Origin of the sequence: Chryseobacterium sp. KBW03 (assembly GCF_003852415.1) — a bacterium.
GTDB lineage: Bacteria > Bacteroidota > Bacteroidia > Flavobacteriales > Weeksellaceae > Chryseobacterium > Chryseobacterium viscerum.
Genome location: NZ_QAJO01000011.1, coordinates 173,015 through 230,685 on the forward strand (window position 1 = coordinate 173,015; position 57,671 = coordinate 230,685).

The window sequence follows — 57,671 nt, forward strand, 5'->3', positions numbered from 1 at the left end:
CAAAATTAAAATTCCGAATCAGCATAAATTTTTGAGCATTAGGGATAAAGGGAGTAAAATGGCAAAACACCCAATTACAAATTTGTTTATCAGACTTTATAAGAGATTAAAACCGCCTCTAAGATCCTTTGGAGAGCCTTCTGTCCACCAGATATAAAATAATTCCAACTGCGATAATTCCCAGTCCTATCAGGCTTTCTTTAGGATTATGAATAAATGTAAAGTAGAGAATATAAATACTGAACAGGAGAAAAACAGCAGGAAAAATATGAAAAGCGTTAGACTTAAAAATTTTTCTGTCTTTTTTCTTCAGAAAGAATACGGTAGAAATAGCCAGGCTTGCAAAAAGCTGTAAAATAAAAGCCGTGTACACGAAGATCTCTTTAAAACTTCCCGTCAGAATAATAATGGCTGCAATCACTGCATGCGCAAAAATAGCTCTTACCGGAATTCCTTTTTCATTGCCTCCTGATAATGGTTTCCAAATATAGGTATGTTTTGCAAAAGCCTGCGTTAATCTCGATCCTACCCATAAGTATCCGCTAATTGTGGCAACCAGTTGTAAAGCGATAAAAATATTGACAATTTTTCCAAAGGTAGGTCCCAGCATATTGACAGCTGCTTCTCCCATTACATCTTCTTTTCCTGCCAATTGACTTACAGGAGCATGCTTCAGCATAATATAGTTCACCAGAATATAGCTTACTGTTACGAAAACAGTTCCTATAATGAGTGATTTGGGAAGGTTTCTCTGCACATCTTTTATTTCCCCAGCGATATAAGAAGCCGAATTCCAACCGGTGTAGGAATAGGTGACAAAAACAAGAGAAGTGGCAAAAGCCGGAAGCATGATCTCATTTTTCCAGTTGTCACTGAAGTTCAGACTATTTCCAATCTGTGGTGAATCTGAAAGCCCAACTCCCAGAATAACCAGCACAATAATGAAGGTTATTTTGATGAAAGTAAAAAAGTTATGAAATCTACTGGATGTTTTCAGGCTAAATGACAACGCAATCGCAACCAGGAAAATGGCTACAATCGCAAAACCATTTCCAAAAGAATAATCAAATACAGAAAGGTATTTTGACATTGCAAGGGCTGCAAGGGCCACAGGAGAAGAAAATCCAATAATCAGAGAAACCCAGCTTATCAGGTATCCGAACAGCGGATGATAGGTTTCTTTAAGATAGATAAAATCGCCTCCGTTTCCTTTAAAATGTGAACCTAGCTCGGCATAGCAAAAAGCTCCGAACAAAGCGAGAATCCCTCCGATACCCCATAGCAGGAAAATACTGTAGGTATTGGTAATATCGGATAGCTGAAATCCCAGGGTGGTAAAAATCCCTGTTCCTATCATATTGGAAACGACGATGGCGGCAGCTGTTTTCCAGCCAATCTGATGTGAGGTAGTACTCATTTAATGATTAAAAATTAAAATTAAGCCTTCCGAAGAAATAATTCCCCAGCGTTCCCATCTGAACCGGTGCATATTTGAATACTCCATAGTATGAATTTTCATAAATCTGGCGATCCGGGAAAACATCAAAAACATTATTGGCTCCAACGGTAAAGTTGATACTTTTTGTGATATCATACCCAACGCTGATGTCGGTCACTACTTTTGGAGAGAATTCCTGAACCCCGCCAAAAGGATAACCATCTCTTATCACTTTGCCAAAATAGGTATTTCTTACGAGAAAATTGAACTTCCCAACTCCATAATTTAATCCTAATGATGCTTTTGTTTTGGGTGATAACGTTTCAATGATATTGATCTGATCCGGCCCAAAGAATTCATTCTGAGGGGTACCTAAGTTTTCCGGAAAATGGAAGTCTGTGATTTTAGTTTCTGTGTAGTTTCCTGCAAGATTAACATTTAATTTTCCATTACCGAGAATCCAGTCATAAGAAACAACCACATCTACTCCTTTGGTTTCTGTATCAACAGCATTGGCAAAGAATCTTCCGCTTTCTACCTTAAACTGGGCAAGCCTTGGATCAGTAATATTGCTGGTGATTACAATTCTGTCCTTCACTTTAATCCAATATCCATCTACGGAAATAGATAATTTATTCAGAGGGTGAAGGGTAAATCCTGCACTTGCGTTAATAGAAGTTTCCTGTTTGAGTTTATCAAATCCCAGAATTCTGGCAGCATCGCTATCATTCCTGAAGATCCCTTTGGTGACAATTCCCGATCCGGAAGTCGAAATATCGGCATAAGAATTATTAAAATACTGCTGCTGAAGTGAAGGCGCTCTGAATCCTGTCCCGACCGCTGCTCTTACTGCATAGTTTTTCACAAATTCATATCGTACAGCGAGTTTTCCATTCAATGTATTTCCAAAATCTGAGTAATTTTCAAATCTTGCAGCGGCATCAATATTCAGTTTTTTATCTAAATCATAGGAAACATCTGCGTATACTGCGGTTGAATGTCTGTCTTTCGTCAATGCATTATTGGGAGAAAACCCGATGAAAGACTGTGATCCGCCTGCACCAAGCACTGTAGAACCTTCAGCAGCCACATTTCCATTGATGTCATATTGGGTGTAAGAAGCCTCATCGCCAGCCTTGATCTGGTATTGTTCAAATCTGAATTCTCCTCCGAATGCGATATTGAAACGGTTTATATTTTTAGAAACATCAAGATTAACGGTATTTTGAAGGAAGCTATGGGCTCCTGCATAAAAAAGGGTTGGCGATTTTGCCCCAAGAGAAGCATTATTGGTATTGCTTACATTATAATTGAAAGTATTGCTTCCGAACGTATTACTCAGGTCGAATAGCCAGTCATTGACATTATATTTTGCACCTACAGCATAAGACACATCATACACCTGAGATCCAAGACTTGCCTGAAAACCGTTTGGGTAAATGGATGAAACGACATTAGATGTTTCGCTCGGTAGTCTTCTGAAGCCAAAACCTTTTCCTTCTTTGATACTGAAACCTCCGAAAGAATAGAGTTTAAAATTATCATTAAAAGGATATTCTGCATTAAAAAACAGCTGTCCCTGTCTAATCTGGGCATCTCCGATCTGGAAATTGAAGTCGTCACGCGTCAATCCTCGTTCTTTAATTTTTGCATCATCTGCAGCTCTTGCCGCTTCGGGATCATTTGCAAATGCATACGCAAAATTATCTCCGAAAATATCTAAATCATGATTTTGAGTTCTTGTCGTTTTACCCCTATGGCTTAATTGTAGTGAAAGATTAATATAGCCGTCTTTCTTTCCTAATGAAGTTCCGTAATTGGCTCCGGCCTGATAAGTGTCGCCATCATTTCTTCCGGTTACTCCATAAGTAAGACTTGCTGATGCTCCGGGATTTTTTTTAAGAATAACATTGATCACTCCGGCGATGGCATCAGAGCCATATTGTGCAGCAGCTCCGTCTCTTAAGACTTCAATTCTATCAATTGCAATGATGGGAATTGTCCCAAGATCTGTTCCTACAGAACCATTTCCTACCGTATTCTGATAATTAACTAAAGAGGTAGAATGCCTTCTTTTTCCGTTTAACAATACCAAAATCTGATCTGGTCCCATTCCTCTTAAGGATACGGGATCAATATGTTCTGTACCGTCAGAAGCAGACTGCCTCACTGCGTTGAATGATGGGATCACATAGTTTAGGAGATCCTGAGCAGTCATTTGTGGAGAGCTTCTCTGGATCTTGTCAATATTGATAACGTCTACAGGAACCGGTGTCTCAAGTTTTGTTCTTTTGACATTTCGGTTTCCGACAATGATAATGTCTTCGATTTGTTTTCCTTTCTCCTCATTCTCCTGAGCAGCTACCAAAATTACACTCAGCAAAAATACCGCTGTACTTAATTTTTTCATTTTTGTTCTTGCCAATTAATAATAACATTCCTGCGAACCTTTTCGCAGATAAACAAGACTTCAAGAAATGGAATTCATATAAGAATATTGACTTCACTTATCTCCCCTTTCGGGTTGGAATTAGCACCTTTGCACTTTTTTGAATTGTGCAGGTTGCTAAGGTTTCTTTGGGCCAAATCCCTCCACCTTTCTTGATAAATCTACCGCAAAAGTAGACTATTTTTTTCAATATACAAAAAAGGCAAATCAGCTATTCTGCCAATCTGCCTTTTTGTTCTACTTAACAATCATCTTTTGAATTGCGATTCCTGTTTCTGATTTCAATTGAACCAGATAAGTTCCTGGCGGATAATTGATTTTGGTTTCAAAAGTCCCGTTTTCTTTATCAATTTTGAATGAGTCCAGCTTTTTACCGGTCATGTCAAAAAATAAAATCTCACCGTTTTTTGCTTTGTTAAAAATTAATTTTGCGATCCCATTTTGTATTGGATTATTAACAATCTGAAGGGATAATTTATTAGCTGCATGAGTATCCGTTGTGGATAAAGCGCCTGCGTAATTTCCGAAAATCCTGAATTCTCCAGGCTGTAAAGTTATCGGAGCAGTTGTTGAAGCTATATTGGAAACACTGTCATCCATCAGATTCTGCCATTGACCTGTGTAAGGAAAGTAAGGAACAACATTTTGTGCAGAAGTAGTATAATTAGCCAATACCACCACATTCTTTATTCCGGTAGTAATGGTGGTATCATAGAGATAAATCCTGGTGATCAGGCCATCAGGATCATTCGTAAGATTATTGGATTCTATACTGTACGTTTTAGATTTGAAAATCTGATGGGTGTTTCTGATATTGATTATTTTAGCCCATGTGTCGTACACTGCTTTTCTGTTTGCATTGGTATCATATCCCAGCGTAAATGCAACGGGTTTCTCATCTGTTCTGCATCCGCTGTTGATTGTACCATCCGCACATCTGTTGATACTGAATTCGTATCCTAATTCTCCAAACTGCCAGATCATTTTCGGGCCGGGAATAGTGAAGAATGTAGCTCCGAAGGTTTTCATTCTTTCAAGAGCCGTATTCAGATTTTTAACACTATATCCTCCATTGACGGCACCATATTCAAGGTTTTTAAACATAAGTCTTTCCTCATCATGACTTTCTCCATATCCCACAGCACTCATATTGGTAAAGCCATGAAGACTGTGATTCATACGGTCATAATTGCTGTTTTCCTTATATCCCATGGTATTTTGATTGTAAGGATCGGTTTGTTTATTCCAAAGCATAACACCTTTTCCTTCTGCTATTCTGTAGTTGGCCCACTGCTGTTCTTCTGGATCTGTTCCCAGGTGTTCGAAGATCATATAAGAATTGGGATCAATAGCCCACTGTCTGTCTGCATAATGTTTCATAATGTCAACTCTGTCTTGCTGATAAGCATTGGTACAGGCTTCATCATTTTCAGAACAGTTTTGGGTGAATCCTTTCGTCAAATCCCAACGGAATCCATCGATGTGGTATTCTGTGAGCCATTGCTGAAGGCATCTTTCAACGTAATATTGAGTTGAAGAACTTGTATGGTTAAAATCGTTAAACACATTATAAGAGTGTTTGGGAACCTGATTGAAATAAGGGTTATCCGGAGCAACATTCCCGTAGCCATCTCCATCAGGATCTATATTCCAAAGTCTTACCAAAGGTGAGCGTCCTGTTGCATGATTAAAAGCGACATCTAAAATCACTGCAATCCCGTTTTGGTGGCACAGATCTACAAATTCTTTGAATTTTTCAGGGGTTCCATACGCTTTATCCAATGCATAATGGAAGGAAGTATTGTAACCCCAGGAAAGATTTCCATCAAATTCCATGATGGGAAGCAGTTCTATAGCATTGATCTTTAAATTCTTCAAATAAGAAATCTTGTTGATCAGTGACTGCCAGTTTTTTTCCTGAGTAAAGTCTCTTAGTAATAATTCATATACGATCAGATCTTCTTTCGCAGGTCTTTGAAAATTGGTTACCTGCCAGTTATAAGCGGTTTGTCCTGTTTTAAATGTTGAAACTTCAAAGCCCTGTCCTGCAGGGAATACAGGTAGATTTGGATAGGTAGAAGCCGAAATCCATGGGTCGTCGTAAGAAGATAATATCTGTGGTGAATAAGGGTCTGCTACTTTTCTTAAATCATTGGTTCTGTATTGAAAAGAATATAATTGCTGAGGGGTAAGTCCGCTAAGTTCAATCCAGTACAAATCAGGATTTGTGGTATCTTTTTTCATTAAATAAGCATCATTCACAGCCCAGTTGTTAAAACTGCCGATCACATGCACAAAGTTTTTACCGGGAGCATACAATGCAAGCCCTACTTTGGTCTGATCTGTAGGATGATAATTAATTCCCTGTCTGATCCAGCTGGGAACCGCCTGAGACACTACATTTCTCGGAATCTGCAGAATAAATGCAGCATTTTTGGAATTGGATCCCTGTGTTGCTGTAAGCTCCATATTAGCATCTTCCGAAACCGTATAAGTAAAAGAATAAGATTGCGAAGGAGCTGAGGCTGAATTCACGACAACTCCATTGGCTTTTAACTGGAAAGTAGCATTGACATTGGTAGTTGCTGTAATATTGATTGAATTTCCTGCCGGGACTGAGGTAAGACTGTTCGCCAGCGGATTTGTAAGGGTTAAGCTTAAAGTACCCACATTTACAAATATATCCGGTGAGGTCTGATGTGACCCTGTTTTATCTTTTAATAAAAAACCAAACCTTCCGATTCCTGTTCTTCCGAAGAAAGAAGTCGGAGTAAAAGCCAGGGAATAGGTATCTGTGCCTGCATTATAATTCAGCTTATTCAGATCATTGGAATTGCTCCAGCTTCCATTGGTAGGACAGTCCTGACTGTTCTGATAATTGGTATCAAAAGACCACGACCAGATATAAACAGTATTGTTGGAAATACCCCAGGCAGCTTCATCAATCTGGTCCCCGGGAATTGTCAGCGTAACAGCATCAGTTTCGTTGAATGGGTTGGGCGTCATTGTATAGTTGATCTGCCCGAAAACGGCCATTGTAATCAACAGAAAAACAACGGAATAAAAATTTTTCATTATCTTATTTTTTATCGAATATAATATTAATTTTTATTCATCATCACTATTTTGATGTAATATTTCATTTTAATGGGAAAAACAAATAAGAAAAAGGCTCATGAAAATTTCATGAGCCTCCCAATAAAAGTAATTGTAATGAACTATTTTTTATCTAACGAAATTCTTTGATGAAATCCGGTTAGTCTTTTATAATCTTTTTTGAAATGGATTGACCGTTCTTTAATTTTAATTCTACGATGTATAATCCTGAAGGCAGCTCGGTCATGTTGATCTGGTTATCCGTGAACTGTACATTCATTTTTTGACCTACAGCGTTGATAACATTCACGTTTTCAATACCGGAATCTGACTTAATAATAAGTATTCCTTTTGTAGGGTTAGGATACATTCCTATTACTGATTTATTCAGCTTAACATCTGAAGTCCCTAGAGAAGATGATGGCTTAATACATCTTACTGATGCCCCCTGTCCTCTCATAGCACCTGCTGAAGCATTAGCAATAGTGGCTCCCACATAAAGATATTTCCCTCCTGAACTCGAAGTGTCAGAACTCCAGAAGTATCCTCTTTGGCCTACATAAGTAAAATCTCCATTGCTTGAGCTTCTGAATCCTCCTGCCGGCAGTTTAAGATGGCTTCCATAGGCTGTTGCAGGGTTTGCAATACTTTCTGCTCCCACCAGAGTAGCCCACTCTGCCTGAGAAGGCATTTTCCAGTCTGTTCCTATTGCTTTACAAGGATCTACTCCGGCAGATGCACTAACATCTGCAATGGAAGCTCCTGTCCAAGTATCTCCACTTGCAAAAGCTGCCCACCATGCTGTAGATCCGGCAATATATCCACCTCCTGTTGCACTTGTTCCTTCAGGAGTATTCGGTGATGGAGCCTGTACAACCTGAGAATTTCTAAGCTGGTGCCCGTCATCCCATCTTCCCCACTGGAAAAGATCTCCAAATGAATTCGCATCAGCCATTGATGAAGCAACCTGTGTACTTCCCAGATTCTGCTGAAGCCAAATTTTTCCGTCTGCACCTCTTACCGTGGTATAGGCAACCTGCTGACCGCGATACATAAAACTCACGCAGCCTACATCTCCCACATTTGATCCTGGATCTGTATTGCTGCATGTTTGTGGATTTAGCGTTAATGAGATTCTTTTAACTTTTGTAGTATTGTCAGAATATGCCAGAACAAGGTAATTGTGTGCTTTATCTATAGCAAGATCATTGTATTTTGCTTCACCATCAGAAACAAAATCACCTCCAAAAGGAACCCAGTTTTGTGCATCATCTAATTTATAGACTGTATTTCTCAGGAAATTATCATTTTCAAAACGGCTGGCCACCACATAAGGCTTCCCGGATTCTGTCACTGCTAGAGCAATATGCTGTACACTTCCTCCTGAAAAATTGGCATTTCCGACCTGCACCCAAGAGTTTCCGTCAAACTTTTTAACATTGACCTTTCTTCCTCCTCCTGAGTTTGAAACATACGCAACATAGATTCTGTTAGCTCCATCTAAAGCGATATCAGCATTATACTGTTCTCCTGATGAAGAAGCATCTACAGCAGCCCCGCCTACTAAGTTCCAGTCTTGTGATGAACTTGCATCCGTACTGTTTTGATATACTTTTAAACCTCCTGAAACATTGCATGTATAGACTTTATTATTGGTTCCGATAACCATTTCAGCAAATTCAGCACCTCCAGAGAAACCTGCATTACCTACCTGCTCCCATGTACCGCCAAAATATCTTTTTACAGTTCCTGAACCATATGATCCATAAGTGAATATAATATTATCAGAAGATACTGCGGAAGCCTGATAATTAACAGAGCTGTCTGTAGCGTTAGGAAGCTGAGACCATAAAGATCCTGTAAACAGACGTACTTCCATTCCGGATCCCGGATAACCAATCTGGTTGGTATAATAGATACTATTTCCGTTAGGACTTATAGACAATGAATTGTAAGTTGCCGTTCCGGTGGTAACTCCAGGACTTCCTCCTAAATAGGACCATGTACTTCCATTGAATTTCTGTACAGAGCCTTTAGTTACTGAAACATCATAATAGGAAAGATAATAATTTCCTGAGTTATCAATAACCAAGTTATTAAAACTGCTTCCCCCAGCTGATACATCCTGAACTCCTCCTACATTTTCCCATTGCTGAGCATACAAACCGCTTCCAGCAGCGGCTAGCAATGCTAATCCCGTGCTGATTTTCTTTATTGCAAAATGTAAATCTTTAAACATATGAAATATTATTTTTAATTATTCTAAATTTAATTTAATTTTGCGCAAAAGTACCTCACATAATTAACCCCGAGTTATCATTTCCCAACTTTTGGTTATCCTACGCGGTACTTTTACCTTAAGTTAGTTGTACCATGGCTGTAAAAATGTGTTGTATGAGGAATCATTCTAAAAGTGGACTTTTGTTCAGATCCGAAGACATCAAAATCATCATGCAGGAAGACCTGTGTCCTGACCAAACCTTCAAGTCTCATATGCTGGAAGGGAAGTCAAGCTTTAATCTTATTTTCTTGCTAAGTGATGGTATCAATCTGGAAGCTCACGACTGTGGAACGAAATTCTTATTCAGGAAAAATCAATATATTCTTCATTATTCGCCTAACGAAAGTGTAGCTGAACTATGGACAGAAAATCAGGAGGTTTTAAAATATCTTCAGATTCACATCAACTATCAATATATTTTTAACCTCATCAATCCGGAGCTTAATCTCGAGAACGCAGAAGTTCTGGAAAACATGACTCATAATAATTTTATCTTCCTTCATAAAGAAACACCGCCTGACATGACGGTCGAAATGCACATGATCATCAAAGAGATTCTGGGCTATACCAAGAAAGGAATCATGCAGAAATTATTTATAGAGGCTAAGATCATCAAGCTTCTTATTCTTATTTTCGAACAGTTCAATGAAAAGAATGTCCTGGAATCAAATCCAAAGACCCCTGAAATAATCAGAAAATTCATCGATGAAAATTACCACAGAAATATAAAAGCGGAAGAAATAGGGAAATATATCGGGATGAATCAGAATATCATCAGAAAAGAATTCAAGGCTCAGTACCATACAACGATTGCTCATTATATATCAGAACTCAGAATGCTGAAAGCCAAAAAGTTGATTCCCGATAAAAATATTATGATCAAAGAGATCGCCATTGAATGCGGTTATGAATATCTGCAGAACTTTACACGGGCTTTTAAAAAGAAATTTGGGGTATCACCGGAAAGCCTGCGGAATAATAAATAGAAAAACCGCTCAATTGCTTAAGCGGTTTATATATGTTGTTTTGCTTTGATATTGCTTTTTCAGAATTCAGGTGAAAAAGCAATGACAATCAATTAATGATGATGTCCGTGATCGTGAAGGAAAGGTCCGTTTCCTTTAGGCTCGTTATAGATAACTTCTACACCTTCCTGCTCAGTAATAAGCTTTCTTCTGATATCTTCAGGATCGAAAGGCTTTACTTTTCCGAAATACTCTTTCAAACCTTCAGTTAGCCACATTGGGATTACTAATCCGAAGAACATAAAAATACACCAGAATCCTACTAAGAACATAGTAATGAAGAATATAGTCCAAAGGAACTGGTAGAACGGCCAAAATGCTGATAATATCGTTATCATTCTCTTAAAGATTTTAGGCAAAAATAGAACTTTTTTCCCTTTTACACAAAAGATACATGTTCTATTTTCTTATTTATTTTAATTTTAAACTAATTAGTGCGCAAGATTTGCGAAGAAATCGTTGCCTTTATCATCGGTAATGATGAATGCAGGGAAGTCTTTTACTTCGATTTTTCTTACCGCTTCCATTCCTAATTCCGGGAAGTCCACTACGTCTACAGACACAATATTGTCTTTTGCAAGAATCGCTGCAGGACCACCGATAGATCCAAGGTAGAAACCTCCGTATTTACCACAAGCATTGGTAACATCTTTACTTCTGTTTCCTTTTGCAAGCATGATCATACTTCCTCCGTGGCTTTGGAATTCGTCTACATAAACGTCCATTCTTCCGGCAGTTGTAGGTCCGAAACTTCCTGAAGCCATTCCTTCCGGAGTTTTTGCAGGTCCTGCATAATAGATCGGGTGATTTTTGAAATATTCAGGCATTGGTTTCCCGCTATCGATAATTTCTTTGATTTTTGCATGAGCGATATCTCTTGCTACGATCAATGTCCCGTTCAGTTTCAATCTTGTTTTGATCGGATATTTTGAAAGCTCGGCAAGAATTTCCGGCATCGGCTTATTCAGGTTAATCTCAACTGCTTCTTCTAAGTGTGGAGGGGTATCTGGCAAGAATCTTTTCGGATCCTGCTCAAGCTGCTCAAGGAAAATCCCTTCTTTTGTGATTTTTCCTTTGATATTTCTGTCTGCAGAGCAAGAAACTCCCATTCCTACCGGACAGGATGCAGCATGTCTCGGAAGTCTGATTACTCTTACGTCGTGAGTAAGATATTTTCCTCCAAACTGAGCTCCGATTGCACTTTCCTGGCAGATTTTCTGAACTTTAGCTTCCCATTCAAGATCTCTGAACGCTTGTCCAGCCTCATTTCCTTCTGTTGGAAGATGGTCATAATATTTAGCGGATGCTTTTTTTACTGCAGCAAGATTGGCTTCTGCGGAAGTTCCTCCGATTACCAATGCCAAGTGGTATGGCGGACAGGCAGCTGTCCCAAGATCTGAGATTCTTTCTTTAACAAATTCTTCAAGAGACTTTTCGTTCAGTAAAGATTTTGTCTTTTGGTATAAGAATGTTTTATTAGCTGAACCTCCTCCTTTTGTTAAGAATAAAAATTCATAATAATCTCCTTTTTTGGCATAGATATCAATCTGTGCAGGAAGGTTAGATCCTGAATTCTTCTCATCAAACATCGTTAAAGGAACTACCTGAGAATATCTTAAGTTTCTTTTTTGATAGGTATTGAAGATTCCTTTGCTTAGGTATTCTCCATCATCTACTCCTGTATATACATTTTCCCCTTTTTTCCCCATTACAATGGCTGTTCCTGTATCCTGGCATGAAGGAAGAGCTCCTTCAACAGCTACTGCAGCATTTTGTAAAAGGTTATAAGCAACGAATCTGTCGTTATCTGTAGCTTCAGGATCATCAATGATTCTTTTAAGGCTTTCCAGGTGTGAAGAACGAAGCATGAAAGAAACATCTGCCATCGCTTCTTCAGCTAATAACTCTAATCCTTTCGGATCAATTGTTAAAATTTCTCTGTCACCTAGTTTTTCAACCTTTACATAGTCTGATGTAAGCTTCTTATACACCGTATCATCTTTCTGAATTGGATACGGATCCTGATATCTAAAGTCCATTCAATTTTTGTTTGTGCAAAAATACGCCTCATTAAAAAAAATATGAGTAAAATCAGTCATTTAAATTGATATTTATAATGATTATAAATTGTGGGTTTCTGAGTTTATAAGTACCTTTATAGGAGCTAAATAAATGAAAGCCTAACATTATTTTTTGCATTAAAATTCAATAATATGAAAGGTTTTTAGGATTTTATCATCAACAGATCATACAAATTTCAACCATAATGAATTACAGAATAGAAAAAGACACCATGGGAGAAGTGCAGGTTCCTGCAGACAAACTTTGGGGTGCACAGACGGAACGTTCAAGAAATAATTTCAAAATCGGACCTGAAGGTTCAATGCCGCATGAGATCATTGAAGCTTTTGCCTATCTGAAAAAGGCCGCCGCTTTTACCAATACTGAGCTGGGAGTACTTCCTGCCGAAAAAAGAGATATGATCGCCAACGTGTGTGACGAAATTCTGGAAGGAAAACTAAACGACCAGTTTCCTTTGGTGATCTGGCAGACAGGTTCCGGGACACAATCGAACATGAATGTCAATGAAGTCATTTCAAACAGAGCTCACGTCAATAATGGCGGAACATTGGGCGACAAATCTGAGGTTCACCCGAATGACGACGTCAACAAATCCCAGTCTTCCAATGATACTTACCCTACTGCTATGCACATTGCTGCTTATAAAAAAGTAGTGGAGGTAACCATTCCGGCAGTAGAGAAATTAAAAAACACACTCGCTGAGAAATCAAAAGCATTCAAAGATGTTGTAAAAATTGGAAGAACCCACCTGATGGATGCTACTCCACTTACACTTGGACAGGAATTTTCAGGGTATGTAGCTCAGCTAGAATATGGACTAAGAGCTTTAAGAAACACACTGCCTCACCTTTCTGAACTTGCATTAGGCGGAACAGCCGTAGGAACAGGATTGAATACGCCTAACGGCTATGATGTAAAGGTTGCCGAATATATTGCTCAATTTACCAAACATCCTTTCATTACCGCTGAAAATAAATTTGAAGCGCTGGCAGCTCATGATGCTATTGTGGAAAGTCACGGTGCATTGAAGCAGCTTGCCGTTTCTTTATATAAAATTGCTCAGGATGTGAGACTCTTAGCATCAGGGCCACGTTCCGGGATCGGGGAAATTCACATTCCTGAAAATGAACCGGGGTCATCAATTATGCCCGGAAAAGTAAATCCTACTCAAAATGAAGCTTTAACAATGGTTTGTGCTCAGGTTTTAGGAAATGATACAACCATTTCATTTGCAGGAACTCAGGGGAACTATGAACTGAATGTTTTCAAACCTGTAATGGCTTATAATTTCTTACAGTCTGCCCAATTGATCGCTGATGCATGTATTTCTTTCAATGATCACTGTGCTGTGGGTATTGAACCAAATCATGAGAGAATTAAAGAGCTTGTAGATAAATCGTTAATGCTTGTTACGGCTTTAAATACTCACATTGGATATGAAAATGCCGCTAAAATTGCCAAAACCGCTCACAAAAACGGAACGACTCTAAAAGAAGAAGCCATCAATCTTGGTCTGTTAACTGCTGAGCAGTTTGACGAATGGGTAAAACCAGAAGATATGGTAGGAAGTTTAAAATAATGATTCTATAACTGATACAATGTAAAAACTCCGGAAATGACTCCGGAGTTTTTAATTTACATTCAATGTTTATTTAATCTAATCCAATAGCTAAGCCGAATATCAGAGCTTTATCATCCTTAAAATGGCTGTCTTTAAAGAAGTTGCTAAAGTCTTTTTTAACAAATAAGCTAAAGCTGTTATAAGATACAGTAAACTGTGCTCCATACACAAAAGGGTTTACCTGATAATTTCCGCGGTCTCTGGTTTCGCCGTCATTTCCTTTTACAATATTGTTGGTCGACATTTTTACTCCTCCATATACATTGGCCGCTACTTTAAATCCTGTATAATAGCTTCTGTACTGGATATCCATTCCTGCATTTTTAAGCTTGGAGAAATTATACTGCATACCGAGAGGAACGATAATATAACCTGTTCTCAGTTTACTTTTATCAAGATTTTCATTAGCCTGTGTCAAAGCAACTCCCTGGTCAGCACTTTTTGTAAAGTACATATTATTGTCTGTTCTCAGGGTTCTCCACGAAAACCCTAACCCTGAAATAACGGCCCACGGACTCGTTCTGCTTAGCTGATAATTCAGTTTCAGACCAAATTCCAGGTTATTGGCATATCCGATATTTTTATCGAGGTCATTATCGGGAGAACTATTTGTTAGTGTCATGATTCCGTAAGAGAAATAGCCTGTAAAGCTTCTGCTGGGACGGAATTTTTTTAACAGCTTTTCTTTAAGATCTTCTTTCGAGGTAACATCGGTATTCAAAAGTGAATATCTTACCTGCTTCTGAATAACATCATCCAGATCAAATCCCAGTTCTTCAATTCTCTTATCCATTTTCTCTGAGTAACGGTCTGCAATCTGGGCCTTCTCTCTGTCAAAATCTGCTTTATCAAGATTTCTGGCCTGTAAAACGGCAAGTTCACCTTCCATCAGTTTCTTTTCTTCCTGAATAATGGTATTGATCTTTGTGGCATATTCTTCCACTTTCTCTTTTACAATCGGGCTTACTTCGGTGTCTTTTTTAGAAGACAGGTTAATATTCAGCGCCTTCTTCTGTGCATGGAATGATGCTGCAGAAAAGCATACCAATCCCATTACGATTAATTTCTTGATCATATTATTAATTTTTAATTTTTTACGGATAAATTATCTGGCATTCAAATCGATAGTAGTCGCTACATTACTTCCATCCTTGGTTTTTTCAATAACATCTTTATGTTCTACTGAAAAGAGAAGTGTAGAAGGGTCTACATATTTTTTCTTTTTAACCGGAGTTTTCAAAGAATCGGATTTTGCTATGAGTTTAGGATGAGAAAGCTGAGGAATTTCCAGTTTCTTTACAGCAGTTTCTCTAGGAATAAGTTTATTTTCTCCTATTGCCACTGCAGAAATCACTTCTTCTTTATCTTGGGAAAGCGTTTTCTTTACTTCCTTTTTTTCGTTGTCCTGAACAGCTAAAGGAGTATTATTTTGAGCAGGCTCAGTTACTATTTTATCGGTGTCCGTCTTTTCTGTCGTTTTTACAATTCCAGGTTGGATTTCTGAGGGTTGATTAAGAAAAAGCAGAACAGTTCCCAAACTGAATGTCAACAGTAAACATGCAGCCACCAAAAACCAGTTTACGCTTGATTTGGGAGGGTGGCTACTTGTATTCTGAAGTTCAATTTCTGACCACAAATCTCTGGAGGGAGCAATTTCTCTTTCTTCAATCTGTCTTTTGATCTGAAATTCAAAATTATCTTTAGACGTTTTCATTTTTCAATTTTTTTTGTTGTTGAAAGTAGATCTTTCTTAATTTCTCTTTTGCTCTGAACAGCTGTGTTTTGCTCACAGCCATTGAAATCTGCAAAGTATCAGCAATTTCCTGATGTGAGTATCCTTCCAGCACATAGAGGTTAAAAACCATTCTGTAGGCATCGGGAAGCTGATCCAAAAGGTCCTGCGCATTAAAATCACAATCAATCTCCGGTTCGTGGATGTCTTCGTGAAAAGACTGGTTGATCTCGTCCAGATAGAAGACTGTTTTGTGGCTTTTGATAAAATTCAGGCATTCATTCACCACAATTCTTCTTGCCCAGCTGTCCAGGTTCGACTCTTCTCTGAAGGTTTCTATGTGCTTAAAAATTTTGCAGAATGCTTTAATGAGACAATCTTCTGCCTGATACAAATCGCTCACATAGCTTTTGCTTACACTCAGGAATCTCTTTACATTCTGTTCATAGAATATCTTCTGTGCAGCCGGATCCTGTTTCTTCAGGAGGCTCAACAAATCATTCTTTTTATTTCCGAACAAAAGTTTCATGCTTATGCTGTTTCTACTTTAAAGACAATCAAAACAAAAAAAGGTTACAACTTTTAAAAAAAAATTTATTTACTTAATAACAGTACTGTTCCAAAATAACATTTATAATATTGATAATCAGATATTAATAACTGAATATAAAATCTGAGAATTCAGTATATTTCCTGTAAAAATAATTGATAAAAGGCTGCCTCAGAGTGAGACAGCCTTTTTATATTTTATCCTGAGAATTCATCAAGCATATTTCGGGTAGGAACAAAGAAAAGCGTTCCTGTAACTGCTGTACTGAAATCTAAGATTCTATCATAGTTTCCCGGAGGATCGCCTATAAACATATTCGTCAACATCTTTTTGGTGGTAGTAAATGTACTTGAATAGGCAATAAAATAAGTTCCAAACTCATTAGTAGAAGGACTTCCAAAAGGCATATTATCTCTGACAATTTTCAATTCTTCGCCGTTTTCGCCTTCAATATTGGCTAAAGCAATATGGGAGTTGGCAGGTTTCACATCATCAGACATTTCAATATCATTTTCCTTTGATCTCCCGATCACTTTTTCCTGATCTTCTGTGGAAAGCCCTTTCCAGGCAGCCATATTATGAAGATATTTCTGAACGAAAAGATAACTTCCACCTTTATATTGAGAGTCTTCATCTCCGATTTTTGCAAAATAATCGCGGTCTTCACCATGAGGATTCTCTGTTCCGTCAACAAAACCCAGAATAGAACGTGCATCCCAATATTTAAACCCATTAATTTCCAGAATGCTTTCAGCAACTGAACTCAATACATTTGATATTTCAATAGCCATATCAAAGATCAGGCTTTTATTGTCTGCTCTTAAATGAAAGTGAAGATCACCCGGAGTGGAAACAGCGGTATGTTTTATTCCTTTGATCTCTTCAAAATTGGTCAGTTCTTTTGGCGGCGGTGTCGGAAGTTCCAGTTTTTTCCATGCTTCAGCTCCGATACCCATTACACAGCTTGCTCTGCTGTCCGGGAATCTGTTGAAAACCGAATTATTAAGGTTGAGTACCAATGCACACAATTGTTGAAAGGCCTCCTTCAATTTAGGATCATCATGAAGTTTCCATACCATGAAAATCGTATTGCTGTTAGGATAATCTGTTACATTTTGTGATTCTGCCCTATTCATACATATCGTTTTTAATGTACTAAATATCCGAAATTGAAACCTGATCTGCAAAATATTGCTCCAGATCTTTTAACGTTTCCGGATTAGTCTGAATGTCTTTTACCAGAAGACCTTTGTTCACGACAACAATCCTGTTGCAGACTTCCGTGGTATGGGACAAATCATGGCTGGATATCAGGAAAGTAACGCCATCCTGCTTAGACAGTTCTTTGATCAGGTTTTTAAGCTTGATCTGTGTGGATGGATCCAGGTTGGCAAAAGGTTCATCCAGAATAATAATTTCAGGATTTCCAATGATGGCTCCTACAATTCCTACTTTTTTCTGATTTCCTTTCGAAAGATCACGGATATATTTTCCTGATTTTAGAATCTCGCCGTTGAAAAAATCGTGAAAGGGTTTCAGAAATTCATCTATTGAAGCTTTGTTTTGTCCTCTCAGCTCTCCAATGAAGTAAAAATATTCTTCAGGGGTAAGATAACCAATAAGAAAAGTGTCATCTACAAAGGCTGAAACTTTATTCTTCCAGGCCTCAGACTCACTGACTTTGATTCCGTCAATGCTTACAGATCCGGTGGTCGCCTGAATCAAATCAAGCATCAGGCTAAAAAGGGTTGTTTTTCCTGCCCCGTTGTTTCCTACAAGTCCAAAAGTTTCCCCGTTTGGAATCTCAAGATGTTCAATATTAAGAACAGTTGCTGTTCCGTATGTTTTTGATAAATTATGTATGTTGATCATGGCTTAACCTTTATTTTTAAATGCATCAATAGTGCTGTATTTTTCTTTTTTGTAAAGTTTTACGATAATATTGAAGATTCTCTCTCTCATGAAGAATCCTATAATACCGATAATGGCAATGCTTATTACTCCTCCTGTAATTCCTGAGAAATATTTTGCTAATGCAAATACCCCCATCGGAAGAAGCATTTTAGGAATCAGCAGAAGCATGGCTACCAGATTGAAACTTCCTTTCTGCCCCATCCTTTTCTCTTTTGAATTAAGATCGATCTGAGTTTTATTGAAAGCCCCGGACCATAAGGTAAATTGAGAATTGACTCCGATATTGTATAATCCTGCAGCGAAGAATGTAACGTAGACCTCCCAGCCAAAGTACGCATAGCATAGCGCTACAATTACAGAAACTCCTGTTACAATATTCATCAGCCACCATTTGGCCTTTAAATAGTCTTTGTACGGAACATTCAGGGTCATCATCAAGGGATAATAAGAACTGTCAAAAGCAGGAACTCTCTGCCCAAACAGAAACTGAAAACCTCCCGTCACAAAAAGACCCATAAACATCATCATCGCCGGAGTTTTGTATAGGGAAGACGTAAACATCAGCAATCCATAGAACAGAAACATAAAACTTCCCAGAAGAATACCTTTGGCCACTTTATTCCGTCTTAACATTTTAATATCATTATTGATAAATGTTCCGGTAGCCCCATATTTATTTAAGAAAGCAATATTTTCGGTTTTTCCTATTGTCTTTTTGGCTTCAAGTCCCTGATCCAGGTAAAATTCTTTACGCAGATAACGGAAACAAAGCCACCACAAGATCACAAACAGGGAAACAGGGATCAAAGCAAAGTAAGGTTTTTCATAGAAACTGTAGAAAACAGATTCAGAATAAGACAGAACCGGAACGATATTGTAATATCCCAAAGCTCCGATGCCCACAAAGCAAGCTCCTATGATGATTGCCAGTGTTTCTTTACCGTTGAAGAAAATATTGATAAAATTATTCAGATAGAGTAATGAAATAACTCCTATAAGCCACACCAAAATTCCTAAAATGCTATATCCGTTAAATAAAGCAATCAATGAAAATGTAATGAAGAATAGAGAACTCAGCCAGCTGAATGCTGAAAGAAAGGTTTTGGACAGCATATAATTGACCAGTGTATTCTTCCTGATGTTCATGGTAAGAAACGGCTTAATATTCTGTGTGGGAATTTCCTGCCAGAGATATTTAATGACCAGATCAATGATCCAGGCAATAATCATGAATTTTGAGACTACTTTTAAAGGATCCTGGTGCATTTCTTCCTTTACATAGAAAAAAGCAATAAAAGCCCCACCTACGAGACATCCCATGAAATAGAGAATTCCGATGAACCGGAATATCTTCATGGCCAGATTGATCCCTAAAGATGTACCACGGAAGAAGCTTTTGATTTCAAGCCTAAGGAACTTTAGAAACATATTTTAGTTTTTATACATTAGTAAATATAAAATAAAATATGTTACAGATTTTTAGCCAATTAATTCTTTGGCTTGTGCTAAAGCGGCTTCGGTAATTTTGCTTCCGGAAAGCAATTGAGCAATTTCATTGAGTTTTTCTTCGTCGCTCAAAGGTATAATGGTAGATTGTGTTCTGCCTGAAACATCCTGTTTTACGACTTTATAGTTGTCATTTCCTTTAGCAGCAACCTGTGCCAGGTGAGAAATAACGATCAGCTGCATGTCTTCGGACATTTCTCTCATAAGATTTCCGATCTCTTCAGCTACTTTTCCTGAAACTCCGGTATCAATTTCATCCAGAATAAGCGTTGGAAGCTCATCACTTTCTGCAATAATCTTCTTTACAGCCAGCATTACTCTGGATCTTTCCCCTCCGGAAATGGCAGTCTGAATCGGTTTTAAAGGAAACCCGGAATTGGCCTGGAATAAAAGCTGGATATTTTCTTTTCCAAATTGATTGAACTCGTCTGCATCCTGCAGTTCTATATCTACTTTTGCCTTTTCCAGCCCTAATTTTTTCAGAAGTCCTTCTGCTTTTTTGATGAAAACAGGAACATTTTTCGTTCTGTTCTTTGAAAGCTTTTCAGCGAGACTCTGAAGTGTTTTTTCTTTTTGAGAGATATTCCCCTCTGTTTCTTCGATCTGTGCTTCCAGTTCTGAAGCTCCTTTCTGATCTCCTGCCAGCTGGTTTCTGATCTCAATCAGTTCATTAAGATCCGAAACATTATGTTTAAGGAATAAGGCGTTGATTTTATTATTAAGATCGGTAAGATATACCAGATTTTCAGGATTGATTTCAACTCTCTCTGCGGTATGCTCAAGTTCGGAAATTATATCTTTAAGCTCAACAAAAGAAGTCTCAAGCCTTTCATCAAGTTCTGCAAAACTGGCTGAAACTTCAGAGATTTTTGAAAGTTTGTGGGTCGCTTCATGAAAGAAAGATAAAATTCCTATTTCTTCCTGATGGAATCTCGATAAGATCTGACCTACATTTTCAGAAATCATTCCTGCATTTTCCTGAATAGAAAGCTGGTTCTGAACATCTTCATAGTCTACATCATCAAGTTTCAGCTCTTCCAGTTCATTGAGTAAAAATTCTTTATAATCACTTTCTTTATTGGATTCTGAAAGCTGGGTTTTCAGTTTTTTCAACAGTAATTTAAGGGTCTGAAATTCAGAAAATGTCTGTTGATAGTCTTCGATAATCTTTTTATTGTCAGAAAGCCCGTCAATAATTTTAAACTGGTATTCTGATGTAAAAAGATTGGATGTTTCAAATTGGGAATGGATATCAATCAGCTGCGAAGAAAGCTCTTTAAGAATATCCAATGTTACAGGAACGTCATTAATAAATGCACGCGATTTTCCTGATGGAAGGATTTCCCGTCTGATAATCGTCTGAAGTTCGTAATCCAGATCGTTTTCGATAAAGAATTTCTTAAACTGATTGTTGAGTGAAAACTCTGTTTCCACCACACTTTTTTCTTCGGTCTTAGCAATGGATTTTACATCTGCTCTTTCTCCTAAAATAAGACGGAGCGCCCCTAAAATAATAGATTTCCCGGCTCCTGTTTCACCGGTAATAACCTGTAAACCATTCTTCAATGATACGTCAAGGGTATCAATCAGGGCAAAGTTTTTAATGTAAATTCTCGAAAGCATTGATAATCCGGGTTATGGTTCAATTTGAATTTGAACTGTAAAAATAGGTTTTTTTTTAATGAAGTGAGAAAATGTTTTTATGCATTCTGCTCAATTATAGTATTCTATTTTTAACCTAAAATCAAATGGTCTGTCAGTAATTTTATAGGTTTTTTATAGGTGTCAATCTTATACCTTCCATTTATTCCACTTATTGTCAATATTTTTCGGAGAAAGGATAATCATGTTCTGCTTCAGATCATTGAGAATCAAGCCTCCGTTATTTCCGGAATTGAAGATATTAAAGATCTCATCACTTTTTGTATCCATAAACAGGTTGAAGAAAAATGCCTGCTGAAAAGTATTTTCGTACATTTTCAACTGCATCAGAGCATCAAAAATCACTTTTTTTCCGGCAGTCTGGTCCTGGTTGAAAAGGTTATCCAATCCTGCTCTGTGGTAAGTATAAATGGTAGAACGCAACTGGCTCCAGTTGGGATTCATGATTTCATTAATCAGTATAGAACGGCTTCTTGGCTCATTGATGGTATTCCAGCCTTCATAGTTTCTGTTCTGAGAATTCTGTGCAATTTGCTGTGCTTTTGCATACCATTGGGATCCTCCCATCGATTGGAAGCTGTCACCGTCTAAGCCCAAAATAACATAAATATAAAAACTGACAACATCTGTCAAATTCTTACCTGAGAACTGTCTTTCATTAAAAATAAGACTTTCATTTTCAATATATTCAAAACCAAATCTCTGGTCCTGAAGATTCAGTAAAGGAGATTCATAGGTCGTATTATAAACAGGACGCATGGCCTGAACAACAATGGACCCTTTGAATCTATTGCCATCTCTTTCCCCAATAACAACAGAAAAACCACATTTTATTTTCTCAAAATTCTGAAGTTTCTTCCCAGTCCAGCTGGTATTATTGATAAAGTCTCTGAGACTTTTTTCCAATGCTTTATATGCCTGCTGGTTACTTCCTCCTACCAGTTGGGAGTTTACCTGGACAGTAGCCAACAGCTCCTGAGAAAAACTTTGGGTATATATGAAAAACAGAAAAAATAAACTTATAATTTTTTTCATTGTCTATTAAAAATTGAGAACGGAAATTTATTAAAATTATTTTAAAAGTTGAGACTCAACAAAATTGAGAATATCTTTCGCTACATCATCTTTGGATTTCAGATTGAATTCTTTCTTTTCCGTTCTGGTAAATATTTTGATTTTGTTGGTATCATTTTTAAAACCTGCTCCTTCATCACGCAGAGAGTTCAGAACAATCATATCCAGATTTTTCTTTTCCAGCTTCCCTTTTGCATTTTCTTCTTCATTCTGCGTCTCCAGGGCAAATCCTACCAAGAACTGGTGTGTTTTCTTCTCTCCCATCGTTTTAAGAATGTCCGGATTTTTAACCAATTCTATGGTCAGGTTGTCGTCATTCTTCTTAATCTTTTCCTTAGCCACTTCTTTGGGTGCATAGTCTGCTACTGCAGCACTTGCAATTCCGATGTCTATCTTATCATAAAATTCAAATACTTTTGCCAGCATTTCTTTTGCTGAAGTCACTTTATGAAGTTCAACCTTTGGATCGTTTAGGGTTTGGAAGCTTGGTCCGGAAATCAGAATAACTCTTGCTCCTCTTTTGGAAGCTTCTTCAGCCAGTGAAAATCCCATTTTTCCAGATGAATGATTTCCGATGAATCTTACGGGATCTATGGCTTCGTAGGTAGGTCCTGCCGTGATTAAAACCGTTTTCCCTTCAAGACTTTTTGAATGGATATTTGAATTAAAATAATTTTCAACAGTAGTAAAAACAGTTGCCGGCTCTGCCATTCTTCCCTGGCCGATCAATCCACTTGCCAATTCTCCGTTTTCTGCAGGAATAATGATATGACCAAAGCTTTCCGCAAGCTCTAAATTCTTCTTTGTAGAAGGATGTACATACATATCTAAGTCCATTGCGGGAGCAATAAATACCGGGCATTTCGCTGACATATAGGTCGCAATAACCAGATTGTCACACATCCCGTGAACCATTTTAGACAGTGTATTGGCTGTACAGGGAGCTACAATCATTACGTCTGCCCAAAGCGCCATTTCTACATGGCTGTTCCAGGTTCCGTTATCACCATAAAAGTCTGAATACACAGGTTTTTTGGACAACGTAGACAGGCTTAGTTTCGTCACGAACTGTTCTGCATCTGGGGTCATGATAACCTGTACTTCAGCACCTTTTTTCACAAAATCTCTGATCAGGAAATGAATTTTGTAGGCTGCAATTCCTCCAGAGACCGCGATAAGTATCTTTTTACCGGAAACACTCATTTAGTTCTAATTTTTTGAAATACTAAAGTACTTATTTTTTCCCACACAATCAGGCTTTAAAACGACAAAGGTCATAAAAGAAATGAATTCCTTTATGACCTTGATTTATTAAAACACAGATGATTATTTTCTGTCTTCTGTTTTTCTGAAATAGATATCTTCGTTTAACCACTCTTCGATAGCAATTGAAGTTGGTTTTGGAAGCTTTTCGTAATGTTTAGAGATCTCAATCTGTTCTCTGTTTTCGAAAACCTCTTCTAATGTAGAATTGTGAACGGCAAATTCATCCAACTTGTTGTGAAGTTCCGTACGGATCTCCGCATTGATCTGCTCTGCTCTCTTTCCCATGATAACAATAGCTTCGTAGATTGAACCTACTTTATCTTCAATCTTATCTTTGTCGTAAGTAATTGTATTTACTTCGGCTTTTGTATCTTTTACACTCATTTTGAGAAAATTATTTTTATTTAAGATGGCAAATTTACGAATTATCTTTGGATTTTGAAAGTCGCTGCCGGAGGAGGGGTCTTAAGTGCTGCACTGTCCCTCTGTAACTGCATTGCTTTCTTTTCATTGCTGATTTGATCCTTAACCTGCTGCTCAGTTTTATCTTTGTCGGCTATTTTTTCAGCCTCTTTTTTCTGTCTTGCTGTTAAAGCTGCAATTCTTGCTTCAGTTTGTTTTTTAACAATCACGAAGTTTTTCTTTTCCTTTTCCAGTTTTTCTCTTAGATCCGTAGCTGTCTTAGAATATTCTGTATTGGGAAGTTCCTTCTCTACCAGTTTAGTATAAGTCAATGCACTTTCAATACGCTCATCTTTAAGACCATATACTGATTTTACAGCCAGTTCATAACGGGCTTTCATGATATAATCATAAATTTTTGAACGAAGTTTTGTACTTGGGAAATCTTCCAAAACATTTTCCAAAGCAACATTCGCGGCTTTGTACTCTCCCATGTTATAGTACTGTTTTCCGTTTTCATAAGCTTTAAATTCAAGCTTATAAGACAACTCATCAATAAGCTGACTGATATTTTTAGATCTTTCGGAATTCGGATAATTGTTCAGGAAGTCCTGAAGTTCATTGATGGCTAATTCTGTACTGGACTGATCCAAGTTGTAATCCATAGATCCTTCATAGTAGCACAATGCAGACATGTATGCTGCTTCTTCCGCTCTTGGATCTTTTGGAAAACTAACGGCAAAGTTTTTAAACTGGTGACCTGCCAGCTTATAACTCTTGTCATAATAGTTGGCATAAGCAGTGTTGAAACCTACGTTAGGAAAATCATCAGTTCCTGCCACAAGATTAGCAAGTCTGTCATAGAGAGCCAATGCATTTTTCCACTTTTTCTTAGCGAAGTTTTCATTAGCCGCCTTTAAGATAAACTCTTTATCAGCACTCCTCATTGCTCTTTCCTGCTGGCTTACACAAGATGAAATCACTGCTACAGCAAAAAGACCTAAAATATATTTTTTCATATAAAAAATTCAACAGTTTTCGGGTTACACAGCCGATTTACTAATTTGCAAAAATATAACTTTTTTGTCAATAGATTTTTTTTTATGAATATTTAACGTAATTTTAGTCTGCAGCGTATCCCAAAATAGCAAAAACACTTAATAAAAGATTCATTCTCACCTTCTTCTCAGCTTCTTTGGTATAGGTTTCTTCATTTTTACTCGGAACATACAGTTCATAAAAGTTTTTATTCCTGATCACAAATAAAGTGGATCCGATAATCATGGTAAGGATATCTTCCGGCTTGGGTGTAAAGGTAAAAACTCCGGAAGCAACTCCCTTTTTAATGACTTCATCCAGTTTTTTTACGAATAATTGGTAGAAATCAAGCAGTTCATCTTTCAGATTTTCTGTATGACGGAGTTCCTGAGTCACAAACCCATGGAAATAATTGTATTTAAATAACTGGGAAACAATATATTTAATCATTTCTCTCATCTGCATCTCCGGTTTTCCTTCCTTGATGGTGTCTGCAAATTCTGAGAAATTTTCTCTGGTTTTCAGTACCCTGTACTGATAGAGATAAGACATCATTTTCTCTTTGGAACCAAAGTAATAAGAGATCATGGCAACATTGATATTGGCTTTAGAACAAATATCTCTCACGGAGGTACCCTCGTATCCTTTCTTTGCGATAAGCTCTTCTGCAATATCCAGTATGTGAATCTGTTTTTCTGTAAATTTTTTTTTCATGAAGTGCACTTTGAGTAAAGTTAAGAAATTTTTAACACATTTATAAACGATTGTTTAATAATTTTAGATTAAATCTGAAAAATGCTATTTTTGAATATGGAATTTTTTGATTTTCATCATCATAAGAAATATATCAGGAACGGAATCTACAATCTTGGGATCGAAAATATTCCGCCGGATTTTCCTTATTCTATTGGTATACATCCCAATGATATTGATATAAACAATATAGAAGTACAGTTTTCATGGATGAGAAGCATGATGTTGGAGAACTGTTTTGCCATTGGAGAATGCGGTTTGGATTCATTGGTTTCTGTGGATCAGAAAATTCAGGAAGAGGTTTTTGTAAGACAGATAAAGATAGCCAATGAGGTAAAAAAGCCTCTTATCATTCATTGTGTAAGAAAATTTTACGAGGTTATTTCTTTTAAGAAGAAGGCCGAACAGCCAATGATTATTCATGGTTTCAATAAAAAAAGACAAATTGCCGAAGACCTTCTGGCTAATAATTTTTATCTGAGTTTTGGAAAAGCTGTTTTGTATAATTTATCTTTGCAGGATATTTTAAAAAACACTCCATTAGACAAATTGTTTTTAGAAACTGACAATGAAGATTTTAACATCGAAGAATTGTACGGCAAGGTTTCAGAAATAAAAGGAATTTCTTTGGAACAACTGAATGAACAAATTTTAGAAAATTTACACTCAATAAAAAATGGATAAATACTGGCTGGAAAGAACTGAACTTTTGATAAAGGAAGATGGATTGGAAAATCTGATAAAAGCGAACGTGCTTGTTGTAGGCCTGGGCGGAGTAGGTTCTTTTGCCGCTGAATTTCTTGCAAGAGCCGGAGTAGGAAATATGACGATAGTGGATGGTGATACCGTAGATATTACCAACATCAACAGACAGCTTCCCGCTTTACATTCTACTGTTGGAAAACACAAGGTGGAAGTTGTTGCTGAAAGACTTCTTGACATCAATCCACAGCTTAATTTAACCAAAATCAATGAGTTTCTAAATCCTGAAAGAATGGATGAAGTTCTGGATTCTGCAAAATTTGATTATGTTTTGGACTGCATCGACAGCGTTACGCCAAAACTTAGTTTGATTATCGCTGCCAAAAGAAGAAGGATAAAAATCGTAAGCTCAATGGGAGCCGGTGGAAAAACTGACCCAAGCAAAGTATTGGTAAGAGACATCAGCAAAACCGAACATTGCCACCTTGCAAGACAGGTAAGAAAAAGGCTGAAAAAAGTAAAAATCGACAAAGGAGTTCGTTGTGTGTTTGCCAATGATATTCAGGATGAAGAAAGCTTGAAAATGACTGACGGAACCAATTATAAAAGATCATTTTACGGAACGATAAGTTATATGCCTGCCATTTTCGGGTTGTACACTGCTTCAGAAGTGATTAATCATTTATTAAATCAGGATTAAAATATTTCACCACCTATTTCGCAGATTTACAAAAACAACATCATGTATTAATTTGTGAAACAGGTGGGAGAAAAAATATAAAAAATTACAATTACAACTCCGTCAATGACAAATTCTCAATATCCCAGAGCGGAAAAGCTCAAAAAAAACACGGAAATCGGTTTGCTTTTTGACAAAGGCAAATGGAGAACCAATGGCAATCTGAGAATCATCATTCTGAAAGATAAGCCCACCCTTTCTGTAGAATCTGCAAGATTTGGAGTTTCTGTTTCTAAAAGATATTTTAAAAAAGCCGTACACAGAAATCGTATCAAAAGACTGCTGAGAGAATGCTACCGTCTGAATAAGGATTTATTTAAGCTCGCTTTCGGAGAGAAAACAATGGCGATGGTATTTTGGGTTTCTTCTGAGATGCCCCCGAAATTCCAGGATGTGGAGGCGCAGTTTATAAAGCTTTGTGAGGCGCAGAAAAAGTAATCTTTTGCATTAGAATAAGAGATCTGTGAGGTGTTTTATCTCGCAGATTATGCGAATCAGGCAGGTTTTTATTTTCCCACAGATTACGTGGATTTACACGGATGATTGCACGGATACTATGTTTTTTTATTCTATGATAAATCACTGATAACGAAACTCGTATCCAGTATTTGGAACTCTGAAATTAACAGCACTCCAAATATCATATACTTTTTGTAATTTTAGGGAAAACAATAAATCTGAAAATTAATATGTTAGATAATGTTCCCTATTTCTCTTATATAATCAGTGCATTTATTGGCATTGGATTGGCAGCCGCTACAGGCTTCCGGGTGTTTCTCCCCATGTTTGTTGTAAGTCTGGCTTCTTACTTCAACTGGATCCCCATGAATGAGCATTTTGAGTGGCTTGCAGGCCTACCTACGCTTATAACAACAGGAATTGCCACTGTTGCAGAGATCCTTGCTTATTATATCCCTTTTATCGATCATTTGCTGGATACGGTATCTATTCCTATGGCCACAGTTGCGGGTTCTATATTATTTGCCAGCCAGTTTACCGAACTTGGAACTTTCCCGCAATGGGCAATGGCATTAATTGCAGGTGGCGGTACAGCAGCAACCATCAGTACCGGATTTGCAGGAATACGGGCCGCTTCTACGGCTACGACTGGCGGACTGGGAAATTCTGTGGTAGGAACAACTGAGACAGCAGGAGCGGGTCTTATGTCTGTTCTTGCAATGGCAGCTCCAGTGATTGCCGCAATTTTTGCAATAATTATTTTAATTCTTGTTATTGTTTTTGGGCGGAGGGCCTGGAAAAAACTGAGAGGCAGCAAAGACAAACCTCAAAATATATAAATAAAAAAGGTACTGCTTAGAACGGTACCTTTTTATTTTAATTCTTACTTCTGAAATCCTTAATATCCTGAATTTTAGATTCAAAATATTTTTTCTTCTCAGGATTCTTTTTGATTAATATTTCAAACGCTTTTATCGCTTTTGTATAGAGTTTCTGTTCAAAATAAAGTTTGGCCAGCGTCTCTGTCATCAAATGTGATATATCATCGTTCTTTTCTTTAACAACATAGCTGCTTTCTTCTCTTAACTGACTAATCCTAGGATTGTTTTCGATAAAGGCTTCAATAGCCTTCTCTTTAACTTCTGATTTGTCTTTTTCGACTTCTTCAACTCTGTCAATCTTCAGCCAGCTTTGCCATGTATTGATAAAACCGGGGACATTGCTATCAGCTGAGGGCTGAGGGGTATTCTTCATGGTAACCTCCTGTACTTTTTCTACAGGTTCTTCTTTACTTTCCTGCTGTTTTTCTTCAACCTTAAGGGTAGAAATATCGGTTCCGAAGAAAGATACATTCATTACAGGAGCGTCTTCTTTTGAAACTTCTGCAGCTGCTTTTTCTTCTTTTGGAGATTCAATAGCTTCTGTTTCTTCTTCTACAGGCATAGCTTCTTCCGTAACTGTTTCTGTAACAGTTTCAGCCGTTTCCTTTGGTTGTGGCTCTTCGATTATTATTTCCGCCTCTGCTGCAGGAATTGTTTCTGCTGCCGGAGCTTTTATTTCAGGCACTGATATTTCTGTTGATTTGCTGATTAATGAATCCGGCATATTGGATTCCAAATTCATTGGCTTCCATGTAGACTGAACTTCGGGAACTTGTTCTTGTTCTTCTTGTTTTTCCTCAGCAATTTCAACTTTAGATTCTTCTTCTACAGGCAATTGATTTTCAACAACTTCTTCCTGTACTGGCTCTTCTTTTATTTCTTCAGGTTCTTCCTGACCTGTTGACCAAAAATGGAAATTTTGAGTTTCAGCGAAGCTTATTCCATGATCTTCAATGGTTTCCGGCTCTGATTCTTCTTCTTGAGAAACAGATTTAGTTTCCTTCATTTTTTTCTCCACCTCTTCAATCAGACGTCTCATTTCCTCCTCATGTCTATTCACATTGGATTGGGAAATTTCACCTGCTTCGACAGTCTCTCCGCTGTTTGCCTCTATTTTAACATCAGGCATAAACGAATCTGTTCCATGGAAGCTTACTTCAGCATCTAATTCTTCTATCGGCAGCTCCTGATCAGATACAGCTTCATGATTGTCTACTGTTTCTATGCGTTCAGGTTCTTCTGTGACGACTTCGTCAACATTTACTTCTGGCAATAAAGGTTCTACTTCATGGAAACTTACATTTTCTACTTCATCTATTTTCTCTTCTTCTTTTTCTGAAGAAATCTGATCTTCATGAATAATAGTTTCCGGTGTAAAATCTTCTTCTGCATTCTCCTTCGTTTCAGCCTGAATTTCTTCTTTTTGTTCCTGAACCGGCTGCTCTGGCTGCTCTGCAACAGTCTCAGCCTTTTGGGTTACCAAAGTTCCTGATTCGAGGGTAGATTCAATATCTATGATCTCAGAATTTTCTTCATCCAGGAAGTTTTCTTCTCCTTCAAATAAAATTCTGTTTCGTTCACCGTTTACATAAATAGGTTTAATGTCTTGTAAAATTGGCAGGACACATGTCTTGGCTTGCTCATCTGCCTGCTTTTCCAAAGAGACTTCTTCTTCTCTTTTAATAGGAAAAGATTTGCTTTTTGGAGCATATTGAGCAGGTTTTTCAACTGTTTTGACAGGTTTTTTATCTTCAACAATTTCAGGTTTTGACTCCTGTCTGATCTTTCCGTTGATCAGTTGATATAAAATCTTCTTATCTGTAGTATACGCCGCGGTTGTAGAAAGCTCTTTCTGATAGTTTTCTTTTTCGTACAGGTGTACTCCATACAGATGAAGCGCCCTAATATTTTGAATATAAGGAAAAGTGTGAATCTCTTCTTTCAAAAGACCAAGGTCTTCTAACTGAATATTTTTCGGATTTTTTATTAATTCTAAAACTCTGGGATTCATCTTACCAATTCGCTACAATGTCGTTAAATATCTTATTAATAATTCTATCTGTTACCAGCTTAACCTGCTGGTCTTCGATCTGACTTAGTGATACATCACTGTTGAAAGCTGCTTCATCAGAATACGTTCTGTCGAAACTTGAATCCGGATGAATTTTATTTTCATAATGTACCTTTACTGTAATCGTAAGCTTATTCTGCCCCTGCTGAATCACTCCACCAGATGGGTTTGTCACGGTACTGGAGCTTACTGTAGTGGGAGTAATTGAATAATCTGAGATTTCTCCTTCTATCAGGATATCAGGATTTTCTTTTGTTCCTTTCAAAGTGGTTCTCTGAAGGAATCTATTTTGTATTGCTGTAGAAAACTGTTGTGATAATGCCGGGTTTACAAGAGATGCATTATTCGGAAATTCGTTGATCTGAACAGTCTTCTCATCTGTAAGGGATGATCCCGTAAAGCTGTAGCATGAATTCAAGACTCCCAGCAGTGCAAAAAGCATTACCGTTAGTAGTGATTGTTTCAGGCTAATATTTTTAATTTTAAAATTCATTTTTAGATCCAATTTCAGTAATTTCATCATACTCAATTTGTTGCATAGCATCTTCATAAGCAAAATAATTTGCGGTGTATAAAAATGGCATTGTAAGAAAAATTCCTATCCCGCAAGCAACAATACCAATCTGAGCCAAAATACCCGCCACTATTGAGAAAAGAAAGATTGACAATAGATTTCCTTTGGTCATTACTTTTGAAATATTCCAGGCTTCTTTTATTTCTGTGATCCCTTTAAGGCTAATTAATGGAATGATATAAAACCCTTTCAGTAGAAAGTAATAAATAGCAACGAACATCAGAAAAACATAAGGGAACATTAAAAACATTATCATTGGGTTAGGTTGATGATCTTCCGATAATGCACCCGATAATAACATAATAACAATTAAAGGAATGTAAAGTAATAAAAAACCTCCCATAACAATTAACTGCAACATAAAATAAGGCATGAAATCTTTAAAATCAAAAATATCTCCGGGACTTGCTGCCTGATTTCTATTAAGCTTTTGAAGGTACTTGTATAAATTCCCCATAGCTAACAGTCCACAGAAAGGAATGATCGACATGATAAAGCATACTAAAAATGCTATAAAAATGTTCCCGAAATCTTTCTTTAAAAGTTCGAAACCTTTATTAATATATTCTCCGAGTTTAAAATTGATCGGCTTAGGTGCTAAAATTACTTTCATTATTTATGTTGTGCTAGTCTTCCAGATTATATTGTTTTATTTTCCTGTATAAAGTTCTTTGTGAGATTCCCAATTCATCTGCCGCTCTGTTTCTGCGTCCTCTATGCTTCTCCAATGCTTTGATTATCAAATCTTTTTCATTATTCTGAAGAGAAAGTGATTCTGGTCTGTTTTCTTCCACTTCGATATCTTCAAAATCTTCATAGCTGTCTTCAGGACTTGAAATGATTGTCGGTGTCTGAACTGCCGGCGTATCGTTATTATTTTCAAAATATAATAAAGACCCTGCGTTATTCACCTGTGGCTGGCTTTCAGGGGTATAAATCCTATTAATCAGGCTTTTTTCATGATTGCTCAGATCTGCTGTACCTCTGTTCTTGATCAATTCCGAAGTTAAGGATTTTAAATCATTAATATCATTCCTCATATCAAATAGAATTTTATACATGATTTCCCTTTCACTTCCGAAGTCGTTCTGTTTGGGAGCATTTTGGGTATTCACTACCATCGGAAGGTGTGTTTCCATAGGAATATACTCCGCAAGTTTCTCAGCAGTGATGCTTCTGTTTCTTTCCACAACGGTCATCTGCTCCACTAAATTTCTTAATTGACGGATGTTCCCCGGGAAAGCGTAGCTTTCTATATAATGAACTGCACTGGGCTCCAGCTCCAGTTCCGGCATTCTGTACTTTTCGGCAAAGTCTATCGCAAACTTTCTGAATAACAAATGAATATCCCCCTTTCTTTCTCTCAAAGGTGGCATATCAATCTGAACAGTATTCAAACGGTAATATAAATCCTCACGGAATCTTCCGTCATGAATAGCCTTCATCATATTAACGTTGGTAGCCGCTACAATTCTTACATTGGTTTTCTGCACCTGTGAAGACCCTACTTTCATAAATTCTCCACTTTCCAAAACTCTTAAAAGACGAACCTGAGTCTGTAATGGAAGCTCTCCTACCTCATCCAAAAAGATGGTTCCACCGTCTGCTACTTCAAAGTATCCTTTTCTTGTAGTGGTAGCTCCCGTAAAAGCGCCTTTTTCGTGTCCAAATAGCTCAGAATCTATGGTTCCTTCCGGAATAGCCCCGCAGTTTACTACAATATAAGGCTGGTGTTTTCTTTTGGATTCTGAATGGATGATTTTCGGAATAAATTCTTTTCCCACCCCACTTTCTCCAATTACCAGCACAGAGATATCTGTGGGTGCGACCTGGATAGATTTTTCCAGGGCTCGGTTGAGTGCGGGAAAGTTCCCGATAATTCCGAAACGGTTTTTTATGTTTTGTAGCTCGTTGCTCATAAGTAAATTTTTGATTATTGATTTAATGTTAATCTTCTACAGTTCTTCAATCTGTTTTCTGTAGACTTTGTTAAAATGATGGGTATAGACATCTTTCATGGTCTTTCCTTCATCATACGTTTGTAAGGCTAACTTCTTTAAATCCAAATAATCTTTGTTTCTGATCTTAGAAACTTTACTCTTAAAGTATATATTATCAGCAAAGTCGTATTCTTTGCTTTGTTTTTCAAAATTTTCAAGGGCTTTATCATATCTTCCCAGTTCGAAATAGGTAACTCCCAACTGGTAATGATCATACATCCCCTTCACATAACCTCTGGTGGTCAGAAGCTGCTCAATAATCCAAGCGGCTTTGTCTTTCTCCCCTAACGCACTGTAGGACATCGCTCTTACCACGTCCAGATTATAATCTCCGTTTTGGGATCTTCCTAAGTCTTCGGGATAATATTTTTTTAAATCATTTAAATCCTGTATAGCGCCACTGTAATCTCTTACAAACTGAAACCTGCACCATCCTCTGTAGCCAAGATACATTTGCGGATTTAAAGCAACCGCTTTATCAATTAAAAATTTCCAGGTTACAAAATCTCCGTTCTTTAGATAGGGAACGGCTTTCTCCATATAAGCATGAGAGAAATCGGGACACAATTCAATGGCTTTGTCAAAGCCTTCCTGAGATGCTGCGAAACCCTGTAAATCTGAAGCCCAGTTGTATAACTCACACGCTTTTTTGCAGTTCTCACCCTCTACTGCATTACAGTTGACCTGTGCAATAGTATTGGTGTAAACTATAAGTAACAAAAAGCTAAGGTAATACCTCTGAAACTTTTCCATTTTCAATTTTATAGGTTAAATACTGATAATAATCTACTTTTAAACCTTTTATCTCTTTTGGCATCCAGCCATCGAGTGATTTTGTAAACTGCAGCAGCTTATTTTCCAATTCTTCATCTAAGGCAATATCCTTCAGATCTGAGCTCATATGCTGTACCCTGAACAACCCTGCCTTTCCTTCACAATTTACTAAAAATCTTACGGTAATATAACCGTTGATTTTCTTTTCAGAATATATATTTTCTTTTTTAAGTTTTTCAGCGATCGCTATTTTCTCTCCTTTGTAGCTGAACCCCTCTTTACCTTGGTAATATTGTAAGCTAAAAGAGGCTAATTTTCCGGCTCCACATTTTTTAAAATCAGGATCATCCAGTTTTGTATCAAACTCAATATCTCCTACGGTACCGGGATATTTTTTTGCATTTTTTTCTGTCTGGCAAGATACCAAAGCAAAAGAAAATAGAGCAAAAAGATAAATCGCTTTAATCAAAACTTAATTTTTATTCCACTGTTCTCCCTAAAAGTGTGCCCTGTGTGTTGTCATAAGCAAAAACGTTCACAATGTCACCTATTTTCTGTCCTTCAAGCATATCAAAGACACATACGGCATTCTGAGAGTTTCTTCCTTTCCACTGGTTTTTATTTTTCTTAGAAATTCCTTCAATCAGAATCTCGTGTACTCTTCCGACATAAGATTTCATTCTTTGTCTTGAAAGCTCTCCCTGAAGGGCAATAACCTCAGCAAGACGTCTCTGTTTCACATCAGCAGGAATATTGTCTTCCATTTTTTTATGAGCCGGAGTTCCTGGTCTTTCTGAGTAAGCAAACATATAACCGTAGTCATATTCTACTTCTTTCATCAGACTTAAGGTATCCTGGTGATCTTGTTCCGTTTCATTACAGAATCCTACGATCATATCCTGAGAAAAGGATACTTCCGGAACAATTTCCTTCGCTTTTTTAACCAGATCCAGATATTCTTCACGGGTATGCTGTCTGTTCATCGCTTCAAGCATATTATTGCTTCCGCTTTGTACAGGAAGATGTACATATTTACAGATGTTATCATGTTTTGCCATCATCTTGAACACATCAAGATTCATATCCTGAGGATTGGAAGTTGAGAATCTGATTCTTAGTTCAGGAACAGCTTTAGCTACTAAATCAAGCAATTGAGCGAAACTAACCGCTGTTGCTTTCTGCATTTCAGAAGCTTTGGCAAAATCTTTTTTAGGACCGCCTCCATACCATAAATAAGAGTCTACGTTCTGTCCTAAAAGGGTAATTTCTTTATATCCGTTATTGGCAAGGTCTTTACATTCGTCTATAATAGAGTGTGGATCACGGCTTCTTTCTCTTCCTCTGGTAAAAGGAACGACACAGAATGTACACATGTTATCACAACCTCTTGTAATGGTAACAAAAGCTGTAACTCCATTTCCTCCTAAACGTACCGGATTGATATCTGCATAGGTTTCTTCTTTAGAAAGAATTACATTAATAGCATCCCTTCCATCATCCGTTTCTTTTAAAAGATTGGGTAAATCTCTATAGGCATCAGGACCCACAACAAGGTCAACCAATTGTTCTTCTTCTAAGAATTTGGTTTTCAACCTTTCCGCCATACATCCCAGAACGCCAACCGTCATATTCGGTCTTTCTTTTTTAAGATTTTTGAACTGGGCAAGACGCATTCTTACAGTCTGCTCTGCTTTTTCGCGAATGGAGCAAGTATTTAAAAGAATCAGGTCCGCTTCTTCTACCTTCATTGTTGTATTGTATCCTTGCTCATTAAGGATGGATGCAACAATCTCAGAGTCAGAAAAATTCATCTGACAACCATAGCTTTCCAAAAACAGTTTTTTAGAGTTCTCCGGCCTTTCTGCAATAGCAAAAGCCTCGCCCTGTTTTGTTTCATCTATATATTTTTCCTGCACGATAATCGATTTAAGGTCCGCAATTTTAAATTACGAACAAATAAGTTTGCAAAGATACAAAATATTGTGACAGATTGTCAGCGCTATTATTTTAACAAAATCTAAAGTTGTACAAATAATTTGAATCCACAATTAATCATGGTCATAAGCGTTGTTGTTAAAACGAATTTTCATGATCAGCTTTGAATCAACCGGTATTCCATTTTTTGTAGCCGGCTGCCACTTTCCTTTTACTTTTTTAAGAGCAAATTTCATATCATCAATAAACGTTTCATCATTTTTGAATCTGGGAAGTATATCGACTTTATCAATTTTCCCTTTTGAATTAATATTAAATAAGAAAGTTACTTCTCCCTGAATTGCATATAAAGCAACATCTATATAGGCATGCACCATATTCAGAAATTCCTTTCTAAAGGCATCATCACCTCCCGGGAATTCTGCTTTTCTGAAATCGTCTCCAGTCTGTACTTGAATTTGAGCTTTTGTTTCTTGTGAAAACCCTTTAAAACTTAAAAGTAAAAAGGGTAAAACCATAAGGTATTTTTTCATTTATTGGGTATTAGTCTATATCTGCTGAAATTGAAGAGAAGTTCATCTTAACTTTAATCTGTGAAGCTACAGGCTGTCCATTACACGATGCAGGAGTCCAGTTTTTCTTTATTCTTCTTACAACATACTGCATGTCGTCAAAAAAAACTTCGCTGTTAAGAACTTTAGGCATCCCTTTCACATCAACGACTTTTCCTTTAGCATCAAGCACTAAGGTAAATATAAAGTCACCTGTAAGAGCGTAGAAATCTGAATTCAGATAAGCATACATATATTTGTTCAGGATATCTTTATAAGCCGCAACTCCTCCTTCATAAGCTGCCGGTTTAAAATCATTACATTTCACCGCAACCTGCATAAAAGGTTCTTTAATATCTATTTTCAAAAGATTCTTGTTGCTGTCTCTGATAAAAGAGTCATCACGTTCTTCCTGATCCTGTGCAAATGAGAAATTCGCTGCACATAAAGCTAAAAATAAAAATAGAGTTCTCATAACTTTGTTTGCTAATAATAAACAAAGGTAAATATTTAGCTCATTTATATAAAAGAAAAACTTCACACAAAGTATGAAGTTTTACAATATCTCTATCTGAGTTCCAGATAGGCTTTTACATTAGCTTGCTTTTTTATTATAACAAACCTTTGATATGTTTATAATTGCTTTTCACTGTTTCAAAAACCTCATCCATCTTCCCTCCAAGCATGAGCTGCGCCATAGACTTGGTCATTCCCATAACCTGATCAAATTCAATTTTGGGAGGAAGAGCAAGCGCATTGGGATTGGTAAAGATATTCAGAAGATAAGGACCATTGTGATCTAAACATTCTTTGATGGCCCCTTCAACATCTTCAGGAAGATGTACATTTTTCCCAGGATAGCCCATCGCATGTGCTACCATTGCAAAGTCTGGATTGATCATATCTGTTTCATTATCCGGCATACCGCCTACTTCCATTTCCAGCTTTACCATTCCGAGTGTTCTGTTATTGAAAACAATCAGTTTTATCGGTAGTTTATATTGAAAAATAGTCGCCATATCTCCTAATAACATAGACAACCCACCGTCACCACACATCGCAATAACCTGTTTTTCCGGATGTGCCAGAGCAGCTCCAATTGCCATAGGCATGGCATTAGCCATCGATCCATGATTAAAAGATCCCAGCATTTTTCTTTCTCCGGTTCCTGTAATGAAACGGGCTCCCCATACACAACACATTCCGGTATCTACGGTAAAGATCGCATCTTTTTTAGCAAGCCTGTCTAAAGTATGTGCTACATATTCCGGCTGTATCGCATTCTCTTTTCCAAAGTCTTTCACATAATCTAACTGGTTTTCTTTCACTTTGTCGTAAAATGCCAGCTGTTGATTGAGAAAATGATCATCAGTTTTTTCTTCAAGCAGAGGAAGTAATGCTTTAATCGTTTCTTTGATATCTCCTGTAAGTCCTAATTCCAATTTTGCTCTTCTTCCCAATCTTTCAGGGCTCTCGTCTATCTGTACAATTTTATTTTTTACCGGCATGAATTTCTGATAGGGGAAATCCGTTCCCAAAAGAATCACCAGGTCTGCTTCATGCATCGCATGATAAGCGGAAGGAAACCCCAGCAATCCTGTAAGCCCCACTTCATTTGGATTATTGGGCTGAATAGCCATTTTCCCCCGGAATGAATACCCGACAGGTGCTTTCAAAAACTTAGACAATGCGATAACCTCTTCACTTGCTTCAGCAGCCCCTATTCCACAGTACAAGGTTACTTTTTTGCTTTGATTGACCAATGCTGACAAGCTTTTCAACTCATCATCCGAGGGTCTTATAACAGGATTGGTTTTAAATATCTGCGGGGAAGTAGGTCCTTCTTCCGCATCCAGTTCAGAAACGTCTCCCGGAAGACCTATAACAGCAACCCCTTTTTTGGAAATTGCATGCTGAATGGCTGTTTGAATGGTTCTCTGTACCTGTTCCGGTCGTGTAATCATCTGATTATAGTAACTGCAATCGTCAAACAACTTTATGGTATTGGTTTCCTGAAAGTAATCCATGCCCATTTCGTCACTGGGAATCGTGGAAGCAATCACCAACATCGGGACATGAGAACGATGTGCCTCATAAACGCCATTAATTAAATGAACATGCCCAGGCCCACAACTTCCGGCACATACTGCCAGACCATCAAGCTCAGCCTCCGCAGCCGCTGCATAAGCCCCTACTTCTTCGTGCCGTACATGAATCCATTGAATGCTGCTTTTCTTGACAGCAATATTCAAATGATTGAGGCTGTCTCCGGTTACTGCATAAATTCTTTTCACATTGGCTTTTTCAAGCATTTCAACAATTTGCTCTGCAATATTTTTGGCCATAATTAATCTGTTTTGGTGGTTGTTTTTTATGAAAAATAGTGATTGATATGGATGAAAAATCCCTATCTCTATCAAATTTAACTAATTAAATTGGAACTTACGCCCGGTTTCAATGTTAAAAATTTGTAATTTTTATCATAAAACCTTATTATTTTTCAGGGAAAAAACCCATTATTTTGGTGTATTTTTTCTTCTTTTTCTTCAAACCTTATAGGTTTTAAAAACCTATAAGGTTTAGCCCATCAGCAAAGTCTAACCGAATTGATTTAAAAACAAAACAGCCACCCAAAAAGGTGGCTGTTTATCTAGTATATCTTAAGTTTACATTACTATTTCGATCTGATTTCTCAATAGATCTTCAAACTCATCTCTCTTACGGATCAAGTGAGCTTTTCCATCTAAGAACAATACTTCTGCAGGTTTTAATCTTGAGTTGAAGTTTGAGCTCATTTCAAAACCATAGGCTCCTGCATTATGGAAAGCAAGGATATCTCCTTCTCTTACTTCGTTCAGTTTTCTGTCCCATGCGAATGTATCAGTTTCACAGATATTTCCTACTACTGTATAAATTCTTTCTGCTCCTTTTGGATTGGATAAGTTTTCAATCATGTGATAAGAATCGTAGAACATGGGACGGATCAGATGGTTGAAACCTGAGTTTACTCCTACGAAAACGGTAGCTGTAGTTTGCTTGATTACATTAGCTTTCACTAATAAATATCCGCTTTTTCCCACTAAGAATTTCCCCGGCTCAAACCATAATTCGAATTTTTTACCGGTAGATTTTGAAAACTCAGAAATTACTTTTTCAACTTTTTTACCTAATGTTCTCACATCGGTCTCTTCTTCACTATCCTGATAAGGAATTTTGAAACCACTTCCCATATCCAGGTATTTCAGATTCGGGAAAAGCTCAGAAAGTTCCAGCATAATTTCCAAAGCCTGCAAAAATACATCCGGATCTTTGATTTCGCTTCCTGTATGCATGTGAAGACCTTCAACATTCAGATTGGTACTTTTCATCACTCTTTCGATGTGACGAACCTGGTGAATAGAAATACCGAATTTACTGTCGATATGCCCCGTTGAAATTTTATAGTTACCTCCGGCGAAAATATGTGGATTGATTCTTACTAAAATAGGATATGTATTTCCGTATTTATTCCCGAATTGCTCAAGAATAGAAATGTTATCAATGTTAATATGAACTCCAAAAGTCATTGCCTCTTCTATTTCAGCCAAGTCAACACAATTGGGAGTAAACAATATTTTTTCTTTCGAAAATCCTGCTTTTAGTCCAAGTTTGACTTCATTAATAGATACACAATCCAAAGATGCACCCAGATTCTTGACATACTTAAGGATATTGATATTTGTCAATGCCTTCGCTGCGTAGAAGAACTTTGTATGTTTTAAAAAAGAAGATGTAAGTTTCTCGTATTGAACTTTGATGGACTCGGCATCATAAACATACACTGGTGTGCCAAACTCATTGGCAATCTTTAATAATTCTTTTGAATTCATAATTTCATTTTAACATAAAAAAAGGCAGATTCTTCCAAAAAGAGTCTGCCACATTGATTATTTTTTATGCAAGACAACTCTTTTAAATATTCCAAACCTTAGAGAACTTTACAGTTCCCTTTTTTCCAGTTTTAATTTGTTTAAAATTTTGCATTGCTTCTATTTATTTTTTACAAAAGTACTACTTATTTTTTATTTTAAGAAAATTGATTTGAAAAGCATCTTCTTAATAACGTGTAAATTCCTCTATTATTTCGGTAACGGCAGGGTCTCAAAATCACCGCGAAGCAGTGCCAGCTGCAATTCATTATTCAAGTCCGTGGAAGATAATGGAAGATCGATTTTTAACTTAGCCAGCTTGCTTAAGGTCTGAATCTGTGTAAACAATTCATAAAACCCAAAAGAAATCACTTTTCCATTTTCAATGATTAAAAATAATTTTTCGCCCAATTTTCGTCCCAGCCCCAGCCATAATTCATTTCTTTTTCTGAATTCAATTTGCTGTTTCAGCACAGAAAAATCATTAAATTCTTCCTGAGAACCAATAAACTGAACCGCTTTTGTCCCTTGGGTAAATGATCTGAATTTTAAAACCGGTTTTTCTGTTTTATTGAGGTTATTTTTTTCAACAACATATTTATTGTTCCTGAAATAAAGTCCAAAAGGCAAAACTTCTTTCTTTTTAATATTCTTAGAGTTCAGAATCAGCTTGGCAATAATATCTGTTCCGGTAAGTTCATAGTTAATCTGCTCAACCTCTTTCTGAATCTTTTCCCATTTTTTTGATTTGGAATTGAAAACTTTTTTGGAAAACTTGTTGATATCCTGAACATAATCTGAGAACATGATACGCCCCACCTCATCCTGAAAATAAACAAAGCCCTTATCGTTAGGAAGGTCCTGAGTAAGTTCTTTGATCTTGTTGATATAGGTTTTTGCATTAGACTCTTCATGCTGTTCCTGAATAATCTCGTTTTCAATATCTTTCGAAATCAGAAGTTTGAAAAGGTCTAACGTTGCTCTTGCATCACCGTCTGCCCTGTGATGATTGGTCAAAGGAATCCCAAGTGATTTTACCAGTTTTCCTAATGAATAACTTACCTCATCAGGAATCAGTTTCTTTGCTAAAGGAATGGTATCTAACGTATTGATTTTAAAATCATAGCCTAATCTTTTGAATGACTGGCGAAGCATTCTGTAATCAAAATCGATATTATGACCTACCAAAGTGGTATTTTGAGTTATTTCAATAACTCTTTTGGCTATTTCATGAAATTTCGGGGCAGTTTTGACCATTTTAGGGGTAATATTGGTCAGTTTCTGTACAAAAGGAGTAATATTTCCTTCAGGATTTACCAAAGATATAAACTGGTCAGTAATTTTCTGACCATCATACCGGTAGATGGCAATATCTATAATGCATTCGTCTCTATAACCTGCACCATTACTTTCTATATCTATAATCGAATACATTGAATGTGTGTTAACTGCTGTTTTTAGTTTATTTGTAAAACCGTGTATTATTCCCCAATAAGATCCGGTTCTATTTTTACTGTTATGTAAAGATAACCTGCTAAAATAACAAAAAATATGTCAAAATATAGCAGATTATGCTTCAAAATTATCTTCTTCTGCCTCCCAAACCAAACATACCGAGAATCGCTTTTGCTCCTTCTCTCATTAATGTGCTGGTGAAAGTACGGCCCGCTTTACTTTGCAACACCTGTTCAAACATTCCCGGCTCTTCTTTTACCGGTCTTGTTTTTTGTGTCGGAGATGGGTTTTGTGCAGCCTGTTCCATTCTGTTGGTTAGCATTTCGTAAGCAGATTCTCTATCTATTGCCTCTTCATACTTTGCAACGAGCGCCGATTTAGAGGTTAAATCTGAGATTTCCGCCCCGCTCAAAACATCCATTCTTGATTCCGGAGAGATCAGGTAAGTGTGTACTAATGGTGTGGGTATCCCTTTTTCATCCAAAGCTGTTATAAATGCTTCTCCAATTCCTAAATTCTGGATCAGACTGGAAGCATTGTAATATTCTGTTGTAGGATAGTTTTCTACCGCTTTGTTAATCTCTTTTTTATCTTTTGCCGTAAACCCTCTCAGCGCATGCTGTATCTTCAATCCTAATTGAGAAAGTACATTTTCGGGTACATCACCAGGAATCTGAGTAATAAAATAGATTCCTACTCCTTTGGAACGGATCAGTTTTACCATGGTTTCAATCTGCGAAAGAAGAGCCTTTGATGCTTCATCAAAAATAAGGTGAGCTTCATCGATGAATAATACCAGTTTTGGTCTTCCACTGTCTCCTTCTTCCGGAAATGTCATATAAATTTCAGCAAAAAGCGAAAGCATGAATGTAGAGAACAGCTGTGGCTTATTCTGAATGTCTGCTACTCTTAAAATGTTGACAACTCCCTTACCGTCTCTTGTTTCCAGTAAATCCTGAACATCAAAGCTTAATTCACCAAAGAAACCCGCAGCACCCTGCTGTTCCAATGCAACAATAGACCTTAAAATAGTCCCCAAAGAAGCAGAAGCAATCGATCCGTAGTTGGCAGCAAGCTCAGCTTTTCCCTGTGCATTATCTGTTACATACTGCAATACCTTCTTCAGGTCATTAAGGTCGATCAATGGAAGTCCTTTATCATCACAATATTTGAAGACAATAGACATGATGCTTTGCTGAGTATCGTTAAGTTCAAGGATTTTGCTTAGTAAAACAGGTCCGAATTCTGTAACAGTGGCCCTTAATTTCACACCTTCTCCTCCTGAAATACTCATCAATTCAACCGGAAATCCTTGTGGATTATAAGGAAGCTGTGTTTTAGCATATCTTTCTTCAATAATTGGATTCATCTGTCCTGCTTCAGCAATCCCTGAGAAATCGCCTTTAATATCAAGAACCAATGAGGGAATTCCCGCATGGGAGAGCTGTTCTGCAAATACCTGCAATGTTTTCGTCTTACCTGTTCCGGTAGCTCCGGCAATAAGACCATGACGGTTGATCGTTTTCAGAGGAATTGTTACGTTTACTTCCGTAACGACATCTCCATCCAACATTCCTTTTCCTAATATAATATGTTCTCCTTTCGGAGTATATCTAGCATTTAATTCTTCAATAAATTGTGCTTTGTCTGCCATCTGATTGTTTTTAACTTATAAATATAAAATTTTTTAGAAGATATTTTTAAATATTTTACAATGAACTTTTCTCCATTCTCCGGAAGAATAAATTTAACTCTGCTAAGCAAATTCTAAACCATGACCATTAAATTCCTAGATATTAAGCTCATTCATCCGAAGAAACATGATAAAAAACAGCATTTTTAAATTATCATTATGTAAGGCATTCTTTTTGCTTAAAAACAAAAAGTATTAAACATTCGTTTAACAAAATATTGAAAGAAACTATCACTGGAATTTAACATTTCATTTAGAATTTATCTAATACTTTGTATCTTTAACTCATTAAAAAAAGACCCCAATGAAAATTGAACAAATATATACGGGCTGTCTGGCTCAGGGTGCCTATTATATTGTATCAGAAAATGAAGCAGTCATTATAGATCCTTTAAGAGAGGTAAAACCTTACCTGGATCGTCTGGAAAAAGATAATGTCACTTTAAAATATATTTTTGAAACCCATTTCCACGCTGATTTTGTATCGGGACATTTGGATTTAAGCAAGAAAACAGGTGCTTCGATTGTATACGGACCTACTGCTGCTCCAGAATTTGAAGCAATTATTGCGGAAGACAATCAGATTTTTGAGATTGGAAAAGTAAAAATAAAGGTAATGCACACTCCGGGACACACGATGGAAAGCAGCACTTACCTTTTAATAGACGAAAATGGCGTTGAAACGGCAATTTTCACCGGTGACACCCTATTTTTAGGTGATGTTGGAAGACCGGATCTTGCACAGAAGGCAACTAATCTTACTCAGGAAGATCTTGCAGGAATTCTGTACGACAGCCTTCAGAACAAAATCATGCCATTGGCTGACAGCATCACGGTGTATCCTGCTCACGGAGCTGGTTCTGCATGCGGAAAGAATATGCAGAAGGAAACAGTGGATATTTTAGGCAATCAAAAGAAGACGAATTATGCGCTTAATCAACCTGATAAAGAATCTTTCATCAGAGAAGTTCTTGATGGTTTAACAGCTCCACCGAAATATTTCGGAATGAATGTAGCGCTAAACAAAGGTGGATATGAAAGTCTGGATGTTGTCATGGACAAAGGGCTACAACCTGTTGCACCGGAAGATTTTGAAGCACTGGCTGAAGAAACAGGAGCCTTAATTTTAGATACAAGAGGGGCTGCGGATTTCCATAAAGGATTTGTTCCCAACTCTATCAATATAGGATTGAAAGGTGACTTTGCCCCATGGGTAGGAAACCTTATCGTGGATGTAAAGCATCCTTTATTACTGATAACAGACGAGGGAACTGAAGAGGAAGTAATTACCAGATTAAGCAGAGTAGGTTTTGACAATGTAGTAGGTTATCTGAAAGGAAGTTTTGAAGCCTGGAAAAATGCAGGTAAAGAAACGGATGAGATCAAAAGGATCACCCCGGCTGAATTTGCTGAACAGTTTACAGAAGACGCAACAGTAATTGATGTAAGAAAACTGACTGAATATTCTGCAGAGCACATTGACAATGCTTACAACAAACCATTGGATGCTATCAGTGACTGGGCCCGCACGATGGATGATTCTGAACACTTCTTCCTGCACTGTGCCGGCGGATACAGAAGCATGATCGCAGCAAGCATCCTTAACTCACACGGAATCAGAAACTTTACTGAGATCGAAGGAGGTTTTAACGGAATCAAAAAAACGGAAAAATTTCCCACTTCGGATTTTGTATGTCAATCCAAAACGTCGTAAGGTCATGAAGATTCGGTTTTTTGGACTTGTTTTAGCATTAGCTTTTACGCTAAGTGCCTGTAAAGCATCGCATATTGCAGAGACACCCAAAGTCAGCATCACGGAAGTTGTCAACAGTTCTGATGTAACGTTGGTGGATGTCAGAATTCCGGAACAATATGCTGCGGGAACGGCAAAAAATGCCATTAATATTCCATTGGCAGAGATTCAGAACAATATAGAAAGCCTTAAGGGTAAAAAAGTTGTGGTTTTCTGCAACAAAGGAATCCAGGCAGATCAGGCTATGGAAATTTTGAAGAAAAATGGAGTGGAAGCATATGATGGTACAAGCTGGAAAAATGTAAAGGCTATTCAGGACGAAACATCCAAAAAGATAAACTAATAAACCCAAAATATGTCACAAAAATTTCAGGAAATCATTGATTCCGAGAGACCCGTACTGATCGACTTTTTCGCAACATGGTGTCAGCCTTGTAAAGTACAGTCTTCGGTATTAAATACAGTAAAGGAAAATATCGGTGAAGAAGCCAGAATCATCAAGGTAGATGTAGACCAGTATCCCGCATTAGCCGCTCAATACGGAGTGCGCGGAGTGCCTACGCTGGCGATTTTCAAAAATGGAGAACTATTATGGAAGGAAAGTGGTGTTCATGATGTGAATACATTAACGAACCTTCTGCAGCAATACGCATAGCAAAAGACAAAAAAGAGGCTGATATTCAATGAATTTCAGCCTCTTTTTTATTTATAATTCAATTGAAAAGTGATCTCTGTCATTCAAAAACTGAAAGTGCATTCTAAAATCCTTCAATTCCTCCATATTTAGTTCTGCAGATACAAGATTACCTTTCTTTTCGGAGATTTCTTTTCCATCCGCGAAGAAACAGTGAGAACTTTCCTGATAAAAAAGGTTATTCCCATCGGTTCCAATCCTGTTTAAGCCAAACACAAAAGACAGGTTTTCAATAGCCCGGGCTTTTAATAAGTGTTCCCATGCTCCTACCCTTTTCTCAGGCCAGTTGGCCACATACAAAACAGCATCATAATCATCATTATTTCTGGCAAAAACCGGAAAACGGAGATCATAGCAAACCTGAAGCAGAAATCGTATTCCTTGGTACTCAACAATCACCCTGTCTTTTCCGGGAGTGTAGACTTTATCTTCTCCTGAAAAGGAAAACAAATGTCTTTTATCGTAAAAGACCGTTTCACCACCGGGTTTTATAAAATACATTCTGTTGTAAAAGTTTCCGTTTTGTTCTACCGGAGCACTTCCACAGAATGCAGCATTTTTTTCATTTGAGATTTTCATTAAAAACGCCAAGGACTCCTCATTTCTGTCCGACACTTCGGAAGCATCCATACAGAAACCTGTTGAAAACATTTCGGGGAGAAGAAACAGATCTGCTTCCTCATTCTGAAGTTCGTTTTCTATGAGTTTAAAATTTTCAGCTTTATTTTTCCAGATGATATCTAAATTTAGTCCTACAACTTTCATCTTTTATTTTTTTAAATTATTTCAAATCTGATTGATAAAATTACAGCTTTTATCATTACAAAAGAAAACTTTCAGGAGAATTAAACAGTAGAAAAACAGCGTCTTTTCCTCAACTGCTGCGCTTTATTTCTTAATAATTTACTAAAGTCTTCCATTTTTATAATACAGATTCTCTTTCGGTTTCATTTTTGATAGAGTTATTTTTTTATTAATATCCTTAAAAATTAAAAATTTATGAAGAAATTGTTTTTTATGGTGATGATTTTCTTTTTTGGAGCTATGGCCAATGCTCAGGCGTGGACAGGAAAGGGAGATCAGAAAGTACAACTGGGGCTGAGTGCATGGGGATATGGAACCGGAGTAACGGGAACTTACGACTATGGACTCAACAAACTTATTTCAGTAGGAGCTGGAATTAATGGTTATTTTAGCAATTATAAAAACAATGATAAAGACAATCGTGTGTTTGTTTTTGGAAGGCTGAATTTTCATTTACAGGAAGCGCTGAACCTGCCTTCAAAATGGGACATTTACCCTGGAGTAGATCTTGGAATTCTTGGAAAAGACTTCGGAATTGGCGCTCACATTGGAGCCCGATATTTCTTCACAGAGAAAATTGGGGTATTTGCAGAGGTAGGTAATAACGGCAGCCTTGGGGTTTCTTTCAATTTATAATCAAAACGTCTCTAAATATGACAAAGCTTCTCGTTTCGAGGAGCTTTTTTATTTGGCATAGTTTTGATAATTGTTACCTTTGCAAATTAAAATCTAAAATTTATTAATGGAAATAGCAATCAAACTTTTTCAGTTCATTCTGAGCATCTCTATACTTGTGCTTCTTCATGAGCTTGGGCATTTTTTACCCGCAATATGGTTCAAGACCAGAGCAGAGAAATTTTTCCTGTTTTTTGATCCTTACTTCTCCATATTCTCCATGAAGAAAATCAACGGAAAATGGCAGTATAAGTTTTTATCAAAGAACCTGCCTGATTCTGAAGTAATAGAGGTAAACGGAAAGAAGGAAGAAGTTCCTATCGATATATCAAAACTTCCGGACAACGACTGGAGAAAACATCCTGAACAAACCAAATACGGTATCGGATGGCTTCCTTTCGGAGGCTATGTGAAAATTGCAGGAATGGTGGATGAAAGTATGGATACTGCCCAAATGAAAAAACCGGCAGAATCATGGGAATTCAGATCTAAACCGGCTTGGCAGAGATTGATCATTATGTTGGGTGGGGTTACCGTAAACTTTTTCCTTGCATGGCTGATCTACAGTTGTCTGTCTTTCTTCAATGGAGAAACATATACAGATATCTCGAAATTCAACAATGGTATTGAGGCGACTTCGGCAGGAAAGAAAATGGGCTTCCAGAATGGTGACAAAATCATCAGCGTAGACGGAAAACCAGCAGAAAGACTTGAAAATACTTCTATCAATATTCTTTTAGGAGATCATGTTACGGTAAACAGAAACGGACAGGAAGTTACTTTCCCGGTTAATGCTGACGGTGTTGCAGATGTTCTTAAACAGAGAGAAGCAAAACTTTACATCACTCCAAGAGTTTCCATGGTGATTGATTCATTGGCAACTCCTTCTTCTCAGTCTTCAGGATTGGCAAAAGGGGATAAAATTGTAGGAATCAACGGTAAGAAAGCAGCATTCTTTGATGAAGTAAGCACTCTTTTAAGTGAAAATAAAGGAAAAACAGTTTCTGTAGACGTTGAAAGAAACGGAGCTCTGCAGACCTTACCAGCAGTTTCTGTTGATAAAAATGGAAAACTAGGAATCGCTATTGAAACAAAAAGCATTGCAAAAGCTATTGTAACCAATAAAAAATATTCTTTTGGAGAAGCTATTCCAAGAGGGTTTACAAGAACGATTGAAGCGTTAACTACACAGGTGAAGCAGTTCAAAATCATGTTCAACTCTAAAGTTCAGGGGTATAAAAATGTAGGAGGTCCTATTGCTATTGTAAAAAACATGCCTGTGGATAAAGATGCTGACGGAAGCTTTAAGATCAACTGGGTTGCTTTCTGGAGCTTTACAGCGATGTTCTCTATATGGTTGGCATTCCTGAATCTTATTCCTATTCCGGGACTTGATGGTGGACACGTTTTGTTTACATTATATGAAATTATTGTAGGAAAACCAGTTCCTCAGAAGGTTTTGGAAAACGCGCAGATGATTGGAGTTATCTTCCTTTTAGGATTGATGTTACTGATCTTCGGAAGCGATATTTTCAAGGTATTTACAGGGAAATTATAATTTTTAAAAATTTTTCTTAAAAATATTTGTAGGGTATAAATATTCGTCCTATATTTGCACCACTAAAAACAAAGGACATTCCTCCTTAGCTCAGTTGGTTAGAGCATCTGACTGTTAATCAGAGGGTCCTTGGTTCGAGCCCAAGAGGAGGAGCAAAAAGACTTACAGAAATGTAAGTCTTTTTTACTTTAATAATCTAATCAATCCTATACAAATAGATCTTTGCCCCTCATATTAGGTTTTTTATGGAGCATTTATCTTGTTCAAGAAATCGTCCATCCCACCACAACTCTTCTTTATTTTAGCATCTAATGTACAATCAGATCCATCATTAGTCTGAATATGTGTAACGATTTGCCCAATAATCCGACTATTCTTTTTTAAGCGTGTTATATTGAGAAATATTCGCAGTATAATTACGTTTTATAATACTCTACAACCCCAAAAACCATAAAATCAATTATAGTATTGTATAAATAACCAGTTATACCATGAAGAAAACTATTATTTCGCTATTAACGGCATTTTCTATTATCGGGATTTCGGCACAGGAAAAGTCTTATTTTCTATCCAGTCCATCTTTGAGCCCAGACGGGAAAACAGCTTATTTCGCTTATGACGGTGATATTTGGAAAGCAGATTCCAATGGAGGAAATGCTTCAAGAATTACTGCTTTGGATGGTGAGGAAATCAATCCCCGTCTTTCCCCGGATGGAAAATGGCTTGCATTCAGTTCCAATCAATACGGAAATTATGATGTCTATGTAATGCCTGCCGAAGGGGGAACGATCAAGCAGCTGACCTTCCATACCGGAAGAGATGAAATGGAAAACTGGGGATGGGATAGCAAAACGATTTATTTTACTTCCAGCAGAAATAATAATTTTGGCAGTTTTAAAACAACGATTGAAGGAAAAACACCTCAAAAGCTTTTCAACAATTACTTTAATAATACCAATGGCCTTGTAGAGACTCCGGCTGGAGAATATCTTTTTACAAGTTCTTCAGAAAGTGCTCATCAGGTACAGCGTAAGCGCTATAAAGGAGAAAACAATCCTGATATTCTGGGATATAACCCAAAGAGCAATTCTTTCAAACAGTACACCAACTATGAAGGGAAAGATTTCAACCCAAGTGTAGATAAAAATGGGATTATTTACTTTATTTCAGACGAGAATAATGGTGAATACAATCTTTATAAAATCGAAAATGGTAAGAAAACAGCTTTAACTCAATTTGATACTTCCATTAAAAAGCCTTTTGTTTCAGCAGACGGATCCAAAGTAATTTTTGAAAAGGATTATCAGCTTTATACTTATGATATAGCCTCCAAAAGCACAAAACCTCTTAATATCAGCCTAAATACCAACAAAACACTGGAAAAAGAACAAAACTTCAATGTGGAAAATAATATTTCCTATTATGATGTTTCTCCGGATGGTAAAAAAATGACTTTTATAAGCCGAGGTATTGTATTTGTCTCGGATATTGAAGGGAAATTCGCGCAGCAGGTTTCTGATGGAAAAGAGCGTGCAATGGAAGTAAAATGGCTGAAAGATAACCGAACACTGCTTTACAGCCAGACGTACAATGGATATCAAAACTGGGTTACCATTTCTGCAGACGGAAAAGGGCAGCCCAAACAATTAACTCAGGATTTACGCAATAACCGAAGCATCACTCTTAATAGTGATCTTACAAAAGCAGTTTACTTAAGTGGTCGTGATGAAGTAAGACTTTTGGATTTGAAAACCTTCAACTCTACAACTATTGTAAAGGACGAAATCTGGGCATTCCAAAATTCAAGACCTTCATTTTCGCCTAACAATGAATATGTTCTATTTTCTGCAAAAAGAAACTTTGAACTGGATATTTTCATCTATAACATCAAAAAAGGACAGACATTAAACCTTACCAACACAGGTGTTTCAGAAGAAGATCCTGTTTGGTCACCAAATGGAAAATACATTTATTTTGCCAGCGACAGAACCAACCCGTCTTATCCTTTGGGCATGCAAAAGTCTAATATCTACCGCATGGCATTAGACTGGTTTGACGAACCTTTTAAATCTGAAAAATTCGACAATCTTTTCACTGAAGAGAAAAAGGATACAAAATCTGCCGATAAAGACAAGGACAGCAAGGATAAGAAAGACAAAAAAGAGGAGGACAAGGATAAAGAGAAAAAGGAAGAAAAAGAACCGGTTATAAAAGAACTGAAAGTGAATCCTGAAGATACGCTGGAAAGAATCGAACTGGTTACCGACCGATATGGATATCAGGATGATCCTGCCGTTTTCACGGAAGACAAGAAGGAGATTCTATTATTCAATTCTAATCAGGATAATGGGAAAAGACAGCTGTTCAAGAAGGTTTTCACAGATTTTGAACCTGCCAAATCCGAAAAAGTTTTTGATAAAGCAGCCTATTATATCACTAAAAATGAGAAAAACCTATTTGCTCTGATAGAGGGTAATGTTTATAAAACAACTCTGGCAGCCTTAAAGCCTGAGAAAATAAATATTCAATATACTTTTGATAAAGATCTGGCTTCCGAATTCACTCAAATGTATGCTGAAGCATGGACGGGTGTGGAAGAGAATTTCTACGATGAAAAATTCCATGGTATAGACTGGAAAGCTAAAAAAGAGCAATATGCTAAATATGTTCCTTATGTACACAACAGAAATGACCTGCGAATTTTATTAAATGATCTTTTAGGTGAACTTAATTCTTCCCACACCGGATTTTCATCAACCGGTAAAGAAGAAACAAGGTACCTGAACTATTTCACCAACGAAACAGGAGTGATATTTAAAAAAGATCAGCCTTATATTGTAGAAAGTATTGTAAAAAAATCTCCGGCTTACCGTTCTGGTGTTGATATTAAGCCAGGTGATCAGCTGACTGCTGTAAATGGGAAAAAGATTGATCCTAATGAAAACCGTGAATCTTATTTCGCCACTCCAAAGAAGCAGGATGAGCTCCTTCTTACTTTCAGCCGTGATGGGAAAGAGATAACAACCAAGGTACACCCGATTTCCAATGTAGAATTGAAAGGATTGCTTTACGACGACTGGATATTCAACAATCATCAGCGTGTTGACAAGCTGAGCAACAACCGTATTGCGTATTCTTGCATGAAAAACATGTCTACTGATGAGCTTGACCACTTCCTGCTGGATATGGTAGAGCAGGAAAACAGAAAAGACGCTGTTATTCTTGATTTACGTTATAATACAGGTGGAAACGTTCATGATAAAGTATTGAATTTCCTTTCTCAGAAACCTTATTTACAATGGAAATACCGTGAAGGAAAAATAACAACACAGCCGAACTTTGCTCCTTCCGGAAAGCCTATTGTACTATTGATCAATGAAGCTTCTTTAAGTGACGCAGAAATGACTGCCGCTGGTTTCAAAGCTCTGAAATTGGGTAAAATTATTGGCCAGGATACTTACCGATGGATTATTTTCACTTCGGCTAAAGGCCTGGTGGACGGTTCTTCTTATAGACTTCCTTCATGGGGAACCTATACTTTGGACGGACAAAATCTGGAAAAAACAGGAGTAAAACCTGATATCTATGTTAAAAACACCTTTATGGACCGACTTCAGAACAACGATCCTCAATTGGAACGAGCTGTTCAGGAAATACTTAAAGATTTGAAGAAATAAAAATTCAAAACCATAAAAATAAAAAGACTTACATTTCTGTAAGTCTTTTTTGTTCCATTTTAAAAGTCTATGCTCTATTAAGTATAGGCTTTCTACTGTAAACACCCCTTTATTCTTGTGAAATTCTTTCCAGCTCAATTACCTGTATGGGATCGCTCATCAATTCATCCATCCTATCTGCGAAGCTTTTAAAATGTTCGGTTTGTGTATGAAATTCAAAAGCTTTATCATCTTTAAATGCTTCCCACATATAGAAAGTTCCCGGAGATTCTTTATCTTCAAAAAGAATATAATAGATACAGCCGGCTTCATTGCGGGTAGGATCTATGAGTTGCTGTAAAGCATTTTTCAGTTCTTCTCTTTTCTCCGGTTTAGATTTCAGTACCGCCACCGACTTAAATTCCTTATTCATTATAGTAAATGTTTTTATGTGATTATGATTTTACAAGACTTATAATTTAACCTTATAGATAAAATAAGGAGGCTTTCCGGCATCCGGCTGTCCTGAAAACGCGGTTGTCGTATGAAGCTGGTTGACCGAAATATACAGGTAACCATCATCGGAAACGGCAATATTATCAGGCCATTGTAATTTTGGATCTTTAATAAATTCCGTCAGCTTTCCATTCTTATCCAGCTTACTGATCCCATGACCTCCAAGATTTGTTATATAATGATTCCCTTGTTTGTCTGTGGCAACACCATCACTCACAGGTTTTTCTCCAAATCTCTTAATAGCATTTCCTATCACATTATCATCTTTATTTTCCCTAAAAAGTCTGGCAGGAACTTCGTACCATGATGTTCCGTTCATAGAACCAAAGAACAGCGTTTCCCTGTCATCTGACAGCGTAATAGGATTAATTCCTACGCGGGATGGCTTACCTCCAAAATCAATAACTTTCCCATCAATGATCATATCTACCTCTTCCGTCTGCAAAGCTGGATGGCCACTAAATCTTCTGGCTTTTTTCGTTTTTAGATTTAAAGCGATAATCCCCGGATTGGCTATATCTGCAAGGTAAGCCCATCCATTCTTTTCATCGATGGCAACATCCTGTACAAAACTGCCTTTAGGAGCAATATCGTTGGGCAGCTCTATTTTTTCTGCTATTTTATTGTTTTTCAGATCAAAACACCACAGACGCGTCTTTCCGAGCTCTAAGCCCATATCAATCATCCAAAGACGATTTTCCTTATCTACAGTAACCCCAAGCGGAGTATCAAATTTGTTGTTGTCAGCCGGCTGGCCATTTTTCTGCAAATCAGCCGAAGGAAAAGGTTTTGCTTTACCATTGACAATTTCAACCAACTGCTGTTGGGGACCGGATAAAGGATGCATTGTCGCAAACACCCTACCAGTATGGCTTACAGCTACATTTCCCGGTCGTACGTCATTGAACTGCGCAACTATTTCAAGGCTTTTCCCCTGCTCTGAAAGATAAGAAGCCGACCCATCTATCCAGTCTTTACGCACGGGAGTAAAGAAATCCAGATCTTCAGTTCCTTCTTCAAGACAGAAAAACTCATGGGTAACACCAGCCGGGATTACCAGCACGCCACCAGCTTTTACGATATATTCCTTATCATTCATGAGTACTTTTACACTTCCTTTATTAATATAAGTCACCTGCTCATTCGGATGATTATGGGGAGATACATGTGCACCCTTATCCATTTTCCAGAAAGCAAACGTACTTTCCGAGCCGGACACCCATTTACGCTGCAATCCCTTCCCAACCTGCTCCCAGGTTCCTTTATTAAAATCGGTTTGAAGTACTTTCTGCTGAGCCGAAGCTGCATTGAAGAAAAACAGAGATGCCATTGAAGACATAAAAAATAATGTATTGGTTTTCATTTGTATGTGGAATTATTATATTTTAATTTTTAATACTGAAATTTAGTCCTGTATGGAACCGTTTTTTTATTTCAGTAGAAAAAATCAATATTAGATAGGGCAAAATTATACTGATAATTAGCAAATTACCGGTACAAAACTTCTTTATTTTTGTATAATTTTGCCAAGCAGATAAAATAACACTCATGAACAGAGATGTATTATATGAACCTTACAGCATTCATTTTGAAACATTAGAAACATTTCCGGATAAGGAAAGCAGGAAGAATTTTTTTGAGCTTGTCTTTATTTTATCGGGAACAGGACAGCACTGTATTAATAAGCACAGCTTTTCATATTCGGGCAATCATATGTTTCTTCTGACCCCACAGGATTGCAGCCAGTTCTGGATTGATACAAAAACGCACTTTTTCTTCCTGAGATTCAGCAATATTTATTTAAAAAATGATAAGATTTCAAAAGAGAATATCAAACGGCTGGAGTTTATTCTGGAAAATGCCAATCATAAACCTGGATGCATTCTAAAAAATCAGACAGACAAAACGCTTGTCCGCCCTATCGTAGAAGCTCTTATAAGAGAAGCTGTAAATAAGGATGTATATCACAGCGATCTGACCGCACAACTCATTAATACACTTATTGTTATCGTTGCCCGTAATATTGCGAAGTATCTCCCTCAGAAAATAGACGAAACCTCTGAATCAAGAATTATTAATATTCTCAATTACATCCAGGCTCATATTTATGAACCTGAAAAAATACGAACTGAAAATATTTGTAAAATGTTCGGTTTTTCTGAAAATTACTTAGGAAAATATTTTAAGAAACATAGTGGTGAAACACTGCAGTCTTATCTGAATAATTATAAAATGACTTTAATAGAGCACCGTTTAAAACACAGCAGCAACCGAATTTCAGAAATTGCCGATGAGCTGGGATTCACGGATGAGAGTCATCTTAATAAATTTTTTAAGAATCAGCATGGAAAAAGCCCCAAGGCCTATAGGCTGGAATTTCTTAAGGAATGAATGACAAATTGATGTGCTCCTGCCTGTCACAAAAAAATATTTAAAATTTAATTTATTGAAAAATAAAAAGATAGCTTTTTTCACTGAATATTCGAGAATAAAAACTTGCTTGGTACGGATATTCCTATTATATTTGCACCACTTAAAACAAAGAACATTCCTCCTTAGCTCAGTTGGTTAGAGCATCTGACTGTTAATCAGAGGGTCCTTGGTTCGAGCCCAAGAGGAGGAGCAAAAAAGACTTACAGAAATGTAGGTCTTTTTTTATGAATAAACTCCTTAAAAAGAACATCCGGATAACTCATAAATAGCAGGATGTTTTAATTGTCATTAATTCACTGATTCTTATCCTTATAAGCCTTAAAATTTCCGCATTAATTTTACCAAACACATATATAATTTTTGCTACATTTGTCGTTTTGTATAGTAGAATAAAAATATTTTATCTTTTTACCTTATTTTTTAAATAAACTGCATGCTTTTTGTTTATGCTAATTGCCTGAAGAAACGAATGATGTTAAACAATAACTCCCAAAAACACTATCTTTTATTTTTTTTCCTAATCCTCGCCAGTTCGGTATCCGCCCAAAACAAAGCCAGCGGTAAGGTGGTTGACGAAAAAAACAACAAAGAGCTTACTAAAGTTGATATTTTTATCAACGATAATAAAACGCCTTCCCTGACGACAACATCAGGAAGCTTCACTGTACAATCAGACAGCATCATCCATAAGTTAAAATTTTCCAGAAAAAATTATACTGCAGAAACGCTTGATATCACTCCAGAAAATGCTGAAAATGTTTTCGTACAGCTTTCCCAGGCTAAAGTAAGTGACATCCAGGAAGTGGTATTACAAGGTGGAAAAACCAAATACAAGAACAAAAAAGAAAACCCTGCTTACGCCATCATGCAGAAAGTATGGGCACAAAAAAGAAATAACGGGTTAGAAAAGTTTGATACCTATTCGTACAAAGAATACGAAAAAACCCAGTTTGACCTTAACAATCTGGACAGTGCATTCATGAAGAAAAAGATTTTCAATAAACTGGATTTCATTTTCAATTATGCAGATTCTACCGCGAGTGGAAGGCTTGGTCTTCCTATTTTCCTGAATGAAGCCGTGTATGAAAATTTTGGTAAAAACAGACCTGACAAGAACAGTAAAAGAACACTGGTAGCCCAAAAAACTTCAGGATTTCAGGACAATCAGGTAATTACCGTTTCCGCTAAAAACCTATATCGTGACATTAATATCTACGATAATACGCTGAATTATTTTGATATCGGATTCCAGAGCCCTGTAGGAAGTGACGGATTTGGAACATATGATTACAACCTGACGGATACTATTACCATCCGCGGGGAGAAGGCTTTTCAAATACGATATCAACCTAAAAGAAAAGATGTTCTTGCATTCCAGGGAAATCTATATATTGACACTGATACCTATGCTGTATTGGGAGCGACTTTAAAATCAACCCAGAAAATTGGCGTGAACTTCATCAACAGTGTGTATACGCAGGTGGAATATGATAATCCGGATGAATCAACATTTCTTCCTAAAAAGTTGGTTACAGAATTTGAAATGAGCCCTTTTTCAAAAAAGAAAGGGTCCAAAAGTATTATAGCCAAAAGATCGGTAGATTACTCCGATTATGAATTCAACAAACCTCTTGATCCAAAAGTCTTCAAACGCACAGAGGAAGAATATGAAGACAAGTTTACAAATAAAGACGACGCCTATTGGACCAAAGCCAGACCTGATACTTTATCTAAAGCAGAACAGGGTGTTTACAACATGCTAGATCAGCTTCAGCAGACCCCGAAATTCAATCGGATGGTAAAACTGTTTGAAACCCTAGGTTCCCGTTATTATAATGCCTTTAAAGGGATAGATATCGGTCCTATTTTTTCAATTTATGGAAGATATGAAGTAGAAGGAGATAGGATAAGACTAGGAGCGAGATCTTATTTTGGATTGAATGATCCGTGG

At 37.2% G+C, this 57,671-nt stretch carries 48 protein-coding genes, 2 tRNA genes and 1 riboswitch (1 of these 51 cut by a window edge); of the genes, 16 read left to right on the forward strand and 34 right to left on the reverse strand.

Annotated elements, in window-relative coordinates:
- Positions 1 to 118: 118 nt before the first annotated feature.
- The 4 genes from DBR39_RS19565 to DBR39_RS19580 all read right to left on the reverse strand — a co-directional run bounded on the left by DBR39_RS19565 (position 119) and on the right by DBR39_RS19580 (position 9,222).
- Entirely contained in the window at positions 119 to 1,417 is a 1,299-nt protein-coding gene (locus tag DBR39_RS19565) for an APC family permease (RefSeq protein ID WP_124535896.1), read from the reverse strand.
- A gap of 7 nt (positions 1,418 to 1,424) precedes the next feature.
- Complete coding sequence (locus DBR39_RS19570) at positions 1,425 to 3,848, reverse strand: TonB-dependent receptor plug domain-containing protein (RefSeq protein WP_124535898.1); 2,424 nt, start codon at positions 3,846 to 3,848, stop codon at positions 1,425 to 1,427.
- Positions 3,849 to 3,942: 94 nt separating this feature from the next.
- Positions 3,943 to 4,049: riboswitch (SAM riboswitch) on the reverse strand.
- A 75-nt stretch (positions 4,050 to 4,124) separates the two neighbouring features.
- Positions 4,125 to 6,962 (reverse strand): alpha-amylase family glycosyl hydrolase, encoded by a 2,838-nt coding sequence (locus DBR39_RS19575; protein WP_124535900.1) that lies wholly within the window; start codon positions 6,960 to 6,962, stop codon positions 4,125 to 4,127.
- Between the two features lie 181 nt (positions 6,963 to 7,143).
- A complete protein-coding gene (locus DBR39_RS19580) occupies positions 7,144 to 9,222 on the reverse strand; it encodes a T9SS type A sorting domain-containing protein (RefSeq protein ID WP_124535902.1) in 2,079 nt (692 codons plus the stop codon).
- 155 nt (positions 9,223 to 9,377) lie between these two features.
- Here DBR39_RS19580 and DBR39_RS19585 point away from each other — a divergent pair, with 155 nt between their 5' ends.
- Entirely contained in the window at positions 9,378 to 10,250 is an 873-nt protein-coding gene (locus tag DBR39_RS19585; RefSeq protein WP_185147229.1) for a helix-turn-helix domain-containing protein, read from the forward strand.
- Positions 10,251 to 10,342: 92 nt separating this feature from the next.
- Here the strand turns inward: DBR39_RS19585 and DBR39_RS19590 are convergent, their stop codons facing one another.
- Positions 10,343 to 10,627 (reverse strand): hypothetical protein, encoded by a 285-nt coding sequence (locus tag DBR39_RS19590; RefSeq protein WP_171006268.1) that lies wholly within the window; start codon positions 10,625 to 10,627, stop codon positions 10,343 to 10,345.
- Between the two features lie 93 nt (positions 10,628 to 10,720).
- The gene (locus DBR39_RS19595; protein WP_124535905.1) at positions 10,721 to 12,328 is read right to left on the reverse strand and encodes a fumarate hydratase; all 1,608 of its coding nucleotides are present in this window, start codon (positions 12,326 to 12,328) and stop codon (positions 10,721 to 10,723) included.
- A gap of 227 nt (positions 12,329 to 12,555) precedes the next feature.
- Here DBR39_RS19595 and fumC point away from each other — a divergent pair, with 227 nt between their 5' ends.
- The gene (fumC, locus tag DBR39_RS19600) at positions 12,556 to 13,950 is read left to right on the forward strand and encodes a class II fumarate hydratase (protein ID WP_103231437.1); all 1,395 of its coding nucleotides are present in this window, start codon (positions 12,556 to 12,558) and stop codon (positions 13,948 to 13,950) included.
- 73 nt (positions 13,951 to 14,023) lie between these two features.
- Here fumC and DBR39_RS19605 read toward each other — a convergent pair whose 3' ends face one another.
- The 12 genes from DBR39_RS19605 to DBR39_RS19660 all read right to left on the reverse strand — a co-directional run bounded on the left by DBR39_RS19605 (position 14,024) and on the right by DBR39_RS19660 (position 25,850).
- Positions 14,024 to 15,067, reverse strand: a complete 1,044-nt coding sequence (locus DBR39_RS19605; protein WP_124535907.1) for a porin family protein — start codon at positions 15,065 to 15,067, stop codon at positions 14,024 to 14,026.
- A gap of 30 nt (positions 15,068 to 15,097) precedes the next feature.
- Positions 15,098 to 15,706 carry a hypothetical protein gene (locus tag DBR39_RS19610; protein WP_124535909.1) on the reverse strand — a complete coding sequence of 203 codons (609 nt, stop codon included), beginning with the start codon at positions 15,704 to 15,706 and terminating at the stop codon, positions 15,098 to 15,100.
- Positions 15,693 to 16,253, reverse strand: a complete 561-nt coding sequence (locus DBR39_RS19615) for an RNA polymerase sigma factor (protein WP_103231440.1) — start codon at positions 16,251 to 16,253, stop codon at positions 15,693 to 15,695. The genes DBR39_RS19610 and DBR39_RS19615 overlap by 14 nt, the downstream gene beginning before the upstream one ends.
- A gap of 218 nt (positions 16,254 to 16,471) precedes the next feature.
- On the reverse strand, positions 16,472 to 17,410 hold the full coding sequence (locus DBR39_RS19620; protein ID WP_124535911.1) for a Dyp-type peroxidase: 939 nt from the start codon (positions 17,408 to 17,410) through the stop codon (positions 16,472 to 16,474).
- A 19-nt stretch (positions 17,411 to 17,429) separates the two neighbouring features.
- Positions 17,430 to 18,146, reverse strand: a complete 717-nt coding sequence (locus tag DBR39_RS19625; protein WP_124535913.1) for an ABC transporter ATP-binding protein — start codon at positions 18,144 to 18,146, stop codon at positions 17,430 to 17,432.
- A 3-nt stretch (positions 18,147 to 18,149) separates the two neighbouring features.
- On the reverse strand, positions 18,150 to 19,616 hold the full coding sequence (locus tag DBR39_RS19630; protein ID WP_124535915.1) for a DUF5687 family protein: 1,467 nt from the start codon (positions 19,614 to 19,616) through the stop codon (positions 18,150 to 18,152).
- Between the two features lie 51 nt (positions 19,617 to 19,667).
- Positions 19,668 to 21,317, reverse strand: coding sequence for a DNA repair protein RecN (locus DBR39_RS19635; RefSeq protein ID WP_124535917.1), 1,650 nt, complete (start codon positions 21,315 to 21,317; stop codon positions 19,668 to 19,670).
- Between the two features lie 168 nt (positions 21,318 to 21,485).
- Positions 21,486 to 22,391: a DUF4835 family protein gene (locus DBR39_RS19640; RefSeq protein ID WP_124535919.1), complete on the reverse strand. Its 906-nt coding sequence runs from the start codon at positions 22,389 to 22,391 to the stop codon at positions 21,486 to 21,488.
- Positions 22,392 to 22,427: 36 nt separating this feature from the next.
- The gene (gene coaBC, locus DBR39_RS19645; RefSeq protein WP_124535921.1) at positions 22,428 to 23,633 is read right to left on the reverse strand and encodes a bifunctional phosphopantothenoylcysteine decarboxylase/phosphopantothenate--cysteine ligase CoaBC; all 1,206 of its coding nucleotides are present in this window, start codon (positions 23,631 to 23,633) and stop codon (positions 22,428 to 22,430) included.
- A 123-nt stretch (positions 23,634 to 23,756) separates the two neighbouring features.
- Complete coding sequence (locus DBR39_RS19650; protein ID WP_027372958.1) at positions 23,757 to 24,080, reverse strand: DNA-directed RNA polymerase subunit omega; 324 nt, start codon at positions 24,078 to 24,080, stop codon at positions 23,757 to 23,759.
- Between the two features lie 41 nt (positions 24,081 to 24,121).
- Positions 24,122 to 25,117, reverse strand: coding sequence for an outer membrane protein assembly factor BamD (locus DBR39_RS19655; protein WP_124535923.1), 996 nt, complete (start codon positions 25,115 to 25,117; stop codon positions 24,122 to 24,124).
- A gap of 103 nt (positions 25,118 to 25,220) precedes the next feature.
- Positions 25,221 to 25,850: a TetR/AcrR family transcriptional regulator gene (locus tag DBR39_RS19660; RefSeq protein ID WP_047097234.1), complete on the reverse strand. Its 630-nt coding sequence runs from the start codon at positions 25,848 to 25,850 to the stop codon at positions 25,221 to 25,223.
- 96 nt (positions 25,851 to 25,946) lie between these two features.
- Between DBR39_RS19660 and DBR39_RS19665 the strand changes: the two genes are divergently transcribed.
- From DBR39_RS19665 to DBR39_RS19680, 4 genes are all read left to right on the forward strand, one after another.
- Positions 25,947 to 26,573: a TatD family hydrolase gene (locus DBR39_RS19665; RefSeq protein WP_124535925.1), complete on the forward strand. Its 627-nt coding sequence runs from the start codon at positions 25,947 to 25,949 to the stop codon at positions 26,571 to 26,573.
- Positions 26,566 to 27,291, forward strand: a complete 726-nt coding sequence (locus tag DBR39_RS19670; RefSeq protein WP_103231450.1) for a ThiF family adenylyltransferase — start codon at positions 26,566 to 26,568, stop codon at positions 27,289 to 27,291. Before DBR39_RS19665 ends, DBR39_RS19670 begins: the two co-directional genes overlap by 8 nt.
- Positions 27,292 to 27,396: 105 nt before the next feature.
- A complete protein-coding gene (rnpA, locus tag DBR39_RS19675; protein WP_103231451.1) occupies positions 27,397 to 27,768 on the forward strand; it encodes a ribonuclease P protein component in 372 nt (123 codons plus the stop codon).
- A 251-nt stretch (positions 27,769 to 28,019) separates the two neighbouring features.
- Positions 28,020 to 28,628, forward strand: coding sequence for a DUF4126 domain-containing protein (locus DBR39_RS19680; RefSeq protein ID WP_124535927.1), 609 nt, complete (start codon positions 28,020 to 28,022; stop codon positions 28,626 to 28,628).
- A 37-nt stretch (positions 28,629 to 28,665) separates the two neighbouring features.
- On the opposite strand, the gene DBR39_RS19685 is transcribed toward DBR39_RS19680, so the two are convergent.
- The 13 genes from DBR39_RS19685 to DBR39_RS19745 form a co-directional block, all read right to left on the reverse strand.
- The gene (locus DBR39_RS19685; protein ID WP_124535929.1) at positions 28,666 to 30,681 is read right to left on the reverse strand and encodes a tetratricopeptide repeat protein; all 2,016 of its coding nucleotides are present in this window, start codon (positions 30,679 to 30,681) and stop codon (positions 28,666 to 28,668) included.
- A 1-nt stretch (position 30,682) separates the two neighbouring features.
- Entirely contained in the window at positions 30,683 to 31,234 is a 552-nt protein-coding gene (locus tag DBR39_RS19690; protein ID WP_124535931.1) for an LptE family protein, read from the reverse strand.
- Complete coding sequence (locus DBR39_RS19695; protein ID WP_124535933.1) at positions 31,224 to 31,928, reverse strand: hypothetical protein; 705 nt, start codon at positions 31,926 to 31,928, stop codon at positions 31,224 to 31,226. Before DBR39_RS19695 ends, DBR39_RS19690 begins: the two co-directional genes overlap by 11 nt.
- Positions 31,929 to 31,941: 13 nt before the next feature.
- The gene (locus tag DBR39_RS19700; RefSeq protein WP_124535935.1) at positions 31,942 to 33,234 is read right to left on the reverse strand and encodes a sigma-54 interaction domain-containing protein; all 1,293 of its coding nucleotides are present in this window, start codon (positions 33,232 to 33,234) and stop codon (positions 31,942 to 31,944) included.
- A gap of 36 nt (positions 33,235 to 33,270) precedes the next feature.
- A complete protein-coding gene (locus DBR39_RS19705) occupies positions 33,271 to 34,068 on the reverse strand; it encodes a tetratricopeptide repeat protein (RefSeq protein ID WP_124535937.1) in 798 nt (265 codons plus the stop codon).
- Complete coding sequence (locus DBR39_RS19710; protein ID WP_124535939.1) at positions 34,040 to 34,558, reverse strand: hypothetical protein; 519 nt, start codon at positions 34,556 to 34,558, stop codon at positions 34,040 to 34,042. The genes DBR39_RS19705 and DBR39_RS19710 overlap by 29 nt, the downstream gene beginning before the upstream one ends.
- Before the next feature lie 10 nt (positions 34,559 to 34,568).
- Positions 34,569 to 36,005: a tRNA (N6-isopentenyl adenosine(37)-C2)-methylthiotransferase MiaB gene (miaB, locus tag DBR39_RS19715; RefSeq protein ID WP_124535941.1), complete on the reverse strand. Its 1,437-nt coding sequence runs from the start codon at positions 36,003 to 36,005 to the stop codon at positions 34,569 to 34,571.
- A gap of 132 nt (positions 36,006 to 36,137) precedes the next feature.
- On the reverse strand, positions 36,138 to 36,557 hold the full coding sequence (locus DBR39_RS19720; protein WP_124535943.1) for an energy transducer TonB: 420 nt from the start codon (positions 36,555 to 36,557) through the stop codon (positions 36,138 to 36,140).
- Between the two features lie 10 nt (positions 36,558 to 36,567).
- Positions 36,568 to 37,050 carry a hypothetical protein gene (locus tag DBR39_RS19725; protein ID WP_124535945.1) on the reverse strand — a complete coding sequence of 161 codons (483 nt, stop codon included), beginning with the start codon at positions 37,048 to 37,050 and terminating at the stop codon, positions 36,568 to 36,570.
- A gap of 136 nt (positions 37,051 to 37,186) precedes the next feature.
- Positions 37,187 to 38,920, reverse strand: a complete 1,734-nt coding sequence (locus DBR39_RS19730) for a thiamine pyrophosphate-dependent enzyme (protein WP_124535947.1) — start codon at positions 38,918 to 38,920, stop codon at positions 37,187 to 37,189.
- Between the two features lie 321 nt (positions 38,921 to 39,241).
- A complete protein-coding gene (gene lysA / locus DBR39_RS19735) occupies positions 39,242 to 40,444 on the reverse strand; it encodes a diaminopimelate decarboxylase (protein ID WP_185147230.1) in 1,203 nt (400 codons plus the stop codon).
- 249 nt (positions 40,445 to 40,693) lie between these two features.
- Positions 40,694 to 41,917, reverse strand: coding sequence for a PolC-type DNA polymerase III (locus tag DBR39_RS19740; RefSeq protein ID WP_124535951.1), 1,224 nt, complete (start codon positions 41,915 to 41,917; stop codon positions 40,694 to 40,696).
- A gap of 148 nt (positions 41,918 to 42,065) precedes the next feature.
- A complete protein-coding gene (locus tag DBR39_RS19745; RefSeq protein WP_124535953.1) occupies positions 42,066 to 43,592 on the reverse strand; it encodes a helicase HerA-like domain-containing protein in 1,527 nt (508 codons plus the stop codon).
- A gap of 343 nt (positions 43,593 to 43,935) precedes the next feature.
- On the opposite strand from DBR39_RS19745, the gene DBR39_RS19750 reads away from it, so the two are divergent.
- The 3 genes from DBR39_RS19750 to DBR39_RS19760 are packed head-to-tail and all read left to right on the forward strand — an operon-like array spanning position 43,936 to position 46,039.
- Entirely contained in the window at positions 43,936 to 45,345 is a 1,410-nt protein-coding gene (locus DBR39_RS19750; RefSeq protein ID WP_124535955.1) for an MBL fold metallo-hydrolase, read from the forward strand.
- A 4-nt stretch (positions 45,346 to 45,349) separates the two neighbouring features.
- A complete protein-coding gene (locus DBR39_RS19755) occupies positions 45,350 to 45,727 on the forward strand; it encodes a rhodanese-like domain-containing protein (RefSeq protein WP_124535957.1) in 378 nt (125 codons plus the stop codon).
- A 12-nt stretch (positions 45,728 to 45,739) separates the two neighbouring features.
- Positions 45,740 to 46,039, forward strand: a complete 300-nt coding sequence (locus DBR39_RS19760; protein ID WP_103235066.1) for a thioredoxin family protein — start codon at positions 45,740 to 45,742, stop codon at positions 46,037 to 46,039.
- Positions 46,040 to 46,090: 51 nt separating this feature from the next.
- Here DBR39_RS19760 and DBR39_RS19765 read toward each other — a convergent pair whose 3' ends face one another.
- Entirely contained in the window at positions 46,091 to 46,843 is a 753-nt protein-coding gene (locus tag DBR39_RS19765; RefSeq protein WP_124535959.1) for a nitrilase-related carbon-nitrogen hydrolase, read from the reverse strand.
- A gap of 234 nt (positions 46,844 to 47,077) precedes the next feature.
- On the opposite strand from DBR39_RS19765, the gene DBR39_RS19770 reads away from it, so the two are divergent.
- From DBR39_RS19770 to DBR39_RS19785, 4 genes are all read left to right on the forward strand, one after another.
- Positions 47,078 to 47,518, forward strand: coding sequence for a DUF6646 family protein (locus DBR39_RS19770; protein WP_124535961.1), 441 nt, complete (start codon positions 47,078 to 47,080; stop codon positions 47,516 to 47,518).
- Positions 47,519 to 47,624: 106 nt separating this feature from the next.
- Entirely contained in the window at positions 47,625 to 49,115 is a 1,491-nt protein-coding gene (gene rseP / locus DBR39_RS19775) for an RIP metalloprotease RseP (protein ID WP_124535963.1), read from the forward strand.
- Between the two features lie 79 nt (positions 49,116 to 49,194).
- A tRNA-Asn gene (locus tag DBR39_RS19780) sits at positions 49,195 to 49,268 on the forward strand.
- A 338-nt stretch (positions 49,269 to 49,606) separates the two neighbouring features.
- The gene (locus tag DBR39_RS19785) at positions 49,607 to 52,792 is read left to right on the forward strand and encodes a S41 family peptidase (RefSeq protein ID WP_124535965.1); all 3,186 of its coding nucleotides are present in this window, start codon (positions 49,607 to 49,609) and stop codon (positions 52,790 to 52,792) included.
- 109 nt (positions 52,793 to 52,901) lie between these two features.
- Here DBR39_RS19785 and DBR39_RS19790 read toward each other — a convergent pair whose 3' ends face one another.
- Both DBR39_RS19790 and DBR39_RS19795 read right to left on the reverse strand, forming a co-directional pair.
- A complete protein-coding gene (locus DBR39_RS19790) occupies positions 52,902 to 53,204 on the reverse strand; it encodes a putative quinol monooxygenase (protein WP_124535967.1) in 303 nt (100 codons plus the stop codon).
- Between the two features lie 39 nt (positions 53,205 to 53,243).
- Positions 53,244 to 54,650 carry an L-dopachrome tautomerase-related protein gene (locus tag DBR39_RS19795; protein ID WP_124535969.1) on the reverse strand — a complete coding sequence of 469 codons (1,407 nt, stop codon included), beginning with the start codon at positions 54,648 to 54,650 and terminating at the stop codon, positions 53,244 to 53,246.
- A gap of 185 nt (positions 54,651 to 54,835) precedes the next feature.
- Here DBR39_RS19795 and DBR39_RS19800 point away from each other — a divergent pair, with 185 nt between their 5' ends.
- The 3 genes from DBR39_RS19800 to DBR39_RS19810 all read left to right on the forward strand — a co-directional run.
- A complete protein-coding gene (locus DBR39_RS19800; RefSeq protein ID WP_124535971.1) occupies positions 54,836 to 55,678 on the forward strand; it encodes an AraC family transcriptional regulator in 843 nt (280 codons plus the stop codon).
- A gap of 158 nt (positions 55,679 to 55,836) precedes the next feature.
- Positions 55,837 to 55,910, forward strand: a tRNA-Asn gene (locus DBR39_RS19805).
- A gap of 279 nt (positions 55,911 to 56,189) precedes the next feature.
- Positions 56,190 to 57,671, forward strand: partial view of a DUF5686 family protein gene (locus DBR39_RS19810; protein ID WP_228447879.1) — the 5' portion only. 1,050 nt of this gene lie beyond the right edge of the window; only the first 1,482 of its 2,532 coding nucleotides appear in the window; its start codon is at positions 56,190 to 56,192; its stop codon lies off the right edge, out of view.

Coding starts and splice junctions, on each gene's coding strand:
- DBR39_RS19655 (WP_124535923.1), bottom strand. CDS start 25,117: ATGAAAAAATATATTTTAGGTCTTTTTGCTGTAGCAGTGATTTCATCT.
- DBR39_RS19770 (WP_124535961.1), top strand. CDS start 47,078: ATGAAGAAATTGTTTTTTATGGTGATGATTTTCTTTTTTGGAGCTATG.
- DBR39_RS19580 (WP_124535902.1), bottom strand. CDS start 9,222: ATGTTTAAAGATTTACATTTTGCAATAAAGAAAATCAGCACGGGATTA.
- DBR39_RS19705 (WP_124535937.1), bottom strand. CDS start 34,068: ATGGAAAAGTTTCAGAGGTATTACCTTAGCTTTTTGTTACTTATAGTT.
- DBR39_RS19625 (WP_124535913.1), bottom strand. CDS start 18,146: ATGATCAACATACATAATTTATCAAAAACATACGGAACAGCAACTGTT.
- coaBC (WP_124535921.1), bottom strand. CDS start 23,633: ATGAGTGTTTCCGGTAAAAAGATACTTATCGCGGTCTCTGGAGGAATT.
- DBR39_RS19750 (WP_124535955.1), top strand. CDS start 43,936: ATGAAAATTGAACAAATATATACGGGCTGTCTGGCTCAGGGTGCCTAT.
- DBR39_RS19570 (WP_124535898.1), bottom strand. CDS start 3,848: ATGAAAAAATTAAGTACAGCGGTATTTTTGCTGAGTGTAATTTTGGTA.
- DBR39_RS19630 (WP_124535915.1), bottom strand. CDS start 19,616: ATGTTTCTAAAGTTCCTTAGGCTTGAAATCAAAAGCTTCTTCCGTGGT.
- DBR39_RS19610 (WP_124535909.1), bottom strand. CDS start 15,706: ATGAAAACGTCTAAAGATAATTTTGAATTTCAGATCAAAAGACAGATT.
- DBR39_RS19785 (WP_124535965.1), top strand. CDS start 49,607: ATGAAGAAAACTATTATTTCGCTATTAACGGCATTTTCTATTATCGGG.
- DBR39_RS19765 (WP_124535959.1), bottom strand. CDS start 46,843: ATGAAAGTTGTAGGACTAAATTTAGATATCATCTGGAAAAATAAAGCT.
- DBR39_RS19720 (WP_124535943.1), bottom strand. CDS start 36,557: ATGAAAAAATACCTTATGGTTTTACCCTTTTTACTTTTAAGTTTTAAA.
- DBR39_RS19665 (WP_124535925.1), top strand. CDS start 25,947: ATGGAATTTTTTGATTTTCATCATCATAAGAAATATATCAGGAACGGA.
- DBR39_RS19755 (WP_124535957.1), top strand. CDS start 45,350: ATGAAGATTCGGTTTTTTGGACTTGTTTTAGCATTAGCTTTTACGCTA.
- DBR39_RS19615 (WP_103231440.1), bottom strand. CDS start 16,253: ATGAAACTTTTGTTCGGAAATAAAAAGAATGATTTGTTGAGCCTCCTG.
- DBR39_RS19565 (WP_124535896.1), bottom strand. CDS start 1,417: ATGAGTACTACCTCACATCAGATTGGCTGGAAAACAGCTGCCGCCATC.
- DBR39_RS19640 (WP_124535919.1), bottom strand. CDS start 22,391: ATGAAAAAAATTATAAGTTTATTTTTTCTGTTTTTCATATATACCCAA.
- rseP (WP_124535963.1), top strand. CDS start 47,625: ATGGAAATAGCAATCAAACTTTTTCAGTTCATTCTGAGCATCTCTATA.
- DBR39_RS19620 (WP_124535911.1), bottom strand. CDS start 17,410: ATGAATAGGGCAGAATCACAAAATGTAACAGATTATCCTAACAGCAAT.
- DBR39_RS19585 (WP_185147229.1), top strand. CDS start 9,378: ATGAGGAATCATTCTAAAAGTGGACTTTTGTTCAGATCCGAAGACATC.
- DBR39_RS19695 (WP_124535933.1), bottom strand. CDS start 31,928: ATGAAAGTAATTTTAGCACCTAAGCCGATCAATTTTAAACTCGGAGAA.
- DBR39_RS19730 (WP_124535947.1), bottom strand. CDS start 38,920: ATGGCCAAAAATATTGCAGAGCAAATTGTTGAAATGCTTGAAAAAGCC.
- DBR39_RS19795 (WP_124535969.1), bottom strand. CDS start 54,650: ATGAAAACCAATACATTATTTTTTATGTCTTCAATGGCATCTCTGTTT.
- DBR39_RS19650 (WP_027372958.1), bottom strand. CDS start 24,080: ATGAGTGTAAAAGATACAAAAGCCGAAGTAAATACAATTACTTACGAC.
- DBR39_RS19690 (WP_124535931.1), bottom strand. CDS start 31,234: ATGAATTTTAAAATTAAAAATATTAGCCTGAAACAATCACTACTAACG.
- DBR39_RS19590 (WP_171006268.1), bottom strand. CDS start 10,627: ATGATAACGATATTATCAGCATTTTGGCCGTTCTACCAGTTCCTTTGG.
- DBR39_RS19725 (WP_124535945.1), bottom strand. CDS start 37,050: ATGAGAACTCTATTTTTATTTTTAGCTTTATGTGCAGCGAATTTCTCA.
- DBR39_RS19660 (WP_047097234.1), bottom strand. CDS start 25,850: ATGAAAAAAAAATTTACAGAAAAACAGATTCACATACTGGATATTGCA.
- DBR39_RS19700 (WP_124535935.1), bottom strand. CDS start 33,234: ATGAGCAACGAGCTACAAAACATAAAAAACCGTTTCGGAATTATCGGG.
- DBR39_RS19670 (WP_103231450.1), top strand. CDS start 26,566: ATGGATAAATACTGGCTGGAAAGAACTGAACTTTTGATAAAGGAAGAT.
- DBR39_RS19595 (WP_124535905.1), bottom strand. CDS start 12,328: ATGGACTTTAGATATCAGGATCCGTATCCAATTCAGAAAGATGATACG.
- rnpA (WP_103231451.1), top strand. CDS start 27,397: ATGACAAATTCTCAATATCCCAGAGCGGAAAAGCTCAAAAAAAACACG.
- DBR39_RS19800 (WP_124535971.1), top strand. CDS start 54,836: ATGAACAGAGATGTATTATATGAACCTTACAGCATTCATTTTGAAACA.
- DBR39_RS19575 (WP_124535900.1), bottom strand. CDS start 6,962: ATGAAAAATTTTTATTCCGTTGTTTTTCTGTTGATTACAATGGCCGTT.
- DBR39_RS19760 (WP_103235066.1), top strand. CDS start 45,740: ATGTCACAAAAATTTCAGGAAATCATTGATTCCGAGAGACCCGTACTG.
- DBR39_RS19685 (WP_124535929.1), bottom strand. CDS start 30,681: ATGAATCCCAGAGTTTTAGAATTAATAAAAAATCCGAAAAATATTCAG.
- DBR39_RS19740 (WP_124535951.1), bottom strand. CDS start 41,917: ATGTATTCGATTATAGATATAGAAAGTAATGGTGCAGGTTATAGAGAC.
- DBR39_RS19790 (WP_124535967.1), bottom strand. CDS start 53,204: ATGAATAAGGAATTTAAGTCGGTGGCGGTACTGAAATCTAAACCGGAG.
- DBR39_RS19605 (WP_124535907.1), bottom strand. CDS start 15,067: ATGATCAAGAAATTAATCGTAATGGGATTGGTATGCTTTTCTGCAGCA.
- fumC (WP_103231437.1), top strand. CDS start 12,556: ATGAATTACAGAATAGAAAAAGACACCATGGGAGAAGTGCAGGTTCCT.
- DBR39_RS19745 (WP_124535953.1), bottom strand. CDS start 43,592: ATGGCAGACAAAGCACAATTTATTGAAGAATTAAATGCTAGATATACT.
- DBR39_RS19635 (WP_124535917.1), bottom strand. CDS start 21,317: ATGCTTTCGAGAATTTACATTAAAAACTTTGCCCTGATTGATACCCTT.
- lysA (WP_185147230.1), bottom strand. CDS start 40,444: ATGAATTCAAAAGAATTATTAAAGATTGCCAATGAGTTTGGCACACCA.
- DBR39_RS19680 (WP_124535927.1), top strand. CDS start 28,020: ATGTTAGATAATGTTCCCTATTTCTCTTATATAATCAGTGCATTTATT.